The following is a 57,671-nucleotide window of genomic DNA, read 5'->3' as shown; positions in this document are numbered from 1 at the left end:
AAACGGCAAATTCTTCTAGTGGGCTTTCAGCAGATATACTACGAAATGGGCATCGAAATTCGCGTTCAGGACGGATGGTATCACTACAAAATGACCAATATTGACGTAGTTGCTTCAACCTTTCGGTTACGTATTGACGACCCCTTGCGAAAGAATCCTGAACTGGCAAAGCGATTGGCCGCGAAGGGATTTTCGAAATGGCAATACAATCGATACATGGGGAACAAAAGTCAGGTGAATAAAATAGTTCGTCAGCTTAAACGGATGATGGACTCTTCCCATGACCTGAATGACAGTTAGCAGGGCAGTTAGTTGCCAACCACCTGATACCCTACTGATATGACTACACGATAGCTTACTGGTTCATCGTATAGCCTTATCCGTTATTGTTTTGTTGAAACGCAGTGGCTTATATAGTCGCCACTCTTTTCTACTACGTAGTAAACCTGATTTTAGCTATTTCAGTCCGAAGAAACAGGTAGTTCAATAGTTACTTCGGTATATTGACCCGGCTCAGAGGTAGTGGTCAGTACGCTGGCTGCGGCACAACTTTGACCTGCTCAATAGCGGGATCAAACGTTACGGCAAGCTTAACCGAAACGTTTTTGTTTTTGGACAAGATATCCTTATTGGCGATCTGTAAATACTCGGTAGTTAGCTCATTCAGGTTTATGAGTTGCTTTTTGCCGTTGCTCGTAGTGCCATGCGATAGTTGCAGCATGCCTTTGACAATGCTGTCGGCCCGCTGGCCGTGGTGTGAAATCCGCGACAGATTCTGTACCAGATCGTCGGCGATCTGTACGGAATCTGTTTTATGATCCGCCGTGATTTCTTCTTTAAGCTCATCCAGCAGCTCAAGGCTGATTTTTGAGAAATTATTGACGAAATTCAACGGGTTCTGAATTTCGTGTGCAATGCCCGACGTCAGTTCGCCAAGCGAGGCCATTTTCTCTTTCTGGATAAGCTGCAGGATACCAGGAGCAGTATGTACGCCATTATCGAATGAGTATGCAGTAAAATCGGATTCATGGCTGTTCGCTTGGTGGGTGTTTATCCGGTACGATTACCTGCAAACTTATTGCATTCTGACAGCTGAAGGAATGTATTCTTAGGGAAAGGTAGCGGACTTATTTGCTGGAATAATCTATTTTCTCAACATCTGCGTTGTTGTTTAGATTCACCTCATCGATCGTACTTCCTGGAATGAACGCCCTGATACTTAGGTTTCCTTTCGTGTTGACCGGAATTAGTACCAGCCGGAAATCAAACGGCGTCTACCGCAGAAAAAGGCAAAAATATTGAGACAAAAATAAACCCGGCGCTTCGAAAGCACCGGGCCTATCTGGAATACAATCCATTTTATAGAACTTGCCTACAAAGATACTTACTGTCAGGCGATTATGTTCACTTACCACTAAATAAATTTCATGAGTAAGCTGCCGACAAGCATAACTTTTGTAACACAAACGCCACGTATACCCTTTTCATAATTACAGAACCCAACTAGCGTAAAGCGAATTATTAATGACAAGCTATTTTGACGGCAACTTACTGACCGAAACAAGAGCAGACGCTGCGGCAATTGTCTATTTTCTTACCTTCGTTTATGGACGAGATTTTTGATTTTCTAAATAAGACCTACGAGGCAGGTGGTTCGGTGTTGGGTAGCTCAGGCAAAATTATTGGGTACGCCAATGATGGTTATGAAGTGGAAGGGCTGTTTAGCCTGAATGATCAGGAATTCAACTTCCTGATTACGGAGGAAGAATCCGGCAGCTATGTCCTAAGCCTAACTAAAAATGAGCAGGTAACGACCTATGAGCCCCTAACGGCCAGGGAGATCATTAAGATTTTTCAAACAGGTGATTTGCCGATCTTTCAGGTAACGTAGCTTATTTTTTTGATATACGTACCGTTTACTCGGTTGTTTAAACTTTTTACTGATCTTAAGCGTCTACCTCTCATGGGCTGGGTAGCCCATCAACGATACTCTAAAGCCAGTCAGGCCACTTCGGACTCGAGGTGGCCCGATTTTATTTCGATCTAACACAATCAACTCATCAAGTATTTTATTAACTCACTCATACAGGCCCACCAGGTGACCAGGCTTAACTTCATTAAGAGGCAGATGAAAGAAGGGGCCAGGCGGGCACCTTTATGAAGCTGTCAGTTAGCCAGCGTTACGCCAAACAACAAGCTTTCTTCGCCATCAGGTCTGAACATGATTTTCTTCTCGAAATGCATACCCAACTTTTCGAGTAATCGGATGGAATGGTGATTGGCAGCGGTGGTAATGCCCGTGATACGTGTTAGACCCAACGCAGTAGTTGCATAAGTCATAACGGCCGATGCCGATTCGTAGCCATACCCTTTTCCGGTGTGTTCGGGCAGAAGGGCAAACCCAATATCAATGTCGTCCAGGGTCTCCCGCTTAAACAGTCCGCAAAGGCCAATGGGGATATCCCCAACTTTTAGTTTCACCAGATACGGCCCGAAACCGAACTGCTCGTAAGTCTTCAGGGCTCCATTCAGAATGTACTGGCGAGCTTCGTCAAGCGTCCTTACGTTCCGATCACCAATAAATTCAATCCACGAGGGTGTGTTCAGAAGGGCAAGCATAAAAGCCGCATCGTCAACGGTGAATTTTTCAAGAAGCAAACGGTCGGTCTCGATCATTACGTAAATTTAACCACAGCGGCACAGAGAACACAGCGTTTCAAAATCAATCAGTTATAGCGTTTATTCCTCTGTGTTCTCTGTGCCGCTGTGGTTAAACAAATTTATCTTACGTTCTAAAACGCCACTGCTTTTAACCGTAGTCCGGCATCTTCTGGTAAACCAAACACCAGATTCATGTTCTGGACTGCATGCCCCGATGCGCCTTTGGTCAGGTTGTCGATCACGCTCGTGATGAGCAATTGGCCGTCGTGTACTTCAAGATGCAACAGACACTTATTTGTGTTGACGACCTGCTTCACATCCACCGGCGCATCGCTGACGTGCGTAAACGGATGCGCTGCGTAGTAGGCTCGGTATAATTCGTCGGCTTCTTGCTGCGTCCCCGAAAAAGGTGTATAGACATTCGCCATGATACCACGCGTGAAATCGCCCCGATACGGTACAAAGTTGATTGCGTGCTTAAAATCCGGATCAAGTTGAGTCAGGCTCTGGCGAATTTCGGCTAAGTGCTGGTGCGTGAAGGCTTTGTAAATCGATACGTTGTTGTTCCGCCAGGTAAAACCCGTGGTTGGCACCAGTGCCTGACCCGCACCCGTGCTGCCGGTAATAGCGCTTACCTGCACATCATTCGTTAGTTTGCCCGCTTTGGCCAGGGGTAATAATGCCAGTTGGATGCTGGTGGCAAAACAGCCGGGATTAGCAATGCGTGTGGCTTCCTGAATGCGTTCGCGCTGGAGTTCGGGCAAGCCATACACAAAGTCGTCGTGCTCATCGCGAAAATCGGCACTGAGGTCAATGACCGTAATATCGTCGGGAATCTCGTGTTCGGCCATGAACGTAACGGACGCTCCATGACCCGAGCAGAGAAAAAGAACATCAATCCCTGTGTTTTCACCCGACTCTCCAGCTTCATTTGTCGACAGCGCTGGAGTTAAATTGATTTCGCCCGAAAACGTTAAATCGGTATCGCCCAGTAAATCGGTATGCGTGGTCCAGACAGGTTTGCCCGCGTGGCTTTTGCTATGCACAAACGCTACGTTCGCAAAGGGGTGATTTATAAGAATGCGCAGCAATTCGCCACCTGTGTAGCCCGCTCCGCCAATGATGCCAACATTCAGTTTCATTCGGAAAGTATTCGTTTATATAATGCAACGTGTTCGGCCGTGAATTTGTCCCACGAAAACAGAGATGCCCGCTTTACTGCCTTTTCCGACATCGCCACCTGCACCGATCTGGAGTTAATAACCGATAACATAGCCTGACAAAGTGCATCGGAATCCGTTGGTGGAACCCGGACGGCCGCGTCGCCAACAACCTCAGTAATAGCCGGTATGTCGGATGTAATAACCGGTAAACCACACTGCATGGCTTCTAAAGGTGGCAATCCAAATCCTTCATAAAGCGAAGGGTAGACGAAAGCCAGGGCGTTGGAATAAAGGGGAGCAAGATCGGCATCAGGCACAAAACCCGTAACTACCAGCCGCGACCGCAAGGCTTCGTTTTGGGTCAATTCGGCCATAATCTTATCGAATTTCCAGCCTTTGGTGCCAACTAAGACGAGTTTAACGTCGGTCGGAATATCTCCACTCGTCGCCAGCCGAACGAAGGATCGAACTAAATGGTCGATATTCTTGCGCGGTTCAAACGTAGCAAGGCTCAGTAAATACGGCGAATTCCCCAGACCATATTTCGCCCGAACCGCCTGCTTATGCGCACTATCTGTTACGGCATGAAACAGAATCGGCGAGGCCGCCAACTGAATGGGCGTTACGCGAGCAGGGTCTATTTTGGTGTAGTTGCAGAAATCCTGTTTCGTTGCGTTCGAAACCGTAGTGATTTGTGTATCAGGCGTCAGGGCGTTAATTACCTGTTTGATGGTGTCGTCGCCACTGGGAAACCACTCGGGATGAAAAACCGAGATCAGGTCATGGATCGTCTGAACGGTATGAATTTTCGGGTTTCGGCCAACCGCGCCGGGAATTGGATAGAACGGTGAATGGTAAATGCTATCAGGCGCCCATTGGCTCATGTTGAACCGAACGGATTTCGTCCCAAACGTCTTTTTTACCTGGTAAAATCCGTGCCGAATCGCCTTCGACGGTAAGCTACCGACAGCCAATGGCGTCAATATGGAATTCTCAAAAGCACCCCACGCCTGATCAGCCGGTCGATTGACGAACGCTGGTCGCGATGGGCCAAACATCACACGTGCGTAGCGCATCGTTTCGGGCAGATGCGAGGATGCGGCCAGCGATAGATTGACCCCATCTGCCTGCCACAACCCCGTCATCAACTGCTCAACAACCCGACCAACGCCCGTTTGCGCCTGGCGATGATAGAAACCGATGCCTAGAAGGCCGGCATCAAGAATTATGTTCACGAATTTTCTCGTAAATCATGACCTGATTCGATGCCACTTTCGAGAAACCGCGTACGTCGTCGCCGGTCCAGGCGTTATTCATTTCACCGTAGCTACCAAAAGCCGACGACATCAAGTCGTGTTCCGACTCAATTCCAAGTACCTGAAAACGGTAAGGAGCCAGCAGTACGTGTACCTTACCTGACACATGCGACTGAGTATCAGCCAGAAAGATTTCGATATTCCGCATCACGGGGTCCATGAATTGCCCTTCGTGCAGCATCGTACCATACCAGTTAGCCAATTGTTCTTTCCAGTACAATTGCCATTTGCCTAGTACGTGTTTTTCAAGCGCATGGTGTGATTTGATCAGGATTAGTGGTGCCGGAGCTTCGAATCCAACGCGGCCTTTAATGCCGATAATCGTATCACCCACGTGAATATCGCGACCAATGCCAAACGGCCCGGCCAGTTCGGTGATTTTACGGATGGCGTCTACCGGATTCGCAAATTTCTCATCACCCACTGCTTTGATCTCGCCATGCTCAAACGTGAGCGTAAGGGTTTCCGGCTCCGATTTTGTGATCTGGGTCGGCCAGGCTGATTCGGGCAGAAACTGGTCAGAAGTCAGGGTTTCTTTCCCGCCAACCGACGTTCCCCATAAGCCTTTGTTGATGGAGTAAGCGGCTTTGTGCCATTCCTGCTCTACACCTTTCGCCTTCAGGTATTCGATTTCAGCCTCGCGCGACAACTTCAGGTCTCGGATAGGTGTAATGACTTCAGCATCTGGCGCAATGATGCGGAACGCCATATCGAAACGTACCTGATCATTCCCAGCTCCCGTGCTGCCGTGAGCAATGGCCGACGCGCCAATTTCACGGGCATATTCGGCTGCCGCAATGGCCTGAAAAATGCGTTCGGCACTTACGCTGAGCGGATACGTATTGTTTTTCAGTACGTTACCGAATACCAGAAATTTCAGACATTGTTGGTAATAATCGTCTGTTTTAGAAATTGTTACGTGCGACTTAACGCCTAGCGAATAAGCCCGTTCCTCGATCGCCTTGAGTTCGGCGTCGGAGAAACCGCCCGTATCGACCAGCACGGAGTATACATCCATACCTCGGTCTTCGGATAAATATTTAACACAGAAGGAGGTATCAAGACCTCCACTAAAGGCAAGAACTACTTTTTGAGACATCAGACAGAAGACGCTGGACACGGTCCGCCGTTTCGGTAGGCCGCCCGCCATCAGGATAGTTTTGGAGGGGCAAATATCGGACTTCCGGCGTTACGTTGTGCGAAGGATTTCTATCAACCTTATAATAAGACCAATAAACTCCCCGGCAGTATGCGAATCTCAGCCCGACCGGTGGGCAATGTCAGCGGTTCGCCGTCGGCATGAATCAGTAATGGTCCGTTAGCTTCTACAACAGATTTGGTGATAGAATGGCCACGCCAGTAGGATGATTGATTGAGCGTTTTATTGAATAGTCGCCATGTCAGCATACCGGCAGCCTGCGTCGGAAACGGCCGAATCTCACACAATTCCAGTTTACCATCAGCAATGTTTGCGGTAGGTGCCATCCAGGCATTATTGCCAAATTGTCCGGCGTTGGCAAACGTCATCGAAAATAACTCCTTTTCCTGCCCATCGACAACTAACCGTTCCGGCTTGTAGGCCCAGAAGGAACGAAAGGCTGACCGGATGTAGGTTGGTAAGCCACGCACGGGTTCCTTCGCAAAGGCGTGTGCTACGTAGGCTTCGAAGCCAAATCCGGCGGTGCAAAAAAATGGGTATTCATTGATCTCACCACTGTCAATCACCACTGGCCGACCTTTCAGAGCTCGTTCAATGGCTTTCAGTGGATTCAGCGGAATGCCCAAATGCCTGGCCAGCCCGTTTCCCGACCCAATCGGTACAATGCCCAGCGATGTAGCGGATTTTCGAAGCGCCTGCGCGGTTTCGTTGACCGTGCCGTCGCCCCCAATAGTCAACACTCTGTTGACGCCCCGCTTCACGGCTTCGGCCGCCAGCTCAGTGGCATGACCGGCGTAGCTGGTCTGAGTAACTTCGGGCGCAAAACCAAGTGCGTCGGCCTGGCGCATAAAGGCGTCCTGAAGCAGTTTTTTCTGCTCGGCCGACGTAGTACCGGATAGCGGATTGATGATGGCGAGAACTGCCGAACGGGTTGCCACTTAGGAGAAGAAAATAAATAAGATCAGAATAAAAACAACGATAAAGACGTAGTACCAGCCATCGGAGAAAATGTACGGCTTGTACTCGTTGTAGAATTTTCGAATCTTTTTCATGGATCGCTTACGGTAAATACGTTCGTAAAGATAGTTCACGGTATTCGGTTTTCTGTTTACGGTTGGTTGACGCAAGAGGTGCTTACGCGTCAGCCAACCGTAGACAGAAAACCGTGAACCATTATAACGCCTGCCCGCCATTTACGGCCAGTACGTGCCCATTTACAAACGAAGCTTCGTAGGAGGCCAGAAATAAATACGCATTGGCAATATCTTCGGGTTTGCCGATACGGCGCACCGGAATCGTAGTAACCGCCTGATTTTTAACTTCTTCAGGCATCGCATCCGTCATCGCGGTTTGGATAAACCCCGGCGCAACGGCATTAGCGGTGATGCCTTTCGGTCCGAGTTCCTTCGCCCATGAACGTACCATACCAATAATGCCCGCTTTGGCCGCTGCATAATTGGTCTGTCCAAAGGCGCCATGCACACCGTTGATGGAGGACGTGCAAATGATGCGTCCATATTTCTGTTCCACCATGTAGGGTGCAATGATTTTGGTGCAGTTAAAGACACCGGTCAAATTCACGTCAATAACCTGCTGCCATTCATCAAACGACATTTTCAGCAGGGTTTTATCGCGCGTAATACCTGCGTTGTTGATGAGAATGTCGATTCGGCCATACCGGTCGTACACATCGCGGGCCGCGACTTTAATGCCGGGCACATCGGTCGTGCTGACAGACATAAATTCGCAACGAAATCCCTGATCACGTAATGTCTGGGCCGTACTTTCGCCTTCGCTGAGCAAATCCCAGATGATGACGGTAGCGTCTTCCCGACAAAATACCTCAGCGGCTGCCCGCCCGATACCTCTGGCCCCCCCCGTAATGATGGCGACTCTATTTTGTAATCTCATGGCCTGGTAAGTAAGAATAGTCGATTTTAAACAGATGGCGGAAACGGGTGGTTTAGTTTGTAGCCGGTAACCAAGTAAAAATACCTACTGCACTAGCAGCTAATTAGGCTTGCCAATACGTACCTTAGGTCAACCATAACAGTCAATCATGAAACAAGTTTTCGCTTTTTTATTACTCTGCCTATTCGCTCAATCTGCCTGGAGTCAGAAATCTGTCAAACCCGAACTAGTAGCCAAAGACCGCCGGGAAATCCTCCAAATTCTGAAACGCCAGACCGAAGACTGGAATAATGGGCGAGTTGATAAGTTCATGAATGGCTACTGGCCGTCTGATTCTCTAACCTTTATAGGGAAAGTCGGCATTACGTATGGTTATCAGGCCACACTAGCTAACTACAGAAAGCGCTATCCCAATAGAGACTCGATGGGTACGCTCAAATTCGATATACTGCAACTGGATTTTCCCGCACCTAATCTTGCCTATGTTATTGGTCGCTTTCATTTAAAACGACCCAACATTGGCGATGCAGAGGGGCATTTTACCCTACTCTGGCGCAAGATTAAAAACCGTTGGGTCATTATCAGCGACCATTCGAGCTAGTTAGCATGGGGCAGGGAGCGCGGAGCTAGGAGTTAAGAGTTAGCACCCTGTTCCAGGCTCCGGGCTCCGGGCTCCGGGCTCGTTCACCAACTGGGTCGGTTCTTTCGCGGATAGACGTTCGCGAAGTTCGGTAACGGGTTTCTCGAAGTATTTGAAAAGCAGTGTAGATAAAACAAGGACCAATCCCCAAAACAAGCCGACCTTGAGCCAGGCAACCGTAAAGGAGCTCGTTGGGATGCGCTCAACGACGTTCATCATGATGGGCGTCAGGTTAAGCAAATACATGGAGTACGAAATCAGGCTGATGTGCGTGATGGCACGGGCAATGCCAAACCTAGCCCACCCTCCGGTAGCCGTTCGCCAGCCATCCATATACGGAACAAGCAACGCCATACTTAACCCAATAACCGGGAAATAGAACGTGCGCTTATAAAAAATATAGGCCGGTAAAATTCCGGCTTGAACGTAGTACTTCAGAATAAAAATAGACGCTGATAATGCCGTGATCACCGTTACCAGTAAGCCGACGACGAAGAGTCGACGACGTAGTGAATCATTCGTCCAGGAAGTCGGGAAATAATGCTTGGCATAGGCAGCCAGAACGCCGTAGGAAATGGCATCTAATCGGGCAACAACAATGCCCCGGTAGCCTAATTCTCCCTCCAAGATCGGAATCTGGATAGCTGAAATAAGGCGGTATACATTCGTGCCAATGATCACGAACAGGATCGTTAACAACACGATACGTTGCCGCGAGAACCGCCCTGATAGCAAACTGTGCATGGTCCACAACACCAGTGGTAACGTCAGATACGACCATTCTTCAATGGCCAGACTCCAGGTTTCCCCGAAAAAAGCAGGAACGTCGCTGGCAAAATTCTGTAGGAAAAAGAAGTATTTGAACAGGACGCCGTTCTCGGGCAATGTATGCTGCAACCCACTACGCCACGCCCGAACCAGAGCAAAGGCAATCAGCCCGATCAGCACAAGGTAATAGTTGGGCAACGTGCGGAACCAGCGACGTGTCCAGAAATTCAGGAGTAAATCGCGATCGAAGCGGCCTTTTTTTTCATACGACCGTATTAGGATGCCCCCGATGAGAAAGCCACTCAACACAAAAAACAGCTCAACACCATCGGGCAAAAGATGATGCCAGAACGCACCGCTGTAATAGTCCTTCAAGGCAATAGTCGCATGGGCATCTACCACAATAAGTATAGCAACCGCCCGCATGACATCTAACCCAAATACGCGCTTAGTCAATACCGTATTGAGTGAAAACAATTCGTTAAGCATAAGTAATCACGAAGGTAATGATGAATGATGAATGATGAGTGATGGCCAGGCTTACGAACCCGCAATCCGAGGTTACGAACTATTCCAGAATCATCAGTATTCATTGTACATTCGGGGCCGCTTATGTGGCATATCATTCATCATCTATAATCGCACCGGCGACCCGGTCATCATTCATTTTCCTATGGAATTTGGACTTAACGCTGTTCACCGTTACGTATTTCGCTTCTCGCAGGCCGACGTAATTGACTTTGCCCGTGTTACGGGCGACAACAACCCACTACACCTCGATGCGGACTTTGCTGCTCAGACGCCTTTCAAACGCCCGATTATTCATGGAATGCTGGGTGCCAGTATATTCACAAAGGTGCTGGGAACGGAGTTTCCGGGTTACGGCTCAGTGTATCTGGGACAAACGCTAGAGTTTTTGCGGCCCATGTTTGTCGACACCGACTATGAAGCGACGTTCACAGTGCAGTCAATTGATCCGGCAAAACATACCGCTCAAATTTTGGGCGAAATCCGGGATGTTAAAACGGGAAAAGTCACCACAAAAGGCATTGCTACGTTGATGCATAAGGAGAAGATTTTGTAGAGACCGGCGGACCGGTCTCTACAAAAGAACACCCCTGCCAGATCTTGTCTGACAGGGGTGTTCTTTTTTTTCGACCTGAGGTCCGTTGATTACGCTTTCTCAGGGCTGTTTTTGGCGTTCTGAACTTCCGAACGGATTTCCTGAGCCAGCGTTTTCAAATCCTGCATTCCTTTACGAACGCGGGTTCCGGCAGCCTGGTTATTTTTTTCGTAAAATTTCTCGAAATCACCTTCCAGGGATAGAACCAAATTCTTTACTTCATCGAAGCGTGCCATAGCGATATTGTATGGGTTTAAGTGTATGAAAATGCCCAAATTCCGCTAAAAACGCGGTTTTCGCCTGAAATTTAGTCATTCTCTCATACAGCGCAATAGCTAAGCCAAAAAAATGATCAAAAAATCCAATTTTTTGGCAAAAACCCTATTCAGCGGCTGATTCCGCCGATACTTCGAGGGCGTGAGGGTCGATTTCAGCCTTATTTGGCCGATAATCGCCATTCTTCAATTTCTCCGCTACCGACGAAAATGCTTCGAGTGTAAATTGTACGTCTTCAAGGGTATGCGCGGCTGTCGGAATGATACGTAGCATCACGATCTCTTTCGGCACAACCGGGTAAACAACAATCGAGCAGAAAATCCCTTTGTTTTCGCGCAGGTCGCGGATCAATCCCGTTATTTCGGGAATACCCCCCTGTACATTCTGCAACAGCACGGGCGTTACCGGAGACTGCGTATCACCAATATTAAACCCGCGTTCCTTCAGGCCACTTTGCAACGCCCGCACGTTTGTCCACAGTTTGTCCCGGAACTCCGACGAATTGCGGATCATGTCCAGCCGTTTCAGGCCACCCACTACGTAAGGCATTGGCAACGCTTTGGCATAGGTCTGCGACCGCATATTGTACTTGAGGTACATAATGATATCGTGGTCGGCGGCAATGAACGCACCAATGGCGGCCATTGACTTGGCAAACGTTGAGAAATAGAGGTCAATGCCGTCCTGGCAACCTAACATTTCGCCAACACCAGCACCCGTGGCGCCCATTGTACCGAAACCGTGAGCATCATCGACCAACAACCGGAACTCATATTTCTCTTTCAGCGCAACAATTTTATCCAGGCTACCAACTTTCCCCGACATACCAAATACGCCTTCCGTAATGACGAGAATACTGCCTCCTTTTTCGGCGGCTTTTTTGGTTGCCCGCTGGAGGTTTTTCTCCAGGCTGGCCATGTCGTTGTGGTTGAATTTATAGTATTCGCCCATTTTGGCTTTGTGCAACCGGATACCATCGATGAGGCAGGCATGACATTCAGCGTCATACACAATTACATCGCGGTAATCAACGACGGCTTCGATGGCTGACATAACACCCTGATAGCCATAGTTCAGCAGAAAGGAATCTTCTTTGCCAACGAATTCAGCCAGTTCTTTTTCAAACTGCTCGTGGAGGTCGCTGTTACCGGACATCATCCGGGCGCCCATTGGATAGGCAAGACCCCACTGCGCCGATGCTTCGGCATCCACCTGACGCACTTCGGGGTGGTTAGCCAGACCGAGGTAATTGTTCAAACTCCAGTTCAATACTTCCTTGCCCCGGAAACGCATGTGAGGCCCTAATTCGCCTTCAAGCTTGGGGAACGCGAAATAATGGTGACCGTTGAACTCCCGAGCTGGTGAACCGATAGGTCCCAGGTTATTACGCAGTTTCTCGAATAAATCCACTTTTTGATCTTGTTTATCAGGGGGAACCCTTCTTTTTTGCAGAGTAAGTGCAAAAATACGGTTAACTTTTGGTAGCGCAAATTCATCCTTAAAATTTCAATTAGCGAATCGTTTTGTAGCAAATGCTTTATTTTGGTAAATCATAGCATTCTATTGAGCCAATAGGCTAATTTGGCGGGGTTTATTGCCAATTCCTATCACGCCTTTCCGACCTGTATTACAATGCCAAAAATTCATAAATTACTCGTTGCCAACCGGGGTGAAATCGCCTTGCGAATCATGCGGACGGCCCGCGAAATGGGTATTCAGACGGTAGCCATCTACTCAGAAGCCGACCGTAATGCGCTCCATGTCCGCTACGCCGACGAATCGGTGTGCGTCGGGCCGGCGCCCTCGTCGGAGTCGTATCTTCGTGCCGATGTGATTATCGATGTCTGCAACCGATTGAACGTCGATGCCATTCACCCCGGTTATGGATTCCTGTCCGAAAATGCCAACTTCGCCCGACTGGTACGCGAAGCTGGCTTGATTTTTATTGGCCCTTCGCCAGAAAGCATCGAGGTCATGGGTAGTAAACTGGCGGCTAAAGCGGCCGTTGCTCATTACAATATTCCGATGGTGCCGGGAACGCCCTCGGCCATTACGGACAGAGCCGAGGCCAAAATTATTTCGTCTCAAATTGGCTACCCGATTCTGATTAAGGCCAGCGCGGGTGGCGGGGGAAAAGGTATGCGGGTGGTCGAAAACGAGGTCGAATTCGACGAACAGATGGACCGCGCGGTGAGTGAAGCGCAGTCGGCGTTTGGCGACGGGTCGGTGTTTATTGAGAAGTATGTTACGTCGCCCCGGCACGTCGAGATTCAGGTGCTGGGCGATCAGCATGGCAACATCATTCACCTGTTCGAGCGCGAATGTTCGGTGCAGCGTCGGCACCAAAAAGTGGTCGAAGAAGCGCCGTCGGCCATTTTAACCCCCGAAATCCGCGACGCCATGGGTCGGGCTGCCGTCGACGTAGCACGAGCTTGTGGCTACTACGGAGCGGGCACCGTTGAATTCATTGTTAACGATGCCCTCGACTTTTACTTTCTGGAAATGAACACCCGGCTCCAGGTTGAACACCCTGTTACCGAGCAGATTACGGGTGTAGATCTGGTGAAGCAGATGATTTACATCGCCGAAGGCAAACCGCTGACGATTAAGCAGGAAGATTTGCAGATTAAAGGCCACGCGGTAGAAGTGCGGGTCTACGCCGAAGACCCGGCCAACAACTTCCTGCCCGATGTGGGTACGCTCGATACGTATGTCCGGCCACAGGGCAATGGTGTTCGGGTAGACGACGGGTTCGAGCAGGGCATGGCCATCCCTATCTATTACGATCCCATGATTGCCAAGCTCATTACGTATGGCGACACGCGCGAGGAAGCCATCCAGAAAATGATTCGCGCCATCGATGAATACCAGATTTCGGGTGTACAAACGACGCTGCCTTTCTGCCGGTTCGTTATGGAGCACGACGCTTTCCGGTCTGGCCACTTCGACACGGGTTTTGTCAGCAAATACTTCACGCCCGATAAACTAACGCCAACACCCGACGTAACAGAAACCGAGTTAGCGGCTGTGTTAGCAGCTTATTTGTTGGAAAATACTAAGCCAAAAAGTAATGGGAGTGCTACGGTAACGACGCAGAAAAGTAAGTGGAAGGCTAACCGGCTGGGGTGATAGTCCAATATGGTAATGTATGTTAACGGCAGTTTGTTAGTATACATAATTAGCAACATTGCTGCAAGCCTGGCATGAGTACTTTAACTAAAAAACCGGAAACTGTTTTCGCCACCGACGTTTGGTTTGCAGACAGTAAATTATACGTTCGTTTAACAGAGGGTCGGGAAATTGGTGTACCTATTGATTGGTACCCCCGCTTACGGGACGCATCAGAGGAAGATCTTAACAATTGGCGATTCATCGGGCTGGGTCAAGGCATTCATTGGGAATCTCTTGACGAAGATTTGTTGGTAGCAGGCTTCTTAAGCGCTTAAGATCAATAGACTTCATTAAAGATGAGCTACTGAATGACCTTATCTGACATTGCTACCCACCGGCTCATCAATCAGCATATTCGGGAAAGCAGTTTTACGAAACCCGCAGACATGGTGGCCTGGCTTGGGGCGGTGCAGGCGCAGGAATATGGTTTGTCGAAATGGGCCATCGGGTTGCGAATGCCGCATTTAACCGATGCCGATATTGAGCAGGAATTTACGGATGGGAAAATACTGCGGACCCATCTGCTACGTCCAACCTGGCACTTTGTAACCCCGGCCGATATTCGTTGGCTGCTCCAGTTAACAGCCCCTCGCGTGAAAGCGGTCAATGCCTTTATGTACCGTAAAATGGAGCTAAACGCGGACATTTTCAGACGCAGCCATGATACGTTAGTCAAAGCGCTTGAAGGTGGAAAACAACTGACACGCACGCAGTTAAACACAGAGTTGACTAAGCAAGGTATTATAGCCGATGGCATACGGTTAAGCTGTCTGATGATGGAAGCCGAACTCGACGGGATCATTTGTAGTGGTGCGCGGCAGGGAAAACAATTCACCTATGCCTTACTCGATGAACGCGTACCCCCAGCAAAAGCACTCCATAGGGATGACGCGTTAGCTGAGTTAACGAAGAGGTATTTCTCCAGTCGCGGACCCGCCACCGTGAACGATTTTTCTACCTGGTCAGGGCTTCCTATTTCTGATGCAAAAAAGGGGCTGGACCTGGTTAAATCCCTTTTTTTACAGGAAGTCATAAACAATGAAATGTATCATTTCCCGCCAGCTAACGTAGTCAATGCGGATGTCCCCCTTACGCGCCTGCTGCCGATTTATGATGAGTACATTATGGGCTATAAAAACAGAAGCGCGGTTCTGAAATTCAGGGCGTTGGCCAGCCCAGCTTCAAATTTCGTCTTTGACCAAACTATTATTGTTGATGGTCAGATTGTTGGCACCTGGCACCGGGTTGTTAACGCCAAAAACATTGATCTGGAATTGAGTCTTTTTAAAAAACTGAATGAGTTGGAACAAAGTGCATTGACCGACTCAATCAATCATTTTTCAAGGTTTATGAATTTACCCGTTGCTGTTGTTGACCGTTAGCTTCTTGAATCGCCCTGTCTCTAATATTTTTCTAATGTTTTTATAAGGGCGCTCTAATAATCCTCTAAGCCTCCTGTAATACTCAGAAGTGACCTTTGCCGCCGTACTTTGATACCATCCATGCGGCTGCTGATTTTTTTCGTTTTCATTTCCTTATTTTTTGCCCGGCCTACACAGGCCCAGGATTCTTTACAGATAACGCTTCGTCAGGCTGATAGCCTGTTTGTTAAAAATAATCTACTGCTACTGGCCGAGCGATTTCGGATCGATGCCAGTCAGGCGCAGATGCTGCAAGCCAGCTTGTACGATAACCCAATTGTTACGTTAGAACTAAGTACATATAACGGGCAAGCGAAGCGTGTACTCGACGTTGGTGGACAAGGCCAAAAGATCGTCTCCATTCAGCAGTTGCTGTATACGGCCGGGAAACGCAACAAACGTATTGCGCTGGCCTCGGAAGCGGCTCAATTGACTCAATTCGAACTGCTGGATTTACTTCGGGAATTACGCTTCGACGTGCGTACGCGCTTTTATTCCATTCACTTCCAGCACCAAACACTTGCCCGCTTCAATCAGCAACTCGCTACGCTCCAGACGACCGTGGCTGCTTATGAAGTTCAGTATAGTCGAAACAACGTATCGTTGCGTGAGCTGCTCCGATTGAAAGCGCTGCTCTTTCAACTCAACAATGACCGCACAGCCATCCTGTTCCAACTGGCCGACGATCAGCGGGCGCTACGTACGCTATTGTCTGTTGATCAGCCCGTTAAGCCGCTGGTCGCTGGGGAGACGCTGGCTCGTTACCGGCTACCAACGCAACCTGAAGATACGCTCCGGCAGATGGCATTACGGAATCGACCCGACCTGAAAGCCAGCGAATCGCTCGCAAAACAGGCTGAACTTAATTATAATCTACAGCGATCACTGGCCGTGCCGGACGTACGCGTTGGCGGTACGTATGATCAGAATGGGAGCTACATCCAAAACTACGTTGGTCTGTCTGTCTCCACCGACATTCCGGTGTTCAACCGTAATCAGGGTGCCATTCGGGCGGCCCGCAGCCAGATAAATTACCAGAACCAGTTGCAGCGACAGAAGGTGGTTCAGGTGAACAACGAAGTATCGACCTCTCTGCAAAAAGTTCGGGAGGTGGAACAGCGGGTGCAAGGCGTTGAGCAACAGTTTACCGAACAATTTGATCAGCTGAACCGGGGCGTAGTCACGAGCTTTCAGAAAGGCAACATCAGCCTACTCGAATTTGTCGACCTGATCGAAGCCTACAACGACAGCATCAGTCAGCTTAATCGCCTGAAAGCTGATCGGGTGAGTGCCTACGAAGAATTAAATTACCTCATTGGCGATGACCTGTTTAAGTAACAAACTATGAAAATCAATATCATAAGCAGTGGCACGCTGGTGTTGTGCGGCCTGAGTTTACTCATCTCATGCGCTCCCAAACCGACGCATGAAGAAGCGAAGGCATTCATGCTCTCCGATACAATGATGCGCCGGATTCGAATTGATAGCGTTGAAACCAGGCCCATACGTAGTGAACTGACACTGGTTGGCAAAGTGGTGGCCGACGAAAACCGCGTTATTAAGGTGTTTCCGCTCGTCGGCGGCAATGTCGAGGGCGTCGATGTTGAACTGGGCGATTACGTTCACAAGGGGCAAACACTGGCGTCCATCCGGTCGGGGGAAGTCGCCGATCTGGAGCGCCAAGCCATTCAGGCTCAATCGGATCTCTTAGTCGCCGAAAAAAATCTGCGCGTAGCCCAGGACTTGTTCGAGACGAAACTTACCTCACAACGCGAAGTGGTGGGCGCTCAGAAGGAAGTCGAGAAGGCTCAGGCTGAAGCCACCCGCGTGAAAGAAGTCTTTCGAATTTACGGTCTCGGCAAATCGTCGATGTACACGGTGAAAGCGCCCATTGACGGCTATGTGATCGAAAAAAACGTTAACCGCGACATGCAACTCCGTTCCGATAACGCCGATAATCTGTTCACCATCGGGCAGATCAGCGAGGTTTGGGTGCTGGCAAACGTTAACGAAAGCGACATCCGGCGGGTACGTCCGGGTATGGACGCGACCGTCCAGACGCTGAGTTATCCTGACGAACTGTTCACCGGAAAGGTCGACAAAATTTATACCGTCCTTGACCCAAATACGAAAGCCATGACCCTGCGGATCAAGCTCAATAACAAAGGACTGAAACTCCGCCCGGAAATGCACGCGACCGTTACGTTACGCTATGAAGACGGTGGACAACTGGCCACCGTACCCTCTGGCTCCGTCATTTTCGACCGCTCGAAGCACTACGTCATGGTGTTTCGGAACCGCTCGGACATCGAAACCCGCGAGGTCGACGTACTAAAATCCCTCGGAGACGTATCATACGTCCGTCAGGGTGTTAAGCCCGGCGAAAAAGTCATTTCCAAAAATCAACTGATGGTCTACAACGCACTCAATAATTAGTCAGGAGCAGGGAGCGCGGGGCATGGAAAAACTCCATCTTATTCCCCGCTTCTTGCCCCATGCCCTCTGCCATTATGTCTAAATTCATTCGCAACATCGTTGGGTTTTCGCTCAAGAACCGATTCTTTATTTTTTTTATGACGGCTGGGTTGGTCATAGCCGGGGTGTTCAGCTACCTGAATACGCCCCTTGAAGCCTTTCCTGACGTAACGAATACGCAAATCATTGTCGTGACCGAATGGAATGGTCGGTCGGCGGAAGAAGTCGAACGATTCGTTACCGTACCGATTGAGGTCGCGATGAATTCCGTTCAGCGGAAAAGCAATGTGCGTTCGACGACGATGTTCGGTCTGTCGGTTATGAAAATCATTTTCGACGATGGCGTCGAGGACTTTTTCGCCCGCCAGCAGGTCAACAATCTACTCCGTAACGTATCACTTCCGGAGGGTGTCAGCCCCGAAATTCAACCGCCCTATGGCCCAACGGGTGAGATTTTCCGGTACACGCTCGAAAGCAAGAACCGCGATAGCCGCGAACTGTTAACCTTGCAAAATTGGGTCGTTGACCGGCAGCTACGCAGCGTGCCGGGCGTTGCGGATATTGTGGCCTTCGGTGGTCGCGACAAGATGTACGAATTGCGCGTCAACCCTACGCAACTAACCAAGTACGATATTACGCCCCTCGAAGTGTATCAGGCGGTTACGCGCAGTAACATCAACGTGGGTGGCGACGTGATTGAGCGGAATGGGCAGGCTTACGTCGTACGGGGCGTTGGCTTGTTAACATCCATTCAGGACATCGAGAACATTCTTATCGAGGAAGCTGGCGGCAATCCGGTGCTGGTCAAGAACGTAGCGGAAGTGGCCGAATCGAACCTGCCCCGCGTGGGACAGGTAGGTCTGGACAAAAACGACGACGTAGTGGAAGGCATCATCGTGATGCGAAAAGGCGAAAATCCCAGCGAAATTCTGACGCTCGTCAAAGACAAAATTGATGAACTGAACACCCGCGTTTTACCGTCAGACGTGAAGATGGTGACGTTCTACGACCGCGACAACCTCATCGAGTTCTGCACCAAAACAGTACTGCACAACCTCACCGAAGGCATTGTGCTGGTAACGGTCATCGTGTTCCTGTTCATGGCCGACTGGCGTACTACATTAATCGTCTCCATCATTATTCCGCTGGCGCTGTTGTTCGCGTTTATGTGTCTACGCCTACGAGGCATGTCGGCGAATCTACTCTCAATGGGTGCGGTCGATTTCGGCATTATTATCGACGGCGCGGTCGTTATGGTCGAGGGAATATTCGTGTCACTGGATCATCTGGCGTATAAAAACGGGATGGACAAGTTCAACCGAATGGCCAAGCTGGGCCTGATCCGCAAAACGGGCGGTGATCTGGGCAAAGCCGTTTTCTTTTCCAAGCTCATCATTATCACGGCTTTACTGCCCATTTTCTCGTTTCAGAAAGTCGAGGGCAAAATGTTTTCGCCACTCGCCTGGACGCTGGGCTTTGCCTTGATGGGCGCGTTGCTGTTCACCCTGACGCTGGTGCCGGTGCTGTGTTCGATGTTGCTGAAAAAGAACGTACGGGAGAAAAATAATCCCATCGTCAACTTCTTCAATCGAATCGTTATGGCGGGATTCGGCTGGTGTTACCGGAACCGTCGGATTAGCCTGATCGCGTCGATTTGTTTCATGGGTGCTACTTTCTTTTCCTCAACCATGCTTGGTACCGAATTCTTGCCCCAGCTTAACGAAGGCGCTTTGTGGGTGACGGCCGAACTACCCATGAGCATGTCGTTACCCGAAAGCGTGGATATGGCCAAAACTATCCGACAGGATTTAAAGACATTCCCCGAAGTGAAACAAGTCCTCTCACAGGTGGGCCGTTCCAACGACGGCACCGATCCCAACGGCTTCTATTTCTGCCAGTTCCAGGTCGATTTGAAGCCCAAAGATGAATGGACCAGAAAGATAAGCACCGAGCAGCTAACCGACGAAATGGATGCCAGGCTAAAAAATTACGCCGGGGTGCTGTACAATTACTCGCAGCCCATCATCGACAACGTAGCAGAAGCGGTGGCCGGTTATAAAGCCAGCAACGGCATCAAGATTTTCGGGCCGGATGTATATGAGCTGGAGAAATACGCCAATCAGGCACTGGAGGCCGTCAAGAACGTTGAGGGTATCAAAGATTTAGGTATCATCCGCAACGTGGGACAGCCGGAAATGAGCGTCATGTTTCATGACCACAAAATGGCCCTTTACGGCGTTTCAACGGCCGATGCACAGGCGGTTATCGAGATGGCAATCGGTGGCAAAACAGCCTCGATTTTATATAAAGGCGAACGCAAATTCGATATCCGCGTCCGTTTCCAGCCTGAATACCGCAAAAGCGAAGAGGACATTATGCGCCTGATGGTCCCAACGATGAGTGGGGGCAAAATTCCGTTGAAGGAGATTGCGACCATCAGGCAAATTACGGGTCCGGCTTTCATTTACCGCGATCTGAACAAGCGCTTTATTGGTGTTAAGTTTTCCGTACGTGGCCGCGACCTGGGTAGCACCATCGCCGAAGCACAGCAACGCGTTCGCGAAAAGCTCAGTCCGGCCAAAGGGTATTCAGTTGAGTGGGTGGGCGAATTTGAGAACCAGGTTCGGGCGACAGGTCGACTTGGGCAAGTGGTGCCGATCAGCATCGCGGCTATTTTCGTGATCCTGTTCATTACGTTCGGCAACGCGAAAGATGCGGGTCTGGTGTTGCTCAACGTACCATTTGCACTCATTGGCGGGATTCTGGCCCTGCACGTAACGGGCATGAACTTCGGCATATCGGCGGGCGTGGGCTTCATTGCCTTGTTCGGAATTTGTGTGCAGAATGGGGTGATTCTAATCTCGGTCTTCAACAAAAACCGGCAGGACAAAATGCCGCTTGACGACGCCATTCGGGATGGGGTGCAATCGCGTATTCGGCCAGTCGTCATGACCGCATTGATGGCCGCCATTGGACTGCTTCCAGCTGCTGTTTCGACAGGCATCGGTTCTGAAACGCAAAAGCCACTAGCCATCGTCGTTATCGGTGGATTGATTACCGCAACGGTACTGACGCTCCTGATTTTCCCTATTATCTACCGGCTGTTTTATCGCCAGAAAACGCCGAAAAAGATGCGGGCGCTGGCCGTAGCTGATCTGTAATTAGTAGGCCAATTTGCCTCAAAATCAATGTAGTTTGCCGTTTACTAAATGTCTGACGGCAAACGTTTGGGAATGACATAAACTTTGCGTTGGTGGCAAATCAGCCATTACAAATCACTAACTTTTAAGTTTATGAAAGCCACAAAATTCGAAAAGAACAGAGTCAATTTTGCTGAGTTTGAAGCAGACGTATCTCCAGCTAAATTGCTGGAGGTATTGGCTTTGCCAGGGGTTGGCATTGGTTTACCCGGCACTACTTTTTTCAATATTGATGTGCTCAGTCCAGCTAAAACGGTCGGCAAAGGACGTACAAACCTCACATTTATCAAACCAGACATAGTCCAGGTGGATGCTACGACGCCTTATGCCAGTTTTAACAGGCAAAACTCGCCACAACGTAATCCAGTTATTCAAATGCATTTCGAACCGAGTGCCTATGGAATAACGTCCATATCGAATTACGTTATGGTGTTTTCGGTTGAAAGTTTAGCACCTGTCAACTTCAATCTTGCTGGCTATGCCGGCAGTGGCATCGTCGGCGGAGGAACCAGAACATTGAATGGCAAACAGACGCTTTCAATAACCTTTAAGAACGTGCCACCTACCCAACAGCTATACGGGTATTTAGAGCAAACGTCGGGTAGTGCCTGGACCTATTATTCAACTGTCATACGTTTTCCTTTTCTAATACTTCAACCAATCGCCCATCTGTAACAAAGGCAGTCTGAAGCTGTTTGACATTTATCTGAGCGATACAAAGGCCAGGCAGCTTCAACTATATCCATTCGCCACAACTGCGCTAAACGCAATCTTATAACAACACAAATTCTACCCGCCGGTTTTTCCTGCGATTCTCTTCATTGTTGTTCGGGGCAACCGGATCGAGGGGGCCGCGCCCAATAGCCGTCAGGCGCGTTCGTCGGATGCCTTTTGTAGCCAAATAGTCGATAACAGCCTGGCAGCGGTCGCGCGAGAGCTGGATATTCAGGTCGAGATCACCCTGATTATCGGTATGGCCGCGAATCTCTATACGTAGCATTGGGTATTGCGTTAGTACATCATAGAGTTGATCGAGCTCGGTGTAGGATTGGGGACGTAGTACCGGGCTGCTCTGATCAAAATAAATTTTGTTTAGTTGAATGCTTTTACCTTTCTCTATTACGCCAAAAATTTTTGTTGAGATGGCAGAAACAGAGGCTGTACTCGTCTCCTTTGCGGTGAGATTCGATTTTAGTTCACCAACAACAATGTCCGGCTTAGGCTCAGCGGGTTCAGGCGTTGGTGGAATAGGCGTTAGTTTGACCAGCACTTCATTTTGTGCTTTATTCGTAACGACCAGGAATGTAACATCTTCATACCCTTTAGCATTACTTCGCAACTGATAGGCTCCTCTTGCGGGTAACGTTGCGCCAAATAACCCAACTTCAGGACTGGGAGACAGCACAATAGGCGCCATGCCAACTGGACCGGACAGTATAAAGCGTCCACCCACAACGGCCTGATTTGTCTGGCTATCTACCGCACGAATGGTCAGATCAACCGCTGTTTTATCTAATTCTGCGTCGAATTCATAGCGCTTACCCGTAAGTGCTACGTCAATAGTCAATTGCCGATGAGCGGAATTATAGCCCGGCGCACTCACTTCAATATCCAGATTGTCAGGCTTCGTGAAGGTTCGCTGTAATCGTCCTTTTTGTAGCTGAAACCGTTCGGATTTTCCTGTAATACGCGATGTGATGACGGCCGTTGCCGGCGATAGCGGCTGGTCAATCTTCACGGCAAATGCTTTAATGATCAGCACGCTGGGTCTCGTGCGCATCAATTTTATGATCAGTCGTTGGGAGAGCGACAGGTTAAAAATTCGGGTCTTTGCCTCAAAATAATCCGGAGCCGATGCCCGAACAATATAACTTGAACCGCGCATACCCGACAACTTAAACCCTAAACTATCGGGCGCGACGGGTACAGGTTGCCCACTACTTTCGTCAATAACTGACAACTTCGCATTCGAAACAATGGTATCCGTTTCAGCATCAATAAGGCGAATGGCTACGTTCAGCATGGACGAAGCCGACTGTTTTTTGGGCAATTGAACCGTTTGGGCGCGTACATTGCAAATGCCTGTTGACCAATGAATAATGCATAAAATGGTTAGTCCTGTCAGATGCTTTAGTATGCCCGCAGGCGCTTTGTTTACTAGATATGCGTATAGCGTTTGGTTCATTAATGCATGGTAGTGGGTCGCGTCAAAAATACGGATGTGTCAGGCAACATTGTCTCGGAGAAACGGTTATTCGGCAAAAATAATGGAACCGCGCTTTCGCAAAAGCACCATGAACGAGTTTTGCTACAGTGTTATTTGCGTTGAGCTCTACACGTTTGGTCGTTTGTCAAACCAGGGTTTGGCTCGTTCCAGTTGACCCGCCATTCGGAACAAGGTCGCTTCGTCACCGAGTTTGGCTGCAAACATCACGCCGATAGGCAATCCGTCGGCCGACCAGTGCAGCGGTACTGACATCGACGGCTGGCCGGTCATATTTGTAATAACGGCAAACGAAATATAACCCAGAGATCGTTCGGCTAAATCATTTACTGTTTTGCTGCCATTCAGGTATTTCAACCCACCCAATGAATCCACTAATTTGAGTAACCGTTGCTCCGAAGCCGTATTCTGGAATGTTCCAATAGCGATGGGTGGGCGGGGTAAGGTCGGCGTTAGAAACAGGTCATACGTTTCATGAAACTGGCCCATAATGCGATTAAGGCTATTCCAGCGACGTTTCTGATACGCGGCATCGGCCGCCGTGAATCCCTCTGCCAGTCGAGCTTGTGCCCACGTATTCAGCTCCACATCACTACGTTGGACGGGTCTACCCAGGTAATGTCCCAGTTCCCGAAGGGTAGCCGCTGTTTCGCTCAGCACCGACAGGAAAAACGCTTCGGTCACGAGTGTTTTTTCGTAGGGCAAGGGCACTTCTTCAACCGTATGCCCTAAACTTTCAAGCAATCGAACCGTTTCCTTAACTGCTTTTACGCATTCCTGATCAACAACCTGCGAAGGCATCAGCGACTGGGTTGAGAAGGCAATACGTAGCTTCCCCGGCTCCCGATCGACTTCCTCCCGAAATGGCCGTTCGGGTGGGACAATACCATACGGATCGCCTGCCAACGGGCCAGCAATCACATCCAGGAAGCCTGCACTATCCCGGACACTACGTGTCACGACGTTGGCCGTCACGGCTCCGTTCCATAACTCGCCGAAGCGTGGACCGAGCGTTACGCGTCCGCGCGAAGGCTTGAGGCCAAATAAACCGCAGCAGGCTGATGGAATGCGAATGGAGCCACCCCCGTCTGAAGCTGTAGCAGCCGGAACAATCCCAGCCGCTACGGCAGCCGCTGACCCACCACTCGATCCGCCTGGTGAGTGCGTGAGTTTCCATGGATTATGGGCCGGACCATAAAGTTTCGATTCCGTGTAGGGCGTCAGGCCAAACTCGGGCGTATTGGTTTTACCAAAGAACACCAGACCCGCGGCTTTCAGACGCTTAATAATCTCGCTATCGGTTGTAGAGACATAATTTTTATACCCTGCACAACCCGCTTTCATGGGGGTTCCGGCCCATTCAAATTCCAGGTCTTTCAGCAGAAACGGCACCCCCCGAAATGGGCCTGTTCCCGGCAATTGTTTCGCCATGTCTCTGCCTTTATCGTACAAAGGCGTAACAATGGCGTTCAGTTTCGGATTGATGGCTTCGGCGCGAACGATGGCTGTTTCCAGGAGTTCGGCAGGCGTTGCTTCGCCCGTGCGAACAAGTTCGGCCAGCGACGTAGCATCGTGCTTGACGTACTCTTCAAAGGATACGGCTTGGGCAGGGGAAGTTTGCATAAGGCAGATTTTTGAATGGATAGACGGCCGTCTATTGTTTGGCAACAGTTACCCCAATTTTAGAGTCGGCGGTTCCATAATATAAAAACCAGCGGCCCTTGAACGGTACCATGCCTTCCAGAAAACACACCTGATTAACCTGGCCCTGTATTTCATACGGCTGATCGGGTTTAATAAAATAGGTCTCCGACCGGTCGAGCAGTTTTGCCGGATCGTGTGCATCAAACAGCAGTTGTCCTCCGCAATAAGCCCCTTTAGGAAGATTTGGATCACCATTCTGATCGGCATTCATGCCATTATAAATCAACTGAATACCGTCTTTCGTGAGCATGGCAAACGCGCCGGGTTCCATTAATCGAGAATCGTATTTCCCTGGTCGCGACTCGGCCGCAATCACGGGTTCGCCCCTGTCGCTTTCGAGCGGTGACCAGTGCAAAAGATCATCCGACGTAGCAAGCCGAAGCTTTGGCTGGTCGCCCCAATACATCCAGTATTTTCCGTTGATTTTCTGCGCGACCAATCGGTCACCCATGCGTTTGCACACAATCGCTCCTGATTTCGACCATAAATTCCGATACTTGCCATTATCGAACTGACTGAACGCCAATCCCTGTTTATTCCATTTGATCAAGTTGCGCGATGTAGCTACGCAAAGTCGCGCTATATCACCGTCGTAGGATGTGTAGGTCATTACGTATACGCCGTTCGGGCTTTCAACAACGCGTGGATCTTCACAACCTCCTTCCCACTCATATACCTTCATCGCATCGTTATCCGGATAAAACACCGGTTTTGGCATCCGTTTGAAATGAATACCATCCGTACTCTCAGCCAATCCCAGGCGCGACGTACCGGCATATTTTCCAACAGTATCTTCGGCCCGGTAAATCATATATACCTTTCCATTACGTACTACGGTTGCCGGGTTGAAGACGTCTTTCTCTTCCCATCGAACGGTTTCTTTACGTATAGGACAGGCAAAAGTGGTACTGCTTTTTGCATCCAGAATTGGGTTGTGTGCGTTCTCTTTCTGGAATGGCCCCAGCATCCAGGGCTTTTCGGGTTTGGGTTGCGCCAACAGGCAGCCCGGCAATAGGAAAAGGAATAGAAACGAACGCTTCATTATGGATCGGATTAGGGTTTAATCGCTTGATGAAAAGCCAAACATCATCATTTGGCCACTACTTTCTTGCCTAATTTTTCTTCAGGCACCAGTTCGGCTTCATGCGGAAGCTCGGTTGGTAGTTCGGCGGTCGCTACCTGGCCGAACCAGCGCGCCCGTTGCTGGTAGACGAACTGGCCGTTAGTCTGGTCACTATCCAGTTCCAGCAGCCGGATACCACCGGGATGGTCGGTACTAGGTTCTTCATATACGACCTGGAGGCCCACCCACGCCAGATACTCATTTAGTTTTGCTGCGAGTGGCTGGTTACCAAAAACACATAGGTCGTAATACCAATCCAGCGATTCTCCTACAACAGCCTCCGTCACGGAGCGATAATTGTCCAGGGTGTAGCCAACGAAGGGCTTTCCGAAACGTTGCCACATCAGCCGCATGACGTCGTCCAGCGACCGCTCGTGGTTTGTGAGCCGGCGAATGTGCAAGTCCAGAATCAGCGCCACAATGGCCCCTTTGTGGTAAACTGACACTTTGCGATCCGGTACACCTTTGTCGTAACCATCGAGCCACAAATCCCACGACGACTCGGTGAGCGACTGAAAGGCCAACCCGTTATTTTCGAAATGACGTTTGAACACAACCTGCAACTCTTTCAGGTACGCTTCATCCGTGAATACGCCCGACTGCCGAAGCATCAAATCGCCATAATAGGTCGTTACGCCCTCTGCCACAAAGCAGGTTGTAAAGTAATTCTCCTGTGTGAAATCATAGGGCAATAACTCGGCAGGCCGAATACGGATAATGTTCCAGGCATGAAATAACTCGTGCGACGACACGCCCAGTAAATCCTGATACAATCCCTCTCCTTCGTCGTTTGGGCCAAGCACCAGCACTGTCGAATTGCGGTGTTCAACGCCGTGATAATAAGGAACAGGTAAGATCAGGGTCAGAAAATGGTATGCCCGTTCGGGAAATTCGCCGTAAAGTTCAAGTTGTTTGTGCGAGAACCGGCTGAAATCCTGGATGATCCGGTCCGCATCGAACGTAGTGTTTCCGTCGGTACGTCGACCCCCCTGAATCCAGACGTGAAACGGCACGTCACCTACCTCATATTGAATGTGTTGCATTACTGGCGCAGCAATCAAGGGGCAGTCTACCAGTTCATAGAAATCAGCCGCCCGAAGGTTTTTAGGATCAGTTTGTTCCAGTCCACAGGCAATCATCCACCCATCGGGAATATCCAGTTCAAGCGTGCAGGGCTCGGTGATACGCCCTTCAGCATACAGGCACAGATTTACCGGATTGACATAAAGCAACGTATCACTTATGAAACTACTGCCTGCGTTGAGCAGATTGGGCGTAGAAAGGAGCGAATAATAATTATACTGTACAGTCAATGCAGTCGATTCATTCGTCTGAACGCGCCAACGATCTTTCGTGATTTTCCGAAATGGCAGGGGTTGCCCTTTTTCATCGAAAATCTCAAACCGCTGAATGTTTTTGGCAAACTGCTGCAATTCATACCGTCCAGGTCGCCAGGCGGGTAATTGTAAATCAACTTCCGGCGTAGTGATATTCGTTAGATGCGCGTCAACGGCAATATAATGCGGATTGGCCCGGTCGGCAGACAGTCGATAATGCATAAATTAACAGAAGAGTAAGGCCCAAAAATAACAGTCGCCGAAAACCAGAGTGCCTTGTGTACTAAAGTAATAGCTACAACAAGGCCCAATTTCCGGCGAAAAACGTATCTACAAAAGTAACGTCCAATAGATCAATTCGTTTTTATATACTTACGCTTGGTAAACTGTAGTCATTCTGCTATCTTTGCGGACTCATTTGGAAAATAGAGGTTTAGGAAAGATATATCATGAAAAGAACGTACCAACCATCGAATCGGAAGCGGAAAAACAAACACGGCTTCCGCGAGCGGATGGCCAGTGCCAATGGCCGTCAGGTTTTGGCCCGCCGTCGTGCCAAAGGTCGCCACAAATTGACCGTCTCGGACGAGAAAAAAGGCGAACGCTTTAAAATCTAGTCGATAGTCAATAGTGGTCAGTCGTTAGTTAATAGTGCCACTGACAAGTAAACAGCTATTGATTCCCACTACTTTATGCCGCAAACCTTCCCAAAATCCGAACGGCTTTGCAGTAAAAAAATTCTGGGTGAATTATTTAAAAAAGGTAGTATGTCTGTCGGGACGTTCTACCTTTTTCCGTTTCGGACACTGTATATGCATGCGTCTGAATCCGAGCCAGAAGGCAAGTCGGCACTGCCAGCCATTGTCATCACCGTTCCCAAGCGAACCTTCAAGCGCGCTGTTGACCGTAATCTCGTACGCAGGCGAGTACGTGAAGCTTACCGACTAAATAAGCATCTTTTCGACAAGGAAACGACCTATCCTCCCTACATTGCTTTTCTTTATACCGCCAAACAAATAATTTCGTTTGAAGAGATAGAAAAAGGTATGAAATTAGCTATGCAAAAAGTCGTTAGTCGATAGTGGTCAGTCGTTAGTCATAAACGATATAGCTCTAGCCGTTGATTATTGACTTATACTGATGACTATCGACCAAAGACTGACGACTCAATCCTATGCGCTTTTCCAAACGTTTTACCTTATTAGCTTCGTCGGCCCTCATAGCGGGTGGCATTGGTTTCTTTTCCTTTAAGACCGACGACCGCTTTTTTGAGATTGCCCGCAACCTCGACATCTATGCTACGTTGTTCAAAGAGTTGAATCTCTACTACGTCGATGAAGTGAATCCCAACCGTATGGTGAAAACCAGCATCGATGCGATGCTGAAAGCCCTTGATCCATACACGAACTTTTTCGCCGAAGACGAAATCGAGGACTACATGACCATGACCACCGGTCGCTACAATGGCATCGGTGCGCTGATTGGTCAGCGACTGGGCAAGAGCATCGTGCTCATGGTCTATGAAGGAACACCGGCCGAGAAATCGGGATTGCAAATCGGGGATGAGGTCGTTAAGATTGATGGTGTATCGCTGAAAAGTCTTAAAGACGCTGATCCGGGAAAACTATTAAAAGGTCAGAACAATACCGCCGTTAAGCTGACGGTTCAGCGATTCGGACAGAAAGATCCGGTAGAGCTTAGCGTACTACGCGACGTAGTGAAGATGACCAACGTGCCTTATTACGGGATGGTCTCCGAAGACGTTGGGTATATCGACCTTAAAGATTTTACGGCTACGGCCTCTCGGGAAGTACGTAGCGCCTTTCAGGAATTGAAAGGGAAAGGGATGAAAAAACTCATTCTCGACGTGCGCGAAAATCCCGGTGGGTTACTCAACATGGCTATTGATATTTCCAATATTTTTATCCCGAAAGATTCTGAAGTTGTAACAACAAAAGGAAAAGTAACCGAGTGGAACAAGACCTATACGGCGCTGAACCCATCGCTCGATCTTGAAATCCCGATTGTTGTTCTGACGAACAACCACAGCGCATCGGCGGCAGAGATCGTGTCGGGTGTAATTCAGGATTACGACCGGGGTGTTTTAATTGGCCAGCGTACGTATGGCAAAGGCCTGGTACAAACTACCCGTGAGCTGTCGTTCAATACGAAACTGAAAATTACAACGGCCAAGTATTACATACCCAGCGGGCGTTGCATTCAGGCGATTGACTACAGCCACCGCAATCCCGACGGAAGCGTTGGCAAGATCCCCGATTCGCTGAAAACGGCCTTTAAAACCAAAGCGGGTCGGGTTGTGTATGATGGCGGTGGCGTTCTGCCCGACGTAGTGGTTGAAGCTCAGACGCCTACGCCCATTGCGCTAAGCCTGAACAACAAGGGACTACTTTTTGATTATGCCGTTAAATACCGCCACGAGCACGCCAGCATCAAACCCGCCCGCGAATTCCATCTGACTGATACCGAATATCAGGATTTCACCAAGTGGGTCGCTGACAAAGACTACGATTACACGACGCAGGTGGAAAAAGACCTCGGTACGCTCGAAGCCTCGGCTAAGAAAGAAAAATATTTCGATCAGATTCAGGATCAACTGAAATCGCTCAAAACGAAAATGTCGCACAGCAAAGATGCGGATCTGAATACGTTCAAGACGGAGATCAAGACGCTGCTGGAGCAGGAAATTGCCGGGCACTATTATTTACAGAAGGGTCTTAAAGAAGCTTCGTTCGCTACTGACCCCGAAATGAAAGCCGCTCTCAATCTCTTTAAGGACATGAACCGGTATGCCTCCATCTTAAAAAGTAAATGATGAGTTATGGATGATGAATGATGAATGATTCCGTACTGAGTATCATTTATCATTCATCATTCATCATTAATATGCTTATTCTCTCTCTCGATACGTCTACTACAGTTTGTTCGGTTGCGCTCCACAAGGATGGGGTATTGCTGGGTTGCCACGAGCTTTATACAGAACGTACTTCGGCAGCTATGCTCACTACGCTGATTAGCAACGTAGTGCAGCAAACGGGCCATGAGTTGAATCAGTTAAATGCCGTAGCCGTGGCTAAAGGGCCGGGTTCCTATACCGGTTTGCGCATTGGTGTTTCAACGGCAAAAGGACTTTGTTTTGCGCTGGACAAACCGTTGCTGGCTATTAATACACTGGCCGCACTGGCCGCACAAGTCCGGTCGTATTTCCCGACTGATTACGTACTTTGCCCAATGATCGATGCCCGGCGCATGGAAGTTTATTGCGCACTATATACGACTGAAGGAGAGGAGATCAAACCTACCTGGGCGCAAATCATCGACGATAATTCATTCAACGAGTGGCTGATCCAAAGCCCGGTTGTATTTTTTGGTGACGGAGCCGCAAAATGCCGGGCCCTACTCGGAGAACAGACTAACGCCATCTTTCCTGACGTGAACGTAGTACCTTCGGCCCGGACAGTTGGCCAATTAGCCACACACGCATTTTCGGAAAATCAGTTTGAAAATCTGGCCACTTTTGAGCCGTTCTACCTCAAAGATTTCATGACAACGCAGCCGAAGAAGGCGGTACTTTAGGATGAATACATGCCTATCCTTTGACAACTACGCGGGAATCTGCCATTTTTCTCCTTATTTCGCCCCGACAACTGTCTATTTCCCGTTCCTGTGCAGATTATAGTTGATATTGGTAATACCGACGCTGTTTTCGGACTTTACGATCAAACCACCTGGAAACACATCTGGCGTACACCATCCCGGCTCGATGAAACCGCTGACTCCTATGAGCGTCGACTACGGCTCTGGCTGCTGGAAGCCAGTGTTCCCTTGAGTGCTGTCAAAACCACCGTCATAAGCAGTGTTGTACCTGGACTAGCGCCTATTATGCGGGCCATGCTAGCTGAATTATTTGGTTTTGAACCTATAGTGACCGGTCCGGAAATTTACCCAATATTACCAATCGAGATTCTTCGCCCGCATGAAATTGGGGCCGATCTTGTCGCTAATGCACTGGCGGCTTATACGCGCTACCATAGTAACTGCGTCGTCGTGGATTTTGGAACAGCGCTTACGTTTACAACGGTATCGGGCGAGGGAAAAATGTTGGGTGTAGCCATTGCACCAGGTCTGAAAACGGCCATTCGGTCGCTGTTTGCGAACACGGCCCAATTACCCGAAGTGCCTATTGAAGTACCCGTGTCTGCACTTGGTACCAGTACAACGCTGGCGATCCAGGCTGGCGTTATTCTCGGCTATGAGGGTTTGGTACGTTCCTTGCTGGATCGCATTCGAGCCGAACTACATGGCGATTGCCTTGCCGTAGCTACAGGTGGACTATCGGGACGAATACCATCACTGCGCAATGCCTTCACTGATATTGTTCCTTCTCTTACCCTGGAGGGCATACGACTTATTGGTGACCTGGTCACCGCTTCGACTAAATAACCTTATTGGTTAATCCGTTAACGCTTGAAGCGCCCTAATTAGGGCGCTTTTTTTTGTACTATATTAATAGGTATAAAAAATATTAATTTATTGTAGACCATAAAATCAAAATTTTACGGCTGCTTTTTTTAAACAAAGAACATAGAAATAGAACATTACTAACTTTTTCCTCTATCAGTTCTATCCTATCTATACATAATGAAATAATCAAAAATAGGATTATTTAATCGCTGATAATAAGGCATTTATCTATTCATTAACTTGCTCTAAGTAGCCTGATTCAAGAGCGTCCAGTAAGAGGAAAGAATCATAGGAAAATCATATTTATCAACGTATTATCAACCGTTATGAAAACTCTTTATAAGCTTACACTAATCACTATACTTGTATTATTTTGTGTTTTTTTCACTCAAGCTTCTCCGGAGAAAGAAGTCTGGCATGCGGGCCATATAACGCTCTGGAATAAGACGGTTTTAGAAGGAAATCTATCCTATAACTGGCTGGCGGAGATGGTCATGTTTCGTCAGTTGGATGGGCGCTTACACACGTTCTCGGCGAATCAGGTTGTTCAGTTTGGCTGGTTCGATTATAGTCTACATAAAAATCGGGACTTTAGATCGTTGCCAGGCTCTGCAACTAAAAATCACGACAATCGTACGTTTTTCGAAGTATGGATGGATGGGCCACTGGCTGTCGTTCGGCGATTAAGACGATCTCATGGTTTGTTTAAACGAGCATTTGGGCACCCATCGAATTATGCCGATCAGCCCACTATGGCACAAAATACCGATCTTTTTGACTATTATGTACAGGATGCGGGTCGGTTGATGGCCTTGGATCGGTTTTACCTGGAAATTTACCAACCGTTGATGACGGCTTATGATCGTGAGCTACAGGCGTATGTGCAGCAGCACAATATCAATACCCGCACACTTTTAGGGCGCCTGGTGCTCATCGATCAATATAATTTTTTGGCGCAAAAAGACCCTAGAACGGCTTCTGCCAGAGAGTCTGTTCCCTCGCAGGAATAAGTTCGGCTACGTATCGGATTGGGGAGCCGGTTCATCATTAGCTGTAGGCTGACTCTGCTTTTTCCGTTTTCGGAGCGCGTCGTTGAGCAGGTATTCGATCTGCCCATTCACACTCCTGAAGTCTTCCTGTGCCCAACGCTCCAGCTCTTTTAGTGTTTCTGGCTGAATCCGTAAGACAAATGCTTTTTTTTCTGTAGCCATAAAAGGGGGAGGAAAGGGAAGAGGAAAAAAAGACTATCTAGTTTAACTTTTCCTCCCTCTCTTCCCCTTCCTCCTTTTAATTATACAACGTTCCCGCATTTACGACCGGGCTAACGGATTTTTCGCCACATAAAACGACGAGCAGATTGCTCACCATAGCGGCTTTACGTTCTTCATCTAACGAAATTACCCCATTTTTCTCCAAACGCTCCAGAGCCATTTCCACCATACCAACAGCTCCCTCCACAATTAGACGACGGGCCGCTATCATGGCTGATGCCTGCTGGCGTTGTAGCATGGCCCCCGCAATTTCGGAGGAATACGCCAAATGACTGACACGGGCTTCAATAATATCAACGCCCGCTCGTTCCAAACGCTCGTTAAGTTCCTTTTCCAGAAATTCGTTGATCTGGCCCGTGCTGTCGCGCAGGGTTACCGACGAGGTTTCATCTTCCATATGGTCGTATGCATACGAGTTGGCTAATTTCCGCACGGCTGCTTCAGACTGGATCTGCACGAAATTAACGTAGTTATCAACCTCGAATAAAGCTTTGGCGGCATCACTCACCTGCCAGACGACAACGGCTGCAATCTCCACCGGATTGCCCATTTTATCATTTACCTTCAGCGTCTGCCCATTCAGGTTACGAGCGCGTAAACTGATTTTTGTTTTGCTATACAGTGGGTTCACCCACCTCAATCCCGTTTCTTTAATGGTGCCCACATAGTCGCCAAAGAACGTAGCATTCATCCCTTCTTTTGGATAAATAACGACGATACCTTTCAGCAGGAAAACACCGATTAAGCTTAACAGTATGGCCAGTAGTGCCCCATTATAGTTAGCAGCCAGTGCGGCCACACCAAAACAGACCAGGGCACCTATGACAAAAATATAACCCGAAACAGACGTAAGTTTTTTCTCCTGCATGACGGTAAAGAGTAAGGTGAAAATGTGACATCATTTTAATATCACAATGATACAAATGATTTTCTTTACCTCATTAAAAAATAGAAGAGCGGTTGTCTGATTACAGCAATGGCATATTCGACCTTATACCAGTAAACGCCAATCCTTTTCACTATTTTTGCCCACTCAAATACCTGGTCAACGTACTGACTGACCAACGATCTGACTGACATGCTGAGTGAACAAGAAATAAATCGCCGACAAAAACGCGAAGAATTAATCGGGATGGGCATTGATCCCTACCCAGCCGCATTATTTGACGTAACAACTACCATCGCCGACATTCGAGCTGCTTTTAGTGGTGATGTTGAGCCAGAAATGGATCTCTCCAACGACGAGCGCTGGGGCGATGTTCAACTGGCCGGGCGGCTGATGGTGTTCCGCATTAGCGGCAGTGCTTCGTTTGCTGAAATTCAGGATGCTACCGGTCGTATGCAGTTTTACTTCCGGCGTGATGATCTCTGCCCCGGCGACGATAAAACCCTGTATAACACCGTTTTTAAGAAGCTACTGGACATTGGCGACATCATTGGCGTTCGTGGTCATGTGTTCTCCACCAAGACCGGTGAATTGTCGGTTTACGTGAAGGAATTCAAAATCCTGAATAAATCACTACGTCCTCTTCCGGTGGTGAAGGAGGTGGTGAATGAAAAAGGCGAAAAAGAAACCTACGACGCGTTTACCGATCCAGAACAACGCTACCGCCAGCGCTACGTAGACCTGATCGTGAATCCGCAGGTGCGCGAGGTATTTATAAAACGTACGAAGCTAGTCAACTCAATTCGGCAATTTTTGAGCGCAAAAGGCTATCTGGAGGTTGAAACGCCCATCTTGCAACCCATTCACGGGGGAGCCACCGCACGGCCGTTCCGTACGCACCACAACTCGCTTGACATGACGCTCTACATGCGGATTGCCAACGAGTTATACCTGAAACGCCTGATTGTAGGCGGCTATGATGGCGTGTTCGAATTCGCTAAGGACTTCCGAAATGAAGGTATGGACCGGACACACAACCCGGAATTTACGCAGGTAGAATTCTACGTAGCGTATAAAGATTACCTCTGGATGATGGATACGATCGAAGAGATGGTGGAGAAAGTGGCGCTGGACGTAGCTGGAACAACCAAAGTGACAGTTGGCGAAAATGTCATCGACTTCAAACGTCCCTGGAAACGCCTGACCATGTTCGAAGCCATCGAGGAATATACGGGTGTCGACGTATCGGAAATGGACGAGGAGGACCTTCGGCAGGTAGCCGAAAGTCGGGGAATTAAAGTAGACAGCACAATGGGCAAGTCGAAGCTGATTGATGAGTTATTCGGCGATGCCTGCGAGCCCAACCTGATTCAGCCGACGTTCATTACCGACTACCCCGTTGAAATGTCGCCATTGACCAAAAAACACCGTAGCAAACCGGGTTTAGTAGAACGATTCGAGGCTATTTGCAACGGAAAAGAAATTGCGAATGCGTACTCTGAGCTAAATGACCCACTCGATCAGCGGGAACGTTTTGAAGAGCAACTCCGCTTAGCCGAACGGGGCGACGAAGAAGCTATGGCACTGGATGAAGATTTCCTGCGGGCGCTTGAATACGGTATGCCGCCAACGGCAGGTGTGGGGCTGGGCATTGACCGTCTGGCGATGATTATGACCAACCAGCCGTCGATCCAGGACGTATTGTTTTTCCCACAAATGCGACCCGAAAAGAAAGTGGAGCAGTCGGACGAAAGTGATTTCGTTGCCGCTGGTGTTCCGGCCGAGTGGGTTCCGGCCGTACAGAAACTGGGCTTTTTGACGGTTGATCAACTTGGTACAGCCAATCCCAATAAACTCTTCAACGACCTTGGGGGCGTTCGCAAAAAATTAAAACTAGAGGCTAAAATGCCAACTCTTGACGATGTTAAAGGTTGGATAGGATAACAAGCATAAGTCAAAGAATGCAACTATCTCTTGCATTCTTTGACTTATTTAATACGCTGGAACGTATAACCAGGCCCATCGTACGCAATACCACCGTCCAAAAACAATTCACTGGAGCATATTCGTACAATTGGGTTTCGAACGTACCAATTTTCTCCTGTTGATTCTGCATCCGTTTTGAGGACTAAATTACCTTGCACATCAGCTATCTGATATGTATTGGTTGCCGTTAGTTTATCATCTTTACTGGTAGAGACCTGACCGGTATCAGAAAACTTCAGTACTACGTTGGCTACTGTTGGGTTAGGAATCATAGTCGTAACACGAACTAATTTCCAGTCACCCACGATCCATTTACGGGCCTGGCCAGCATCTTTGGTATAGTCGGTATTAGCATTGCAGGTAGATGTGATTTCCTTTTTATTACAGGTCATTAAAAAACCTGTCAGGAACATGAATATCAGCGTCTTCATCGTACGTTAGATTGTGTCTGGATATGACCCAACAACCGATTTGTAGGTTGGAAAGCAACAAAGAAAAACCCCGCCTGAGGCCGGGCGGGGTTTCAATATCACATATAGACGTAGGAGACTTAGTAATCTGAGTCTATTTTTTTCACCTTTACAGCGTTAAGTCCTTTTTTGCCATCAACCACTTCAAACTGTACCCGGTCTTTCTCTCGAATGGTAATTCCGTTCAGGCCGGTAATGTGGACGAAGATGTCCCGATTGGTATCGTCTTCAACAATGAATCCGTAACCCTTGCTTTCGTTAAAAAATTTTACTACACCTGTTTGCATAAAACGTAATCAATTAAACAATTAAACATACAAAGGGTCAGTTACTAACAAAGATCACGAAACAACTACCAGGGAATCAGATAATACAGGAACTTAGTTGAAAATCATCGAACTTTGTTAAGCGTAACGTAGCAAATGACGCATAGTGCTCGTTAACGCCGTTACAACACAAAGAAAACAAAAATGTTCTGACTTCAGATAGATTGACGATACTTTTTAGCTATTTTCACTATGTTTATACTGATATTCTGTGTAAACGGCAAACAATCTACTACACATATTAGTTAGTGACCCTCAGATAGGTTCAATTTACATCCATACGCTTCGCAAACTAAACAACATGAATAAGATTAGGTATTTTGTTGAAAGTCAGGCATTTGGCGTCTGCTCGCGATTAGGTGAGAAGATGAACATCTCGGCTAGCAGTATTCGGCTGTATTTTATCTATACTTCATTTCTAACACTCGGCTCTCCCGTTATTTTATACCTGATTCTTGCCTTCTGGATGGAAATGAATAAACATATGCGTCGGCACAACCATCCAACCATCTGGGAACTGTAACTGGATGTATGATATAAGATGTATAATACATGATATGACTGGTGCTTAAAAATATTTCATACACCATATATCTCCTTGAACGTCTTTTTCCCTTCTGCAAAATACTGCCACACGATACTGCGTGGAAATAGTTTGACTTCAGTTGTTTGCTGCTGTTGTAAGCGTTTCCGTTCCTGGTGAAGGATAGGCAAACGTTTATAAAATGCGAAGTGTGCCTGTAGAATTGCTCCTACATCACTCCATTCACCAACTTTCAGGAATAGGAGGGAGGAAAGGCCGTCCAGAACCAGCCGAAGTAGTATTTTAGGCCATAACCAGCCATCGGCGGGCCAGTTTTTATAGAGCATGAACAGGCTATTCCGGTAATTTAAATACGTCTTTTTTGGATTAGATTTGTGTAATGTGCCCCCGCCAACGTGAAATACCGTCGATTGGCCGCATGCCCAGACTTCATAGCCCAGCCGCTGAATACGCCAGCACCAGTCAATTTCCTCCATATGCGCAAAAAATGACGAATCAAAGCCGCCAGTCTGGTGGAATACGTCGGCTCGCATGAACAGGCAGGCCCCCGTTGCCCAGAATACCTGTCGGCTGTCGTCATATTGCCCGTGGTCGGTTTCGAACGTAGCAAAAACCCGCCCCCGGCAGAATATATACCCCAGCCAGTCGACAAAACCACCGGCTGCGCCCGCATGTTCCAGCAATTCACGCTGGTCATAAGACCGGATCTTGGGTTGGCAGGCAGCAATCTTCGGATTGTTCTTCAGCAACGTCAACACGGGCGAAAGCCAGCCCGGCGTCACTTCAATATCAGAGTTGGGCAGAACGTAGTAAGTGGCTCCCCCATACTGGGTTCGGACGCGTTCGAGTGCCATATTATACCCCCCTGCGTAGCCATCATTGTAGGGAAGTTCGATAAGGCGAACCTCGGGAAAATTAGCCCGTACAAATGACACGGATTCATCCGTGGACGCACCATCCGCTACGTAAACCGGATGCCCATCGGTATTGGCCAGCACCGTAGGCAGAAATTTGGCCAGAAACGGTTGCCCGTTGTAATTCAGTATAACTATAGCAAGCGTATCCACAAAACGAATTTGACGTTTGTAGTTTGACGTTACGCCAAGTACGGGTGACACGAACGACAAACTATAAACGACAAACTTACAAACTATTTATTGCATCAGCCCGTCCAGATTCAAACCGGGAATATTGGGTAATAACCCTTCGGTAGCTTGGCGGAGATGTTCACGAGACTTCGTTTCAATATTCGACATCGCTTTGTTGGTAGCCGCTACAATCAAGTCCTGTAACATTTCACGATCGTCAGGCCGGATTAGATCCGGGTCAATCTCAATTTTCAGTACGTTTTTCAGGCCGTTGACTGTGACTTTAACCAGGCCCGCCCCTGACTCACCCGTTTCCGAAATGGTGCTGAGTGTTTCCTGGGCATCTTTCATTCGGGATTGAACTTCCTTCATTTTCCCGAACATGTCCATCATGTTCATAATATAAAATGAAGCGAAACTTTCGTTTCGCATTTAGTTGAATAATAGACAGTTAAGCATTTAGTACGAAACGTTATTTTCGCGGTTTTTCGCAAAAATAGTTTAGTACAATTTTAACTGGGTGCTATGGCATTTTGTTCGTCGCAATGTCCGATTGTTCGACGGCCTTCTGCCAGCGCGAATATACTGAATTGCCACGGTCTATATCGCTTGTTTCATCTGGGGAATATAACGTTGAGTGGTGCTGATGTCGGTATGCTCTGGTGAAGTCTGTGACATTTTTTCCATCCAGTTAAGTCCATCAAATGTTCGACGAAGCTGTGGTGTGTGTAAGGTGATCTGCTTGTTAATACCCAGAATAGCGCCACCTTCTTTACCAGTCGGTCATAATTGCTCACTTGGGAACGTGAGGGGGCTTCAAGTCCGATTGCTGAAAAGGTACGGTATCTGCGTTTTAGAAAAAGGAAGTAAACTGATCCGGATTTTCGCAGTAGTTAGGCTGGATACTTAGAACGGGTTTCTGACCAGAGACATAACTAAAGCATTTCATTGAAAAGCAGCCTCCGCCCATTAGAGCCAAATCGCATCAGTATCGCTCGGTTCTAGTGGGCATAGCTAAGAAGTCAAAGCACTGCTGAGCGATTGCCGCGACTTTTATGATCGACATAAATCCTAAACGCTTCCAGAGACGTACATAAGAAGCTTATTGCTCCTATCCAATTGATAAAAATAAGGCCCGGTTGCATTGCGACCGGGCTTATTGCTTCTATCCACACTAATAAAACGTGGCCAGTGGACACACGTCTTATTATCTCTTTCCAACTAGCTATTGATTGGCTTTGTTCCTGAGTACTAAGGCTACTGAAAAGAATATACCCTGTGTATGCATTACACGCCATGTTATCAAGCTGACAGGCAGCCGGAAGGCTGCAAACAAACACCTCAGGCTCGCAGTTGGATAAGGAAATAATCGCACACAATACCCTATGAAAAAACAGGCCTTACCTGCGTCAAGATCAGCCGAGCTAGACAGTCAAGCGCACGATTTTAACCCGGTTACTGGGGAGCAAGATCCCATCGGCGATAATGGAATTGTCAAGAACATCGAAGAATTCAAGGAACTTCTGGTTGAAAGCAAAAGCGAGTTGGTGAACGAGGAGGGGATGCCTCTGACAACTGATGAATTGAAAGATCGGGTTGATCCGGATAGCCCGGTGGGAGCACCCGAAGTTATTCCTTGATACGTAGTACGCCAAAGATTAGATAGTCTATGAACAAAAAAAGTCAGCTCCATCGACGAGCTGACTTTTAAACTATCCATTCACTACACTATGTTAAGGTCATGGATTCTCTTGCAAAAGCCATTGGCGTAACTATAGACCAGTCTTCCCCAACGAGGGACGTAGTATTCATAGGGGAAGAGGATTGACTACTATAGTTGCCCCGGTTACGTTTCATTTTACGGCTATTCTCCTGGTCGGTTGATCCGGAACGGCTCATTACTGAGTTACCCGTAGAGGAGTTCATCACTTTACGGCGCCTGACTGATTTCTATCATTGTTACTATTCTGGGTAGTTGAGCTATCCATCAAAATAGCGTCCATTTGAGTACCCCGAACGCTATTTTTTGACCTTTCACTATTTACCCATTCGTTGGATTCGTTAGTTGTGCCTAAACACTAAAAGCCGATACACTCAATAGCATGGCTCCCATTAATACGATCTTTTCACGACGTTACGTTGAGTTACTCGTCTAATTTGGACCTTGCAACAGGTAAACGGTTCGTGGGGAGTAAAAGCTAAAAAACTAGTACTTCATTTACGGAACGTAGTAATGGCTTCCTCATAAATATGCACGCCAGGAATATTACGTTCACCAGTGGCGATGGCGGCTTTAATAGCGGCTTCATCAATTATCCAGTAGCCATTTGGCACTTGGTTGGGATCAACAATCTCAAAAGTCCACCGCATCTGTACGCCCTTGGGAATAGCCACCAACGACACGTCTGGTGTTAACCAATTGGTTTCATCCTTGGAAGTCAGTTCAGCCTGATTCGCGGCTTCGGCCTGTTGATGGGCACGAACACGCAAGATTTCCCGATTGTAGTGCTCAATAGCATCTTTCAGGGGTTTCAGAGCTTCTTCAATAGGAGCCGTCATCTCTTTCTCGACTTCCATCCAACCGTGTTTCTGTTTGTCAAGCTGACGAGTGATTTTTAGTCGCTCTGCCGCCACTAGCTTAATCAAATCATGCCCCTGAGCAATGTGCTTTAGTAGCGCTTCATGTTGTTCAGCACTGCCGCAGACCGCAGGCTGTCGCCGTAAGAAGGTGAGGTAATCGGTAATCGATGCTTTTAATAGGTCGCGTCCACTGGAATCGTTGAGCGACAGGCCGGTGTTAGGCTTGATTTGCGTATCCATGTACCTAAAAACAGATAGCTGGTATAAATGTTAACAAGATCATGCCTGTTTCTATTATTGCCTGCGTTCATAGCTGCCTCGTACATCCACTTATTCAGCGGCTGATTAATCTCTTCTTTCAAACGCTTAACAGCCCTGCATCGTCAAATTAACAGTAAAAACGTAAGCATTGGCAATCAAAAAGGAGGAAATCTCCCGAAGCGGGAAGATTATAGCTTCTCAAAAGGAGCCAGGGGTAACGCTTTACAGAAAACAAACGGGCCGGTTCAAAACGCAGGTAACTAAGTATGAAGTAGCGTATTCGGCAGTCCGTATAAAAATACCCGCATCATCGGCATTGTATCGAGGCTGTTTTGTGCGTAAAGGCCTAATAGTCAAAGGTGACATGCTGACTTGTAACGACCTTCACAAACGACCGTACCCTCATAATATAGTATCAATCTGTTTAATATAATTAGTTAGACCGTTCAACAACGTGTATATACTTGGAATTTATAGCTAAATGGAGTTACATCCGGTTAAGTATGCAGCTGAAAAATAACAAAAGACCACACCGAAGTCAATTTGAGCAATGGCTGGCTCAGTACAAAGCTCGTATGTATGAATCCCATTTTTTAGAACTAAGAAGACTGGGGATAGATATAGAAGACTGGATAGAATCACAAGCCAGTAGTCCAAATATCCTGGTTATTGAAGATAATCCAGATGAATGATTCATCCTGAGATGGGTACTGCTTGAGCAGTTTTCAGAAGCTAACCTCACCTGGCTTTCCAGGGCGGATGAGCTCCTGACCAATCTGAATAACTATGAACGAACGGAAGAAGATTTGCCTCAACTGATTCTATTAGACCTGTATTTGCCTGGCCTGAAAACAGGATTGGCCGTTTTACAAGCGCTAAAACCACATCATAACTATCCGTCAATATCCGTAGAGGATAACCACAAGACTATGCCCCGGCCCGGTTACTCATCGCATGAATTCTGCGCTGAACAACATCCTGTTGAAGGCGTTAAACCGTCGTTAGCTTGACCGATCAGTTAGTTGACTGCAAGCAGGAGCCCCCTCAAGTGAGAACAGGGTTTGTCTACCACTTAACAGCAGGGCCATGGATTCACTTAAGACCGATCAGCAAACGGATACCCCTTATTCCCCGGTACACCAACATAACTTTCAGAAGGCGACTTTGCTGGTGGTAGAAGATCAGGAGGACATCTGGACCTTAGTTCACTTTAGCCTGAAAAAATTCTTCCCCGATGTAACCCTGCATCGATGCGCTAATCGGAAGCAGGTCATCGGCTACCTCACTAATTGCCTAACCAACCAGACGGCCTTACCTAAGCTTATTTTACAGGATCTCTACCTGCCCCAGAGTGCCGTGGGTTTTGGCCTTTTAAACGATGTTCGGATGTTGCTCGGCAATCAGCAGCAGATTCCCATCCTGGTGATGAGTTCATCCGTGGCGGAAGCGGATATACGCCAGGCCTATCAGCAGGGAGCTAGCTTTTACATCGTAAAGCCCCAGACTATGAACCGTTGGCTGAGCTTGGCTCAGAGCCTGCGCCAGTTCTGGTGGGAACAGGGCGTACTACCCCTGGATTCAACCGGAGGGAGTGAATAAAGAGGCTTGGCAGCAAACGCCGACAAGCCGTTAGTACTTCCAGTGAATGGCTAACCGTATCCGAATCAGGGTGCCTTTTCCCGGCTCGCTTTCGATTTCCAGCTGAGCCCGTAGCAGCTCACACAAGCCCTTAACGATGGATAAACCAATGCCTTCCCCTTGGTGGGCAAAAGCGGAGCGAGAGGCCTGCATCGTAACCGCTTGCCGAGCATCATCCTGAGGATTTGCCACGCCGAAGGCCGCCGTTGATTCGGGAGAGGGGGCTAAGAGTTGAGGTAATGAACCCACCTGACTAGCCGTGGGTAAGCCCGGTCCCGAATCCTGCACGCTAACAATCCAGCGATAGTCATTCTCCCGGCTCCAGGAGACGGATACAAAGCCGGTCGCGGTATGTTTCAGCGCGTTGAGCACCAGGTTCTGAATGATCCGCTGAAGCTGAACCGGATCACTCTCGACGGGCAAGGCTGCCGGACCGTCGGCTTTCAATAAAAGCCCCCGCTCGGCAGCCAGGGTCTGGTAGCCCGCTACCAGGTTAATCAACAACTGGCCAGCATCCAGGGGCTTGATGTTGAGCGTTTCCTGCCCGGCTTCCAGGCGGGCTACCTCGATGAGTCGGGTCACTAAATGGCGACTATTGGCCAGATTGCGTTGCAACATGGCCAGAAACTGTTGTCGGTCTTCTTCGGAATCACTGGTTAGTTCCAACATGGAGGCCGCCCCGGCAATGATGCCGAAGCTCCCCCTCAGGTCATGCGAGGATTGATGGAGTAGATCACTACGTTGCCGACTCAACTGAGTCAACTGCGTCAGTGTTTTCTCCAGGACTTCCACCCGACTTAACGCCGTTGTCCGTTGCAAGGTATCGTACTGCTGAAGGCTTCCCACATTGATCTGATAAGTAAAGGTAGCGAAGAACTCATAAGCCGTCGCCATGGCTTGTCGGTCAATGGCCGGGTAGAGCTGCCAACAGAGCCGTAACTCCCCCAGTAAGATGTTGCTCAGATGCTGCATCTCGGCCGACAATTCTACCAGGGCATAGCCTTTTTGCCAGCGGTGAAGGCCATGTTCAGCCGCTAACAGGCCGATCTGGTCTTTTTGGTCCTGGCCCCCCAACTGCTGCTGAAGCACATTAAGCATAAAGGGGACTTTATTGTTAAACTCTTCTCGGCTTAAGCTGGCGACTATCTTCAGGGTGTGATCGGTCTCGCAAGCGGTCCGCCAGTTGGCCAGCAGGGATTCGCGACGAGCGGCCAGATAGGTGGCTAATTGAGCTAAAGGAGCCTCGGCTCCTTCCAAGGAGGATGTCATGGTTGACTAGGGTAAACGCACTCTCTACGTCCGGCAGGCGCGGTCCGTCCGGAGGAGTTGTCCCAATTAGGCAACCAGGCGAAAACTAACTGATAACCAAAGCGATTACCATTACGCTAAAGGTAACACCCTTTTCGGGTATTAGGTTAGGGAGAAGCTAACTTTGCTGGTCAAGTGAGATAACGGGGGATATCACAACCCGGTAGCCGGAGTCACCAAGGTAAAATCTCTACTGGCTATCTGATGATTTTTGCGGTGACAACGTGTAAAATAGCTTATACTTTCCAGTGCATAGAAATGCGCCATACAGACGCTATACAACAACTCGTGTTATAATGCCGTTTTTGGTGGTATTTAAAATAGGCTTTGAAAGCCTGTTAAGAGCGTTACCAGTAATCCAGGTTTCGCTTATTATGTAGGTGAGAATTACATTTCGATTTGATCGAAGTCCGGCAAACGGACAGCGCTTACCAGCCTAGTCCTTCTTTCGGACCTCGGGCCCTACATTGTACATAAAGTAGTGCCCTCTTGACATACAAAAGCCCCGACCAAATAGCTGGGGCTTGTACGGCGTCATATGCCTACTCTTGACGAGCTAGATCGCTTCACGTCACGTTCAGAATAGGATCGTTCACAATTAGCGGAATTTAGGAGAGAATAAGGAAAGAAATAAATACCCAAATCCCTACCAATTCTACTTTCTATAAATTTTATCCACAGGGCCGAGGAGTTGACTATGGACACGTTCAAAAAGAGGTACATGTGGACTTTTTTGGGCTGTTTAGGTAATTGATACAACCGCTCGTTGTAGCGGTTCAACGAATCATTAAAGCCATGGACTTCTGGCCGCCTTCGCCTGTTTGCCCAAGGCCTGGATAGCCCGTATCTAATGGCCTGGAGCCATTTTGTTGACCGTCTATGTAAATGCATTAATATATTTAAATTATTTCTTCAAAAAGATTAAAAGTCTACTTATTTGTTTAATCTTTATCTTTTCCATACACCTGATATTAAATAAAATGGCTGCAATGAAGAACCATCTAGTGACCCTGCATACCGCCACGGCGGATGAAGATAACGTCAAACACGCTTTTGCGGGCTGTCTGGAAGCTGTTGAGCAAATTCATCAGGGGTATCAGGCACTGGAGAAGGCCCTTTCTGCCAGCCAACTAGCTACGCCTGGGATACGACGACTCTGTTCTGCCAAAGTTATGCCTGGCCAAAAGATGACTTGATAGCGCTACGCCTTAGTCTATGCCAAAAGTTGGCCCATTTGTTGACCGAGTTCGAGAATAGCTCAGGGGATACCGACCCATTACGGCTGTTTCAGCAGTTCAAACGCAATGCTCTTTGCTTAAGAGAGAGTTACCAGACGATTCAAATCGCACTAGGAATCGCTAATTCGGCCAGTGCCTGAGACAATGGATTACCAGGCTATAAATTTCAAGTGTATACTTTCTATCCCCATGAAACCAATTCCTTCGTTTAACAATCTTCTCGAGCAGTACGTATTTAGAATGGCCGAGCAGGTTATTGATCGCGCTGACTCCCAGACTCAGACCCGATTAATCAAATTAATTCATCAGATTGATAGCCCTACACCGACATCTGATGCTGTAGGTAGTCTGGCTGAATTGGCCCTGAGCGAACACCTACAGGCCCTAAACACGCCCGGCAAACTGATTCTTGTTGCCCAAGAGCCGCTTCATCAGGCGGTTACAACGCGAATTCGTCGGATTCATCAGCAACAGCGGGCTACCCTCGCCCAGCTCGCCCGGCAGCTAGTCCAGGTCAGAGCCAATCTAGCCCAAACGCAGGCTAAGCTCGAAGAGCACATCGGTCAGAATAAAATCCTGCTCGCTCGCTGTCGGGCGTCCGCAAAGCTTTAAGCAAGCGGCAAGTGGGTAAGGATACTATGTTTATGGTTCATTAACAACGCTAGAGAGTTTCCGATCCCTACCAGACGTGTTTAAGTCCACTTGAAGACGACTCTTTTTTATAGATGGAGTATTGTTGGTGGATAATCGCTTACAGCAACGCTCATTGCTGACTTAATTTATGAGGCATCTGCCTCAACTACTCGTGGTCGAAGGGCTTGGTCATAAACTGACTAACCCCTAAGCGGATTAACCGCTCACGGTCTTCTGGGGCTGAGGAGGTCATTAGCATAAGCGCTGGTGAGTGGGCAAACACACGAATAAACCTCACAGGAGAGTAGCAAACCCTTGATCTATCCGAAAGGGAGGAGAACACTATTTCTATAAATACTACTGAAATTATGGTTACCTTTTCTCCATATTATCCTATTCTTTCATATAAATACGTCTTATCTGTTCATACTATCCACCCTGTAAATTACTACTAAGTGAAACTCTTTATCAAATACATGGTTACCCGACGCTGCAAAATGATTGTGCAGGCAACGCTGGAGCAACTTGAGCTGCCTTACAGCGTAGTCGATTTAGGAGAAGTGGAACTCAAAGAGGCTATTACGGATGAGCAGCGTGACCATTTGAAAATCGCTTTATTAGAATCGGGACTCGAACTAATGGACGATAAAAAAGCTATCCTGATTGAAAAAATAAAAAGACTTACTCTGGAAATGGTACAAGATGCAGCCGAGCCGCTCAAACTAAAAAACTCTGAGTATATCAGTAAAAAACTTGGCTATGATTATACCTACCTGTCTAACCTATTTTCTCAGATGACGGGCACCACGCTTGAGCAATATCTGATTGTTCAACGAATTGAGAAAGCAAAAGAATTGTTGTCGTATGACGAACTGAGTCTTAGTCAAATCGCCTACAACCTGCACTTTAGCAGTGTGGCCCATCTATCCAATCAGTTCAAAAAAGTCACTGGTTTAACTCCCCGCTTCTTTAAGCAACTTAAGGTCCAGCACCGGAAAGCTCAATACGATGAAGTACTGTTTTTTGCCCAGCTTTGTAAAGGATACTCTTGGTCACTTAGTGGCCGACAGCGTCATTATTACCACCGATCACTCCGTCGGGGTTGCATCTTGGTGATAACCAATTTTAAGAAAACAATCTTATGGGCAAGCCGTAGTTTTTTGACCATGACTGGCTACAGTCCCATAAATGTACTAGGAAAAACACCTCACTTTTTACAAGGGCCGGGTACTGACGCGGTCATGTTACGGTTTATTCGGGACCAGTTGAATGCAGCACAAACGGTAGAAGCCGAGGTATTGAACTATCGTAGTAACGGGGATCACTATCTATGTCACCTACGGATTGAGCCTTTGCACAATGAGCAAGGGGAGGTCACTCATTTTTCAGCTGTAGAATATGTTGTTAAACCGGAATACAAAATTTGAACCATCCTCTTTTAGGGTAACTGGCAATTTGTTTAAACGTGTCATATTAATCCAATCCGTCAATTTAGGGTGTATCTGCTTTTGGAACATGAATCAGGGAGGTGCATGACCCGCAAATGTGTGAATAATGTAATTCTCTACGGATATAGTGTAGGAGGTACTGGTCCATAAAGGATCAAATTTGCTAGCAGTACCAATTGGGTATAAATACTAGCAACTACTTAAATGAATAAGCACCTATCCGATAAATTTGCGCTAACTGAAAATGGGGGTTCACCCAAACCTATACTAGCTAACTGGCTTGAGGCAGCGGCCAATTTTTATCTAAGTTATACTCAATTAATCACCCATGTTAAACAGCGCATAGCCAAACAAGACTTGCGAACAGCCCATAAGCGACATATCGGTCAATGCCCTGTGGGCCAGTTGTTAATGATGGTTATTCGGATGCGAAGGGAACTGGAAAAGCTAACTCAAGACATGGATCAGGGAGGGTGCCTTCAGAAATTGCCTACACGGAAGAAGTATAGTAAGTTGGCCACTCACACACTACGTTTGAATCACTTGAATTATCAAGCGAAGCTCAGGCTTGACTTAGATAGGCAGTCTATGTCATAGAAGCAACTACTCTATAGCAACTACAATGGCTGGTTGAGTTGGGGGTACGGTATCGTCTGCTTTGGCGTTTTTTGTGGCCGCTGCGACAGTGTATACATATTAACGTACCACATCAACAGGGCAAACGTAACGGTTACGCCGGCATTGACAGCGGTTTCGGCTGGGTTAAAACGGGGAGCAGCCCGTTGCGGAACCGACGATAACAGCCCCAGAAAAATGGAGCTGGTCCAGATAATGACCAGTGAGATGGGTAGCTGGTTTTTCTTCATCAGAAATGGTTAGACTTGCCCAAGCATCGAGCGGATATCGCCAAGTTTCGTAAGATTACTACGAATCAACACTTATACCAAGTTGTGGACCCCCACCAGGTTAATAGGCTATCAAGTCAATACGTTATACTTAGGGGCCATTGTCTCCCCATAGCCCTGAATAATCTGTAGTAAAATGAGCCTATCATGAGGATATTGCCGAGCGAATTCGTCCCAATCGGTGAGGATCAGTTGGGGTGACATCTCGACAGTGGCCACAATACAACCCTAGAAGGCATCCCAGCTCACGCTGTACCAATCCGGGAAATGAAGTTCCGTTTTGAAAAGGTAGTGAAGTGTTGTTTTAGAGATAATACCGATTAAGTCAAGTATCATCATATACGTTTTGGGCGTTTAATTTACCAGGCCAAAACACTGTAAAGAGCAGCCTGTATAATCGGGGCTAAAAATAGTTGACAGTGGGGAGAACATAATCTTAACTGGTAGGACTAACTGGTAATGATCCCATCGGACCATAAATTTGTCTTGTCCTGCCCAATCGGGTGATTTTAGAACGATATATGCAATTGCAGGCCCAGTCTTAATCGGACGTTTTTCTGAACGATTTTGATAGTTACTTATTACCAATACAGTTGATAATGATCATTTAACTTTTTTGAACGATAACAAATAAACTACCTAATGCTAATCGACTACCATACATTACATCATATTGTCGATCGTTAGCTTGTTTGTTGGCTTAACAAATTGGACTGGCTAGGCGAAACGGGAAACTTATTAATCACAATCTATCCATAGCATTAGACCCATAGCTGCCGACTTTTTTACCAAATACCCGATAATACGTTGGGGCGGTAGGCGCTTTTACGACCGAAAAAAACCGTATATGACCAGCCCCACCAGGATCGATTCAATGATCCAGATGTTGCGGGCATTAGACTGCAAAAGGCGCCGAATCACCCAATGTCCACCCAGGCATAAGGCCATGATCGGCAGTCCAAGTACAATCTCTAGCGGATAGTCTCGCTTTTGGTCGGGTGTTCCATAAAGTACATAAAATAGGCCATGCAGGATCTCGTACAAACCCAGTAATGCTCCCAGCGTTAGCGGTGTGATCCAGTTTATTAACTTCTCAATAGGCATACGACTGCTTCATGGTTGGTAAGGAAGGGGTACGGCCACTTAGTTTTGATTTTGAATGCAACGACCAGTAACTACAATTAGTTGTACACATTTGTTTGCATTTCCTGAATTCACAAGACTCGTTATCAATTAGACCACCAAGCGTGATTGACTTGGGAAAAGAATATCCTCAGTGAGCCCTAAAATTCCATTTAGAATTATCGTTGTTAAAATCAAATTCTGCCAGGGTCGGTGTGCTGTCTCCGGAAGATACCAGCACTAACTTCTTTCCTGAATTCGGCACGATCTTGGGCATTATCCGGTAGGTGCCATCCGTCAATTGATCGATTCGCCATAACTGTTCAGGTGTGCCGGTAAATGCCGGTACGGTTAGTACTTCTGCATCGGTAGTAGCCGCTAAGGCCCGATCGGTTCCGGCAAGGATAATTTTATAATAGGGGCCACCTAAATACCCAGTTGAATCAGGCGTATCGGTAATCGTCCACTTTTGATGGGGGCGGGACATGTAGTCGCCTATTCTCACGTTAATATTCCCGGTTGGCCAGTTCTTGATTACATCGGCCAGTTGTTGATCCGGAACGGGTTTTGTCGGGTCATTATTGGGCTGGCCAAATCCCCGTGGTCCAACGGCCATTCGTGTAAAATCAACGGCCAACTCTAATCCATAGCCTCTTCGTACGGATTCAATTTCGTACGTACCTTCTTTAAACTTTTCTCCGGCAACAGGCCATCCCTCTTTCCAAACCACCGGAAGTATGCCCAATACACTTCGACCACCCTGCTCTAAATCGGCTTCATAATGGATAGACATTTTTTCAACTCCCTTCTCTAAAATGATGTGTCCAAAGTGCCCGGGGCCTATTAATCCTCCGCGGGTCGCAACCACCAGTTTACCACCACCTTCCAACATGCTTCTGCCTACATTATCCAGGTAAGGCCCATTTATATTTTTGGAACGACCCACTACCACATTATAGGTGGAGTTGGCACCATCGCAACAACTGCCATGCGTAGCAAGCAGGTAATACCAACCGTCGCGATAGACTAACGTACTGGCTTCACATACGATGGCTACATCTACGGGTTTGTTTCCTGCCTTGAGTTTTCCTGTTTTGGGGTCTAATTCGATAAGGCGCGTGAAGCCAAAATAGGTGCCGTAGGTTAGCCAAAGGCGCCCGGTAGTAGGGTCTAGCATAACCCCGGGGTCAATGGCGTCGTTCTCTTCATAGCCATCCGACGTTGCCACCACAACCGGTTCAGAATAGGTAAAATCAGGGGATTTTGGGTCTAATGTCTTGTTCCACATGGTAAGAATTGCGCCTTTGTGGTTGGGTGAACCACCGGTTGCTCCATAGATGACCAGGTAACGATCCCCAATTTTGATGACATCAGGAGCCGCTCCACCACCTGGTCTCACCCCGCCACCGTACCATGTCCAGCCATCATTGGAAATTAATCCGCCACCGCCGGTGCCGAATGTGTAATACTTGCCGTCGCATTCAGCGATGGTTGAGGGATCATGGATAAATGGCCTTCCGATCTGAGCTAGTAGGGGTTGGGTTATTAATAAGGCGACTACGGTTATCAGGCAGGACACGTTTATTTTTTTCATAGACTACTTTTGATAAGCATTGACAGACGACCGTCTATTATTGGTAACTGATACCGAGTTTTTTTATGGGCAATCCGTACTCATCTAAAAAGCGAACACAGAAATTAGCCATACCCGGTCCGTTTATAACGGCCCCCCGGATGATGTTTCTCCCCTTTTTAAGCGTTAAGCGGGCAGAGGTACCATTATCGGCAATCATATCCCTATCACCAGAAAGCAGCAAGGATTCCTGGCCATTCAACCACCACATACTGCCGGAATTACATCCGGCAGCCATCCTGACGTTCTGGATTTCTTCAGGGCAATCGATGACCGTGACGAGCCAGACCAGTATTCCGTATTTTGGCTTATTAATAGCGTAGGTAAAATGGTATAAATTAACGTTGAACGCCTTGCTGTCCAACGCATACCACTTCAATTCCTGGTTTCCCACTTTTACTGTTTGGCCATCTTTGGGAACTATGGTGTAATCGCTGGAAAAATTATCGTCCGAAAACGTTGTTCTGAGGTAGTTATCCGTGAAAATATTATTTCGGACAATATCTTTCTTTACAGGTTCCAGCACAAGCCAGCGTTGAATAAAGCCCTTTGCATCCGGGGCTTTTTTTGTAGCAGCGGCCGTTGTGAAGTGTTTGGATAGGATATGGGTCGTATCCCCTTTTATAGGTATGGGCGGGAGGGGTATTCTTTGTCCCGGACCCGGGCTCTGTGCAAAAGCAGTGAGGCCACTTAGTTGTAATCCTGATAAAACGATAAACGATATCAACGGCAATACGTATTTGTATTTTCTGTTCATAGCCTACTCCCTTCGTGATGAGTATTGTTTCTATAGAAAGCGTAGTTTATGGAAACCTACTAAACGAAGAGGTGGTGGCTTAACCAGGTTGAATAGTGAAAAAATAGTGATTGATGAATAGTCCGATCAACAGGTGGTTTTTGATCACCGACCGCTCCTGCGGCCCAGTTAGAAAAACAATCGGAGCGCCGAAGCGATCAGCAACGGGTGAGTCGTTTCAAGCGGATGCGAAGCGTCAGATGCTCACGCTCCAACGTTCGCACTAACACAGAATATGCTCCCTTTAGCTGAATATTTCCTGCTTTCAAAAACAGGTCTGTAGTCGATGGCAACTTAATCTTTTGAAAACGCTCCCCAAGATAAGACAAGGGGGCTTTCAAGGTAGTATTCAATCTGACGCAATCCCTCCCTTTCAAACCACCCAAAATGTCACGACTGTGAGTAATTTTTGCTAGTGTACCCCTCTGAAATAGCTTGACATTAACCATGTAAAGTTATGACTGAGAACAAAATGGCTCGAAGCCAGCAAAAGTACAAAACCGCCTTATTTCGACGGCGAATCATTGAGCGCCTACGCTTACAGATGGTCGCTCAACAGCAGGTCTTGACCGACTTTGGGATTTCCCCTACCTTACTCAATCAATGGAATCGAACTTACCAACGTTACCAACTTGTGTGGTGCGGGGCCGTCCGTGCGGTTTAAAGCTGCCCGCTCTCCCCGTTTTGTCATGAAAAAGCCCATCACCGATGAAATAACGAAAATGCAATGGCTGAACGAGTCTTACGTTCGCTGAAAGGTGATTACAAATTAGCTCGTGGTTTCACTTCTTTTTCGGCAGGTGAAGAAGCAGTAGCACGGGCGATCACTGCTTATAACACAGTTCGACCGCATGCACCGTGAACTATTTAACCCCCATCAGATGCACCAACGTAGGCGGAAGCCCAAGCTTGGCTGGTATCCGTACAAGAAATTGATGTACGGAAATGTGCAATACGAAGGCTGATTTTAATATCTGTCCAACTCAATCAGTAGCATACGGGGGTTTTCAAGGTAGCTTAGCCCTTGTGTGCAAAGAGAAAGTTAGCCTGGGCTTACTAGCCCGGCTAACTTTTGTAAATAGACAGGAGCAGGTTTACGAATCCTGCAAGATATCACCCGCCCGCTTGGCCCATTCCTGCAACCGGAGCAAGGCAGCTGTCTTTTGAGAAATGTCACTGCCATTGGCAGTAAGAAAGTAGCCCTCATCCTTCTGGCTGAACAGATTGACCACGTTAGCCGCCTGTAGATAGAGTTCTTTTTCGTCGGCGGTACTGCCCGATAAGTTATTGACCAGTTCCTTAATCTGATGATATTGTTCCCGAACGGTGGCATTGTCTACGCTTGGGGGTAGGGTTCGGAATGCCTGGATTTCCGAACGGATATGTTGTTTAATGCCTGCGTTGTTCATACGTTGAGTTGAATTACCTCTACGTCTAACCTCCTTCAACTTGTCATTGTTATTGTTGGAAGGGCACAACCGAGCTGTGGAACGCGAACATATGAAAATCTTTGAACCCCCTGCCGACTTTTGACAACACACGCCTAAAACCAGCTAGCGATTCGTACTAGATGAACTATTCAGGTGTTTATGCAACAAGTTGTTAACATATGAAAACCATGTGCATCCCCCTCCCTAATTTTGACGGCGCGTATGAAAGACTAAGACAGCGATTCGCGGGCCTTACCTCTCCAGAGGTTTTCAGTACCCCTCCCTGGTCTATCATATGCATTAATAGGCTTCGTAGTAATAGGCTTCCTTAGCGCTATCAAAATCGTCTCGGCTAGCAACCTGGCTAAGCCTACCTTGTGCATCATAACTGTTGACATACGTGCGTACACTTGTCGATATGATCTGGCCTGAGAGGGAAAACACCCACTGGTCTGTCCGTTTGGTCTTATTGTTTTTGCTGTGGTAAAGTTCCGGACGATCACCCAGCTCGCCGTATAATTCCAAGTAAGGATTTGGTCCGGTGTCGTATTCATAGGTGGTAATAAAAGTCTGTGAATAGGCTCCATCTAGGTGATATTCCCTTGTCTGGGTAAGATTCCCACCTGTGTAAACATAGCTGGTTGAGTCTCTGACGTAAAAACTCCCCAGGGGCATATTATTTAATCCGGTGAGTTGAGCGTAATTTACTTTCCGAACTAATTGATGAGCGGCATTGAGCTCATAGCGAATCGAGTCATGGCGCGAATACGTAAAGCCAGTATTGTCATAGGCTGTTACGAACCAGCTCGTAGCATAGTTGCTTGCGGGGCTATATGTTAGTTTTAGCATGTACCCCATCAGATCATAGCCTGGCATATAAGAATCAATCGTTTCTGAATTAATCAGCGTTAACCGATTCAGTACATCGTACTCATAGGCAATGACATAGTAGTAGTAAACACCATTCAAACGACGAAGTAGCTTTGGCCGATTAGCTTCATCAAATTCATAGGTTGTTGAATAATGGGCTGTATCCCGACCACTATCCCTAATGCCCAACATTTGTTTAAATCGGCTTCGCGTAGGGTGGGGTTCAGCAGGCTGGTGATCCTGGCAGGAAGTAACCAGCAGGACAATCCCCAGGAATAGTATGAGTTGGTAGCGTGTAGTCATGGTGCGTCATTTTATTTAAGTTGATAATTTAATTTAATATTATATATAAAATAGTGTTAATTAATATAAGAGTAACATTTTTATCTGCTTTACTATTCTCCCACTCCAAGCTAGGTAGCTGCCAAAGGGTAGGGCTTGACTTCACCATTGTCATTCTGGTTAAATACTTTTACTGTTATGCACTGATAATCAGTTATATTGCCTTATTTTTACTTATAATAACAAAGTGTTTTTTGTGTTTGGTATGCCCATAATTAAGAAGATCGTCCACCCCTGGAGGGTGACTCAGCAAAAGCTAACCTCTCGCTGGGCAAACGAGGCACAAGGGGAGTTCCGAATCAGTTTTACCGCAATGCGCCGTGGCGACACCTGCACAAGCGTCAGCTCGAAAAGCAGCCCCTATGCGAACATTGCCTGCAAAAGAAGATCCTGACCGTAGCCACGGTAGGCAATCATATTAAACCCATTCGATTCGGAGGGGAACCGCTAGATGAGAACAACGTGATGAGTTTATGCAAGTCTTGCCATGCCCGTAAGTCGGCCATAGAGCGGCACATGACTCACTGGACAGGATAGTAACACTCATTGCCTGATGAAGATAACCGTTAATAACGCCTAGCTTAAAGCCCTCGCCCGACAGCTCACCCAAACGGATAAGACGCTATTGCGTCTTTCAAATAGCGATTCAAGCAATTGCGATCAACCTGAGGGTCTAGCGTTTACCCGATTTCAATATACGCCCTTTGTAAATGTAACCTGTGTGAGTCCTCATACTCGGGATGCCATAGTAGATCCTGCCGGGTGACTGACTTGTCCGGTCTTTGACGATCTCGCCATACATGTATCCCTTTGGCAGCTTCTGGTTTCTGTCAGGAGCCAGTATCTGAACGAGCTTGGCCCAATAGCTGCGTAGCAATCGCAAAGCCTGTTTCATGGCATCGATTTTTCAAAGATCAACAGGAAAATACTACAAGATAATTGGGTGATTGTCAAGTGATGATATAAACCCCGTTAAGCGTTTGGCAGGGCTTTTACTGCCATGACCTTGGCCTACGACTGTAGAAGAGTATATTACTAAGTAACTTCGGCAAGCAGGAGATTTTTCAGCGATGGGAGCAAGATTTATCTCTATGTTTTAGAGCGACAAAGATGAAGTCTGCTAATCGGTTGCCTTCCTGTGTTGTTACTTAAGTCAATAATTGGACTATTATTATTATATAAACTAATCAGTACAAATAGTTTTCGTAAACTTATTTTAGGCATATTTGGGGCTACCGAACTTATACAACCTACATGTTTCCATTATCTAAGCGTCCCGCGTCTGGTCTTTACCAGTACACATACCCTACGTTTGTAGACATCCCACAACAGCTCTATATTCACTTCATAACGCCCGATCAGCAGAAAGCTTTTGTTAGCTATCCTAACCATCCGAATCATAAGGCCGCTCAGTTTGTAACCTTAGAGTGGTTTGACTCGGTGTGCTTGATACCACTGGATGCACAGCCTAGCATATTCCACTTCCCGAAGCTAACTTTCCCTGGTGCGCTGGCGTTCATTGATAACTAATTTAGGCCCCCTCCAACTAAGTTGCACCCCGCGGCCACTTTCACGCAGCAATGAGGCTACAGGGTTGCTTCTTTACGGGTTACTTATAAACATTGTGGGACGGATACAACTCACTTGGTCGTGGGCTGAAAAATTCCTTTAGGTAAGCCCAGATGCTCTCTGGGTGATTCCTGAAGTGTTGGAGCTATAACCTGTTGCCATACGCTGGCCTTGTAGCGAGCGAATAAATTAGTGAATTCGTGTTTACTAGATGAATTTTTACACATATATACATATCGATATATATGTCAATAATGTTTCATTTTTAATTAAAAGTTCATCTATTCCTTAGGCGAAGATAAAGAACAGCCACTTTTATTTAATCACCAGCTTTCAACGATCTAAGTAGTCTACTGGAACTGAAAGCCGCTGCGCCCGGTAGCATGGCTCCCATTACTATTATTTTCTTCATTTTTTTTCGCTGATTTGTTAGACTTGATTAAACTAACAGAAGACAGGGTAGACCGAGAGAATGGAAGCTTAAAGATAGACTTTAAGTAAGGTAACGGGCCGGAAGATGAAGGTGATTTTTGGTAATCGTCAACTATAAAAATACCCGGTACTATCAGCACCGAGTCTTCAATAACCTACTCTATGAGAAAGTTGGCTGCTATTCTGCGTCACAATTGATCTAGACAATTCCTCACACATACCCATCTTTTCGCTTGGTCGGATCGGGTAGCGTCAACCGGACGCCGTAGGCTGTGAATACCCAGGCGTCAATATCGTCGAAGTGATAAACTATTTGTTCAAAAAATAAGCTAAGTTCATTTGCCAGGGTTATCTTTAAAAACAAGCAAGAATATGGAAAAGCAAATAAAAGGGTATAACGCCATTAAGGCCGATGATCCTACAGAGTTAAGTTCGTTAATTCAGGCTGCTATCAATGAGGGATGGCAGCCATTTGGTAGTATTGCGATCGGGGTTCTTCCCAGCCGTATTTACTACGTGCAGGCGCTGGTAAAATATGAGGGCTAATTTACTTCCGCCCGACTTACTTGTTGAAGTACTCAATCCGCTCGGCGTCGGCGTTGTTCGTTAGCTTAACTTCCCCCACTCCACTGCCTTCCACCACGACACTGATATTGAGGTTGCCTTTGGTGTTGCCCGGAGTGAGCTGCCCGCTTAGACCCACCGAGAGTTTACCACTGGTGCCGGTGGTCTGGGTGGTTG

The 57,671-nt window shown here is 47.7% G+C and carries 60 protein-coding genes (1 of these 60 only partly in view); 30 read left to right on the top strand and 30 right to left on the bottom strand.

Annotated features, from left to right (window positions below; translation table 11 throughout):
• Nucleotides 1-300, top strand: the 3' portion of a protein-coding gene (locus BM202_RS15025) for a DUF4468 domain-containing protein (RefSeq protein ID WP_093827451.1). Its footprint begins 279 nt before the window's first position; only the last 300 of its 579 coding nucleotides appear in the window; its start codon lies beyond the left edge, outside the window; its stop codon occupies nt 298-300.
• A 226-nt stretch (nt 301-526) separates the two neighbouring features.
• On the opposite strand, the gene BM202_RS15020 is transcribed toward BM202_RS15025, so the two are convergent.
• On the bottom strand, nt 527-946 hold the full coding sequence (locus BM202_RS15020) for a histidine kinase dimerization/phospho-acceptor domain-containing protein (protein WP_093827449.1): 420 nt from the start codon (nt 944-946) through the stop codon (nt 527-529).
• A gap of 660 nt (nt 947-1,606) precedes the next feature.
• Here BM202_RS15020 and BM202_RS15015 point away from each other — a divergent pair.
• Nucleotides 1,607-1,891 (top strand): hypothetical protein, encoded by a 285-nt coding sequence (locus BM202_RS15015; RefSeq protein ID WP_093827447.1) that lies wholly within the window; start codon nt 1,607-1,609, stop codon nt 1,889-1,891.
• Between the two features lie 275 nt (nt 1,892-2,166).
• Here the strand turns inward: BM202_RS15015 and BM202_RS15010 are convergent, their stop codons facing one another.
• The 6 genes from BM202_RS15010 to fabG form a co-directional block, all read right to left on the bottom strand.
• Nucleotides 2,167-2,676, bottom strand: coding sequence for a GNAT family N-acetyltransferase (locus BM202_RS15010; protein WP_093827445.1), 510 nt, complete (start codon nt 2,674-2,676; stop codon nt 2,167-2,169).
• Nucleotides 2,677-2,792: 116 nt separating this feature from the next.
• Nucleotides 2,793-3,803 (bottom strand): N-acetyl-gamma-glutamyl-phosphate reductase, encoded by a 1,011-nt coding sequence (gene argC, locus BM202_RS15005; RefSeq protein ID WP_093827443.1) that lies wholly within the window; start codon nt 3,801-3,803, stop codon nt 2,793-2,795.
• Nucleotides 3,800-5,059, bottom strand: coding sequence for a glycosyltransferase family 4 protein (locus BM202_RS15000; RefSeq protein WP_245776670.1), 1,260 nt, complete (start codon nt 5,057-5,059; stop codon nt 3,800-3,802). Before BM202_RS15000 ends, argC begins: the two co-directional genes overlap by 4 nt.
• Nucleotides 5,043-6,239, bottom strand: coding sequence for an argininosuccinate synthase (locus BM202_RS14995; RefSeq protein WP_093828069.1), 1,197 nt, complete (start codon nt 6,237-6,239; stop codon nt 5,043-5,045). Before BM202_RS14995 ends, BM202_RS15000 begins: the two co-directional genes overlap by 17 nt.
• A 119-nt stretch (nt 6,240-6,358) precedes the next feature.
• On the bottom strand, nt 6,359-7,237 hold the full coding sequence (locus BM202_RS14990; protein WP_093827441.1) for a diacylglycerol/lipid kinase family protein: 879 nt from the start codon (nt 7,235-7,237) through the stop codon (nt 6,359-6,361).
• A gap of 235 nt (nt 7,238-7,472) precedes the next feature.
• Nucleotides 7,473-8,210 carry a 3-oxoacyl-ACP reductase FabG gene (gene fabG, locus BM202_RS14980; protein WP_093827437.1) on the bottom strand — a complete coding sequence of 246 codons (738 nt, stop codon included), beginning with the start codon at nt 8,208-8,210 and terminating at the stop codon, nt 7,473-7,475.
• A 148-nt stretch (nt 8,211-8,358) separates the two neighbouring features.
• On the opposite strand from fabG, the gene BM202_RS14975 reads away from it, so the two are divergent.
• Nucleotides 8,359-8,811, top strand: coding sequence for a YybH family protein (locus tag BM202_RS14975; protein WP_093827435.1), 453 nt, complete (start codon nt 8,359-8,361; stop codon nt 8,809-8,811).
• 39 nt (nt 8,812-8,850) lie between these two features.
• Here the strand turns inward: BM202_RS14975 and BM202_RS14970 are convergent, their stop codons facing one another.
• Nucleotides 8,851-10,107, bottom strand: a complete 1,257-nt coding sequence (locus tag BM202_RS14970; protein ID WP_093827433.1) for an acyltransferase family protein — start codon at nt 10,105-10,107, stop codon at nt 8,851-8,853.
• 184 nt (nt 10,108-10,291) lie between these two features.
• Between BM202_RS14970 and BM202_RS14965 the strand changes: the two genes are divergently transcribed.
• Nucleotides 10,292-10,702, top strand: coding sequence for a MaoC family dehydratase (locus BM202_RS14965; RefSeq protein ID WP_093828065.1), 411 nt, complete (start codon nt 10,292-10,294; stop codon nt 10,700-10,702).
• Nucleotides 10,703-10,791: 89 nt separating this feature from the next.
• Here the strand turns inward: BM202_RS14965 and BM202_RS14960 are convergent, their stop codons facing one another.
• Together BM202_RS14960 and BM202_RS14955 are read right to left on the bottom strand one after the other, a co-directional pair.
• Nucleotides 10,792-10,977, bottom strand: a complete 186-nt coding sequence (locus BM202_RS14960; RefSeq protein ID WP_093827431.1) for a histone H1 — start codon at nt 10,975-10,977, stop codon at nt 10,792-10,794.
• A gap of 145 nt (nt 10,978-11,122) precedes the next feature.
• The gene (locus BM202_RS14955; protein ID WP_093827429.1) at nt 11,123-12,427 is read right to left on the bottom strand and encodes an aminotransferase class I/II-fold pyridoxal phosphate-dependent enzyme; all 1,305 of its coding nucleotides are present in this window, start codon (nt 12,425-12,427) and stop codon (nt 11,123-11,125) included.
• A gap of 222 nt (nt 12,428-12,649) precedes the next feature.
• On the opposite strand from BM202_RS14955, the gene accC reads away from it, so the two are divergent.
• The 7 genes from accC to BM202_RS14920 all read left to right on the top strand — a co-directional run bounded on the left by accC (nt 12,650) and on the right by BM202_RS14920 (nt 21,959).
• Complete coding sequence (gene accC, locus BM202_RS14950; protein ID WP_093828063.1) at nt 12,650-14,146, top strand: acetyl-CoA carboxylase biotin carboxylase subunit; 1,497 nt, start codon at nt 12,650-12,652, stop codon at nt 14,144-14,146.
• Between the two features lie 74 nt (nt 14,147-14,220).
• Nucleotides 14,221-14,463, top strand: a complete 243-nt coding sequence (locus BM202_RS14945; protein ID WP_093827427.1) for a DUF2442 domain-containing protein — start codon at nt 14,221-14,223, stop codon at nt 14,461-14,463.
• Between the two features lie 33 nt (nt 14,464-14,496).
• The gene (locus BM202_RS14940) at nt 14,497-15,570 is read left to right on the top strand and encodes a winged helix DNA-binding domain-containing protein (RefSeq protein ID WP_093827425.1); all 1,074 of its coding nucleotides are present in this window, start codon (nt 14,497-14,499) and stop codon (nt 15,568-15,570) included.
• A gap of 120 nt (nt 15,571-15,690) precedes the next feature.
• Entirely contained in the window at nt 15,691-16,947 is a 1,257-nt protein-coding gene (locus tag BM202_RS14935) for a TolC family protein (protein ID WP_093827423.1), read from the top strand.
• A 6-nt stretch (nt 16,948-16,953) separates the two neighbouring features.
• On the top strand, nt 16,954-18,045 hold the full coding sequence (locus BM202_RS14930; RefSeq protein WP_093827421.1) for an efflux RND transporter periplasmic adaptor subunit: 1,092 nt from the start codon (nt 16,954-16,956) through the stop codon (nt 18,043-18,045).
• A gap of 74 nt (nt 18,046-18,119) precedes the next feature.
• Nucleotides 18,120-21,245 carry an efflux RND transporter permease subunit gene (locus tag BM202_RS14925; protein ID WP_093827419.1) on the top strand — a complete coding sequence of 1,042 codons (3,126 nt, stop codon included), beginning with the start codon at nt 18,120-18,122 and terminating at the stop codon, nt 21,243-21,245.
• A gap of 132 nt (nt 21,246-21,377) precedes the next feature.
• Nucleotides 21,378-21,959, top strand: coding sequence for a hypothetical protein (locus BM202_RS14920; protein WP_093827417.1), 582 nt, complete (start codon nt 21,378-21,380; stop codon nt 21,957-21,959).
• 97 nt (nt 21,960-22,056) lie between these two features.
• On the opposite strand, the gene BM202_RS14915 is transcribed toward BM202_RS14920, so the two are convergent.
• The 4 genes from BM202_RS14915 to BM202_RS14900 all read right to left on the bottom strand — a co-directional run bounded on the left by BM202_RS14915 (nt 22,057) and on the right by BM202_RS14900 (nt 27,894).
• Nucleotides 22,057-23,469 (bottom strand): OmpA family protein, encoded by a 1,413-nt coding sequence (locus BM202_RS14915; RefSeq protein WP_093827415.1) that lies wholly within the window; start codon nt 23,467-23,469, stop codon nt 22,057-22,059.
• A gap of 147 nt (nt 23,470-23,616) precedes the next feature.
• The gene (locus BM202_RS14910; protein WP_093827413.1) at nt 23,617-25,131 is read right to left on the bottom strand and encodes an amidase; all 1,515 of its coding nucleotides are present in this window, start codon (nt 25,129-25,131) and stop codon (nt 23,617-23,619) included.
• Between the two features lie 31 nt (nt 25,132-25,162).
• The gene (locus BM202_RS14905) at nt 25,163-26,254 is read right to left on the bottom strand and encodes a glycoside hydrolase family 130 protein (protein WP_093827411.1); all 1,092 of its coding nucleotides are present in this window, start codon (nt 26,252-26,254) and stop codon (nt 25,163-25,165) included.
• Between the two features lie 47 nt (nt 26,255-26,301).
• Entirely contained in the window at nt 26,302-27,894 is a 1,593-nt protein-coding gene (locus BM202_RS14900) for a M61 family metallopeptidase (protein WP_093827409.1), read from the bottom strand.
• Nucleotides 27,895-28,121: 227 nt separating this feature from the next.
• On the opposite strand from BM202_RS14900, the gene rpmH reads away from it, so the two are divergent.
• From rpmH to BM202_RS14870, 6 genes are all read left to right on the top strand, one after another.
• A complete protein-coding gene (gene rpmH / locus BM202_RS14895; RefSeq protein ID WP_046576258.1) occupies nt 28,122-28,289 on the top strand; it encodes a 50S ribosomal protein L34 in 168 nt (55 codons plus the stop codon).
• 75 nt (nt 28,290-28,364) lie between these two features.
• Nucleotides 28,365-28,754, top strand: a complete 390-nt coding sequence (locus tag BM202_RS14890; RefSeq protein WP_093827407.1) for a ribonuclease P protein component — start codon at nt 28,365-28,367, stop codon at nt 28,752-28,754.
• Nucleotides 28,755-28,846: 92 nt separating this feature from the next.
• Entirely contained in the window at nt 28,847-30,505 is a 1,659-nt protein-coding gene (locus tag BM202_RS14885) for a S41 family peptidase (RefSeq protein ID WP_093827405.1), read from the top strand.
• 71 nt (nt 30,506-30,576) lie between these two features.
• Nucleotides 30,577-31,266, top strand: a complete 690-nt coding sequence (gene tsaB / locus BM202_RS14880) for a tRNA (adenosine(37)-N6)-threonylcarbamoyltransferase complex dimerization subunit type 1 TsaB (protein WP_093828061.1) — start codon at nt 30,577-30,579, stop codon at nt 31,264-31,266.
• A gap of 90 nt (nt 31,267-31,356) precedes the next feature.
• Nucleotides 31,357-32,133, top strand: coding sequence for a type III pantothenate kinase (locus BM202_RS14875; RefSeq protein WP_093827403.1), 777 nt, complete (start codon nt 31,357-31,359; stop codon nt 32,131-32,133).
• Between the two features lie 347 nt (nt 32,134-32,480).
• Nucleotides 32,481-33,164: a hypothetical protein gene (locus tag BM202_RS14870; protein ID WP_093827401.1), complete on the top strand. Its 684-nt coding sequence runs from the start codon at nt 32,481-32,483 to the stop codon at nt 33,162-33,164.
• A gap of 6 nt (nt 33,165-33,170) precedes the next feature.
• Here the strand turns inward: BM202_RS14870 and BM202_RS14865 are convergent, their stop codons facing one another.
• Both BM202_RS14865 and BM202_RS14860 read right to left on the bottom strand, forming a co-directional pair.
• Complete coding sequence (locus BM202_RS14865; protein ID WP_093827399.1) at nt 33,171-33,365, bottom strand: type II toxin-antitoxin system antitoxin; 195 nt, start codon at nt 33,363-33,365, stop codon at nt 33,171-33,173.
• 76 nt (nt 33,366-33,441) lie between these two features.
• On the bottom strand, nt 33,442-34,293 hold the full coding sequence (locus BM202_RS14860; RefSeq protein ID WP_177236597.1) for an SPFH domain-containing protein: 852 nt from the start codon (nt 34,291-34,293) through the stop codon (nt 33,442-33,444).
• A gap of 210 nt (nt 34,294-34,503) precedes the next feature.
• Here BM202_RS14860 and lysS point away from each other — a divergent pair, with 210 nt between their 5' ends.
• Nucleotides 34,504-36,255, top strand: a complete 1,752-nt coding sequence (gene lysS / locus BM202_RS14855) for a lysine--tRNA ligase (protein ID WP_093827398.1) — start codon at nt 34,504-34,506, stop codon at nt 36,253-36,255.
• Nucleotides 36,256-36,299: 44 nt separating this feature from the next.
• Here the strand turns inward: lysS and BM202_RS14850 are convergent, their stop codons facing one another.
• Nucleotides 36,300-36,728 (bottom strand): hypothetical protein, encoded by a 429-nt coding sequence (locus BM202_RS14850; protein ID WP_093827397.1) that lies wholly within the window; start codon nt 36,726-36,728, stop codon nt 36,300-36,302.
• A gap of 119 nt (nt 36,729-36,847) precedes the next feature.
• Nucleotides 36,848-37,054, bottom strand: coding sequence for a cold-shock protein (locus BM202_RS14845; protein WP_012930831.1), 207 nt, complete (start codon nt 37,052-37,054; stop codon nt 36,848-36,850).
• A 340-nt stretch (nt 37,055-37,394) separates the two neighbouring features.
• Between BM202_RS14845 and BM202_RS14840 the strand changes: the two genes are divergently transcribed.
• Nucleotides 37,395-37,616 (top strand): PspC domain-containing protein, encoded by a 222-nt coding sequence (locus BM202_RS14840; protein ID WP_093827395.1) that lies wholly within the window; start codon nt 37,395-37,397, stop codon nt 37,614-37,616.
• 56 nt (nt 37,617-37,672) lie between these two features.
• Here BM202_RS14840 and BM202_RS14835 read toward each other — a convergent pair whose 3' ends face one another.
• Together BM202_RS14835 and BM202_RS14830 are read right to left on the bottom strand one after the other, a co-directional pair.
• Nucleotides 37,673-38,704 (bottom strand): glycosyltransferase family 2 protein, encoded by a 1,032-nt coding sequence (locus tag BM202_RS14835; protein WP_093828056.1) that lies wholly within the window; start codon nt 38,702-38,704, stop codon nt 37,673-37,675.
• Nucleotides 38,705-38,791: 87 nt separating this feature from the next.
• Complete coding sequence (locus tag BM202_RS14830) at nt 38,792-39,124, bottom strand: YbaB/EbfC family nucleoid-associated protein (protein ID WP_093828054.1); 333 nt, start codon at nt 39,122-39,124, stop codon at nt 38,792-38,794.
• A 986-nt stretch (nt 39,125-40,110) separates the two neighbouring features.
• Between BM202_RS14830 and BM202_RS14825 the strand changes: the two genes are divergently transcribed.
• Nucleotides 40,111-40,365 carry a hypothetical protein gene (locus BM202_RS14825; protein ID WP_093827394.1) on the top strand — a complete coding sequence of 85 codons (255 nt, stop codon included), beginning with the start codon at nt 40,111-40,113 and terminating at the stop codon, nt 40,363-40,365.
• Nucleotides 40,366-40,939: 574 nt separating this feature from the next.
• Here the strand turns inward: BM202_RS14825 and BM202_RS14820 are convergent.
• Nucleotides 40,940-41,545 (bottom strand): hypothetical protein, encoded by a 606-nt coding sequence (locus BM202_RS14820; RefSeq protein ID WP_093827392.1) that lies wholly within the window; start codon nt 41,543-41,545, stop codon nt 40,940-40,942.
• A gap of 524 nt (nt 41,546-42,069) precedes the next feature.
• On the opposite strand from BM202_RS14820, the gene BM202_RS14815 reads away from it, so the two are divergent.
• Nucleotides 42,070-42,258, top strand: coding sequence for a hypothetical protein (locus tag BM202_RS14815; protein WP_093827389.1), 189 nt, complete (start codon nt 42,070-42,072; stop codon nt 42,256-42,258).
• Nucleotides 42,259-42,652: 394 nt separating this feature from the next.
• On the top strand, nt 42,653-43,165 hold the full coding sequence (locus tag BM202_RS14810) for a response regulator (protein WP_093827388.1): 513 nt from the start codon (nt 42,653-42,655) through the stop codon (nt 43,163-43,165).
• 30 nt (nt 43,166-43,195) lie between these two features.
• On the opposite strand, the gene BM202_RS14805 is transcribed toward BM202_RS14810, so the two are convergent.
• A complete protein-coding gene (locus BM202_RS14805; protein WP_093827386.1) occupies nt 43,196-44,473 on the bottom strand; it encodes a sensor histidine kinase in 1,278 nt (425 codons plus the stop codon).
• Nucleotides 44,474-45,501: 1,028 nt separating this feature from the next.
• Between BM202_RS14805 and BM202_RS14800 the strand changes: the two genes are divergently transcribed.
• The 3 genes from BM202_RS14800 to BM202_RS38910 all read left to right on the top strand — a co-directional run bounded on the left by BM202_RS14800 (nt 45,502) and on the right by BM202_RS38910 (nt 47,810).
• The gene (locus BM202_RS14800; RefSeq protein ID WP_143100695.1) at nt 45,502-45,708 is read left to right on the top strand and encodes a hypothetical protein; all 207 of its coding nucleotides are present in this window, start codon (nt 45,502-45,504) and stop codon (nt 45,706-45,708) included.
• Between the two features lie 231 nt (nt 45,709-45,939).
• Nucleotides 45,940-46,362: a hypothetical protein gene (locus tag BM202_RS14795; RefSeq protein WP_093827383.1), complete on the top strand. Its 423-nt coding sequence runs from the start codon at nt 45,940-45,942 to the stop codon at nt 46,360-46,362.
• Between the two features lie 518 nt (nt 46,363-46,880).
• On the top strand, nt 46,881-47,810 hold the full coding sequence (locus BM202_RS38910; RefSeq protein ID WP_317039693.1) for a helix-turn-helix domain-containing protein: 930 nt from the start codon (nt 46,881-46,883) through the stop codon (nt 47,808-47,810).
• 638 nt (nt 47,811-48,448) lie between these two features.
• Here the strand turns inward: BM202_RS38910 and BM202_RS14780 are convergent.
• The 5 genes from BM202_RS14780 to BM202_RS14760 form a co-directional block, all read right to left on the bottom strand.
• Nucleotides 48,449-48,697, bottom strand: a complete 249-nt coding sequence (locus BM202_RS14780) for a hypothetical protein (RefSeq protein WP_093827377.1) — start codon at nt 48,695-48,697, stop codon at nt 48,449-48,451.
• Between the two features lie 267 nt (nt 48,698-48,964).
• Nucleotides 48,965-49,072, bottom strand: coding sequence for a barstar family protein (locus BM202_RS39075; RefSeq protein WP_394333795.1), 108 nt, complete (start codon nt 49,070-49,072; stop codon nt 48,965-48,967).
• A 489-nt stretch (nt 49,073-49,561) separates the two neighbouring features.
• Nucleotides 49,562-49,840, bottom strand: a complete 279-nt coding sequence (locus BM202_RS14770) for a hypothetical protein (protein WP_093827373.1) — start codon at nt 49,838-49,840, stop codon at nt 49,562-49,564.
• A gap of 169 nt (nt 49,841-50,009) precedes the next feature.
• Entirely contained in the window at nt 50,010-51,452 is a 1,443-nt protein-coding gene (locus BM202_RS14765) for a family 43 glycosylhydrolase (RefSeq protein ID WP_093827371.1), read from the bottom strand.
• Between the two features lie 37 nt (nt 51,453-51,489).
• A complete protein-coding gene (locus tag BM202_RS14760) occupies nt 51,490-52,248 on the bottom strand; it encodes an acetylxylan esterase (RefSeq protein WP_093827369.1) in 759 nt (252 codons plus the stop codon).
• Nucleotides 52,249-52,744: 496 nt separating this feature from the next.
• Here BM202_RS14760 and BM202_RS14750 point away from each other — a divergent pair, with 496 nt between their 5' ends.
• Nucleotides 52,745-52,951 (top strand): hypothetical protein, encoded by a 207-nt coding sequence (locus BM202_RS14750; RefSeq protein WP_093827365.1) that lies wholly within the window; start codon nt 52,745-52,747, stop codon nt 52,949-52,951.
• 63 nt (nt 52,952-53,014) lie between these two features.
• Entirely contained in the window at nt 53,015-53,149 is a 135-nt protein-coding gene (locus BM202_RS14745) for an integrase core domain-containing protein (RefSeq protein WP_093827363.1), read from the top strand.
• A gap of 232 nt (nt 53,150-53,381) precedes the next feature.
• On the opposite strand, the gene BM202_RS14740 is transcribed toward BM202_RS14745, so the two are convergent.
• On the bottom strand, nt 53,382-53,696 hold the full coding sequence (locus BM202_RS14740; RefSeq protein WP_093827361.1) for a hypothetical protein: 315 nt from the start codon (nt 53,694-53,696) through the stop codon (nt 53,382-53,384).
• Between the two features lie 321 nt (nt 53,697-54,017).
• Complete coding sequence (locus tag BM202_RS14735; RefSeq protein WP_093827359.1) at nt 54,018-54,890, bottom strand: hypothetical protein; 873 nt, start codon at nt 54,888-54,890, stop codon at nt 54,018-54,020.
• A gap of 273 nt (nt 54,891-55,163) precedes the next feature.
• Between BM202_RS14735 and BM202_RS39070 the strand changes: the two genes are divergently transcribed.
• Nucleotides 55,164-55,466: an HNH endonuclease gene (locus BM202_RS39070; RefSeq protein ID WP_093828052.1), complete on the top strand. Its 303-nt coding sequence runs from the start codon at nt 55,164-55,166 to the stop codon at nt 55,464-55,466.
• 717 nt (nt 55,467-56,183) lie between these two features.
• On the top strand, nt 56,184-56,459 hold the full coding sequence (locus BM202_RS14720) for a hypothetical protein (RefSeq protein ID WP_093827355.1): 276 nt from the start codon (nt 56,184-56,186) through the stop codon (nt 56,457-56,459).
• A 682-nt stretch (nt 56,460-57,141) separates the two neighbouring features.
• On the opposite strand, the gene BM202_RS37240 is transcribed toward BM202_RS14720, so the two are convergent.
• Nucleotides 57,142-57,294, bottom strand: coding sequence for a hypothetical protein (locus tag BM202_RS37240; protein WP_177236596.1), 153 nt, complete (start codon nt 57,292-57,294; stop codon nt 57,142-57,144).
• Nucleotides 57,295-57,302: 8 nt separating this feature from the next.
• Between BM202_RS37240 and BM202_RS14715 the strand changes: the two genes are divergently transcribed.
• Nucleotides 57,303-57,476 carry a DUF1737 domain-containing protein gene (locus tag BM202_RS14715; protein WP_093827353.1) on the top strand — a complete coding sequence of 58 codons (174 nt, stop codon included), beginning with the start codon at nt 57,303-57,305 and terminating at the stop codon, nt 57,474-57,476.
• Nucleotides 57,477-57,671 lie beyond the last annotated feature (195 nt).

The sequence above is a fragment of the Spirosoma endophyticum genome (assembly GCF_900112365.1).
GTDB lineage: Bacteria > Bacteroidota > Bacteroidia > Cytophagales > Spirosomataceae > Spirosoma > Spirosoma endophyticum.
This window is presented reverse-complemented; position numbering and strand designations above follow the sequence as displayed.

Coding starts and splice junctions, on each gene's coding strand:
- BM202_RS15020 (WP_093827449.1), bottom strand. CDS start 946: ATGGCCTCGCTTGGCGAACTGACGTCGGGCATTGCACACGAAATTCAG.
- BM202_RS15015 (WP_093827447.1), top strand. CDS start 1,607: ATGGACGAGATTTTTGATTTTCTAAATAAGACCTACGAGGCAGGTGGT.
- BM202_RS15010 (WP_093827445.1), bottom strand. CDS start 2,676: ATGATCGAGACCGACCGTTTGCTTCTTGAAAAATTCACCGTTGACGAT.
- argC (WP_093827443.1), bottom strand. CDS start 3,803: ATGAAACTGAATGTTGGCATCATTGGCGGAGCGGGCTACACAGGTGGC.
- BM202_RS14995 (WP_093828069.1), bottom strand. CDS start 6,239: ATGTCTCAAAAAGTAGTTCTTGCCTTTAGTGGAGGTCTTGATACCTCC.
- fabG (WP_093827437.1), bottom strand. CDS start 8,210: ATGAGATTACAAAATAGAGTCGCCATCATTACGGGGGGGGCCAGAGGT.
- BM202_RS14975 (WP_093827435.1), top strand. CDS start 8,359: ATGAAACAAGTTTTCGCTTTTTTATTACTCTGCCTATTCGCTCAATCT.
- BM202_RS14970 (WP_093827433.1), bottom strand. CDS start 10,107: ATGCTTAACGAATTGTTTTCACTCAATACGGTATTGACTAAGCGCGTA.
- BM202_RS14965 (WP_093828065.1), top strand. CDS start 10,292: ATGGAATTTGGACTTAACGCTGTTCACCGTTACGTATTTCGCTTCTCG.
- BM202_RS14960 (WP_093827431.1), bottom strand. CDS start 10,977: ATGGCACGCTTCGATGAAGTAAAGAATTTGGTTCTATCCCTGGAAGGT.
- accC (WP_093828063.1), top strand. CDS start 12,650: ATGCCAAAAATTCATAAATTACTCGTTGCCAACCGGGGTGAAATCGCC.
- BM202_RS14945 (WP_093827427.1), top strand. CDS start 14,221: ATGAGTACTTTAACTAAAAAACCGGAAACTGTTTTCGCCACCGACGTT.
- BM202_RS14940 (WP_093827425.1), top strand. CDS start 14,497: ATGACCTTATCTGACATTGCTACCCACCGGCTCATCAATCAGCATATT.
- BM202_RS14935 (WP_093827423.1), top strand. CDS start 15,691: ATGCGGCTGCTGATTTTTTTCGTTTTCATTTCCTTATTTTTTGCCCGG.
- BM202_RS14930 (WP_093827421.1), top strand. CDS start 16,954: ATGAAAATCAATATCATAAGCAGTGGCACGCTGGTGTTGTGCGGCCTG.
- BM202_RS14925 (WP_093827419.1), top strand. CDS start 18,120: ATGTCTAAATTCATTCGCAACATCGTTGGGTTTTCGCTCAAGAACCGA.
- BM202_RS14920 (WP_093827417.1), top strand. CDS start 21,378: ATGAAAGCCACAAAATTCGAAAAGAACAGAGTCAATTTTGCTGAGTTT.
- BM202_RS14915 (WP_093827415.1), bottom strand. CDS start 23,469: ATGAACCAAACGCTATACGCATATCTAGTAAACAAAGCGCCTGCGGGC.
- BM202_RS14910 (WP_093827413.1), bottom strand. CDS start 25,131: ATGCAAACTTCCCCTGCCCAAGCCGTATCCTTTGAAGAGTACGTCAAG.
- BM202_RS14905 (WP_093827411.1), bottom strand. CDS start 26,254: ATGAAGCGTTCGTTTCTATTCCTTTTCCTATTGCCGGGCTGCCTGTTG.
- BM202_RS14900 (WP_093827409.1), bottom strand. CDS start 27,894: ATGCATTATCGACTGTCTGCCGACCGGGCCAATCCGCATTATATTGCC.
- rpmH (WP_046576258.1), top strand. CDS start 28,122: ATGAAAAGAACGTACCAACCATCGAATCGGAAGCGGAAAAACAAACAC.
- BM202_RS14890 (WP_093827407.1), top strand. CDS start 28,365: ATGCCGCAAACCTTCCCAAAATCCGAACGGCTTTGCAGTAAAAAAATT.
- BM202_RS14885 (WP_093827405.1), top strand. CDS start 28,847: ATGCGCTTTTCCAAACGTTTTACCTTATTAGCTTCGTCGGCCCTCATA.
- tsaB (WP_093828061.1), top strand. CDS start 30,577: ATGCTTATTCTCTCTCTCGATACGTCTACTACAGTTTGTTCGGTTGCG.
- BM202_RS14870 (WP_093827401.1), top strand. CDS start 32,481: ATGAAAACTCTTTATAAGCTTACACTAATCACTATACTTGTATTATTT.
- BM202_RS14865 (WP_093827399.1), bottom strand. CDS start 33,365: ATGGCTACAGAAAAAAAAGCATTTGTCTTACGGATTCAGCCAGAAACA.
- BM202_RS14860 (WP_177236597.1), bottom strand. CDS start 34,293: ATGCAGGAGAAAAAACTTACGTCTGTTTCGGGTTATATTTTTGTCATA.
- lysS (WP_093827398.1), top strand. CDS start 34,504: ATGCTGAGTGAACAAGAAATAAATCGCCGACAAAAACGCGAAGAATTA.
- BM202_RS14850 (WP_093827397.1), bottom strand. CDS start 36,728: ATGAAGACGCTGATATTCATGTTCCTGACAGGTTTTTTAATGACCTGT.
- BM202_RS14845 (WP_012930831.1), bottom strand. CDS start 37,054: ATGCAAACAGGTGTAGTAAAATTTTTTAACGAAAGCAAGGGTTACGGA.
- BM202_RS14840 (WP_093827395.1), top strand. CDS start 37,395: ATGAATAAGATTAGGTATTTTGTTGAAAGTCAGGCATTTGGCGTCTGC.
- BM202_RS14830 (WP_093828054.1), bottom strand. CDS start 39,124: ATGAACATGATGGACATGTTCGGGAAAATGAAGGAAGTTCAATCCCGA.
- BM202_RS14825 (WP_093827394.1), top strand. CDS start 40,111: ATGAAAAAACAGGCCTTACCTGCGTCAAGATCAGCCGAGCTAGACAGT.
- BM202_RS14820 (WP_093827392.1), bottom strand. CDS start 41,545: ATGGATACGCAAATCAAGCCTAACACCGGCCTGTCGCTCAACGATTCC.
- BM202_RS14815 (WP_093827389.1), top strand. CDS start 42,070: ATGCAGCTGAAAAATAACAAAAGACCACACCGAAGTCAATTTGAGCAA.
- BM202_RS14810 (WP_093827388.1), top strand. CDS start 42,653: ATGGATTCACTTAAGACCGATCAGCAAACGGATACCCCTTATTCCCCG.
- BM202_RS14805 (WP_093827386.1), bottom strand. CDS start 44,473: ATGACATCCTCCTTGGAAGGAGCCGAGGCTCCTTTAGCTCAATTAGCC.
- BM202_RS14800 (WP_143100695.1), top strand. CDS start 45,502: ATGAAGAACCATCTAGTGACCCTGCATACCGCCACGGCGGATGAAGAT.
- BM202_RS14795 (WP_093827383.1), top strand. CDS start 45,940: ATGAAACCAATTCCTTCGTTTAACAATCTTCTCGAGCAGTACGTATTT.
- BM202_RS38910 (WP_317039693.1), top strand. CDS start 46,881: ATGATTGTGCAGGCAACGCTGGAGCAACTTGAGCTGCCTTACAGCGTA.
- BM202_RS14780 (WP_093827377.1), bottom strand. CDS start 48,697: ATGAAGAAAAACCAGCTACCCATCTCACTGGTCATTATCTGGACCAGC.
- BM202_RS39075 (WP_394333795.1), bottom strand. CDS start 49,072: ATGATACTTGACTTAATCGGTATTATCTCTAAAACAACACTTCACTAC.
- BM202_RS14770 (WP_093827373.1), bottom strand. CDS start 49,840: ATGCCTATTGAGAAGTTAATAAACTGGATCACACCGCTAACGCTGGGA.
- BM202_RS14765 (WP_093827371.1), bottom strand. CDS start 51,452: ATGAAAAAAATAAACGTGTCCTGCCTGATAACCGTAGTCGCCTTATTA.
- BM202_RS14760 (WP_093827369.1), bottom strand. CDS start 52,248: ATGAACAGAAAATACAAATACGTATTGCCGTTGATATCGTTTATCGTT.
- BM202_RS14750 (WP_093827365.1), top strand. CDS start 52,745: ATGACTGAGAACAAAATGGCTCGAAGCCAGCAAAAGTACAAAACCGCC.
- BM202_RS14745 (WP_093827363.1), top strand. CDS start 53,015: ATGGCTGAACGAGTCTTACGTTCGCTGAAAGGTGATTACAAATTAGCT.
- BM202_RS14740 (WP_093827361.1), bottom strand. CDS start 53,696: ATGAACAACGCAGGCATTAAACAACATATCCGTTCGGAAATCCAGGCA.
- BM202_RS14735 (WP_093827359.1), bottom strand. CDS start 54,890: ATGACTACACGCTACCAACTCATACTATTCCTGGGGATTGTCCTGCTG.
- BM202_RS14720 (WP_093827355.1), top strand. CDS start 56,184: ATGTTTCCATTATCTAAGCGTCCCGCGTCTGGTCTTTACCAGTACACA.
- BM202_RS14715 (WP_093827353.1), top strand. CDS start 57,303: ATGGAAAAGCAAATAAAAGGGTATAACGCCATTAAGGCCGATGATCCT.